Consider the following 56607-nt stretch of genomic DNA (forward strand, 5'->3'; position numbering starts at 1 on the left):
TCGGCCCGCTGGAGGCGGCCTTCGCGCGCAGCCAGCTCACCCGCCTCGACGCGTACGGCGCCCGCCGGGAGCCCGGCATCCGGGCCTTCCTCGGCCGGCTCGCCGCGCTGCCCGGACTGCGGGTGCCGGTGGTGCCCGAGGGGTCCGTGCACGCCTGGCACATCCTGCGCTTCCGGCTGGACGCGCCGGCCCTGGGCCTCGCGGAGCAGGACGCCGCCGCGCTGCGCCGGGCGCTGCACCGGGCGCTGCGCGCCGAGGGCGTCCCGGTCTCCCGCTACCAGGAGGCGCCGCTCCCGGCGCACCCCGCCTTCGCCCCGTACGTCCCGGACGGCGCGCGGTTCCCGGTGGCCGACGCCGTGCTCGCCGACTCCCTGTGCCTCCAGCGGCGCCAGCTCGACCCCGACTCCGGCCCGGTGCTCGCGGCGTACGCCGACGGCTTCGAGAAGGTGTGGGAGAACCTCGACCTGATCCGCCGGATGGTCCGCTCGGCTCCGGCCCCCCGCGCCCGGCGGGAGGTGGCGGCGGCATGAGCGCCACCACCACCGAGCCGCCCGCGTCCCTCGCGGCCGGCGCCCCGGCGCCGACCACCGAGGAGGCCGCGCTGCGCATCCGCCGCGCCGTGGTCGACATGGCCGCCGGCCGGCAGGGCGCCCACGTGGGCGGCAGCCTGTCCTGCGCGGACGTCCTGGCCGTCCTCTACTTCGGCGTGCTCGACCTGCCCGGCGACTCCTTCGTGCTGAGCAAGGGCCACGCGGCCCCCGCCCTGTACGCGGCGCTCGCCGCCCGCGGACTGCTCGACGAGGCCGAGCTCGCGGGGTACGCCTCCCCCGGCAGCCGGCTCTTCGGCCACCCGTCCCGCGGCCTGCCCGGCGTGGAGTTCTCCACCGGCTCGCTCGGGCACGGCCTGGCCCTCGGCTGCGGCCTGGCGCTCGCCGGGCAGCTGCGGGAGGAGTCCGCGCGGGAGAGGGTCTTCGTGCTGATGGGCGACGGCGAGCTCCAGGAGGGCTCCGTGTGGGAGTCCCTGATGTTCGCCGGCCACCGCCGTCTGTCCCGGCTCACCGCGGTCATCGACCGCAACGGCCTCCAGCAGACCGCCGGCACGGAGGGCTCGCTGTCCCTGGAACCGCTCGGCGACCGGCTCCGGTCCTTCGGCTGGGAGGTCCGGGAGACCGACGGCCACGACCACGGCCCGCTGCGCGCGGCGCTCGCCGCCCCCTCGGAGAGCGGCCGGCCGGTCGCCGTGATCGCCCGCACCGTCAAGGGCCGCGGCGTCCCCTTCCTGGAGGGCCGGGTGTCGAGCCATTACGCGACGCTGAACCCGGCCCTGCACCGGCGGGCGCTCGCCGCGCTGCGCGCCGCGGGGCAGGTGGCCCGATGACCGCCCCCGCGCCCGCCACCACCGCCGGCCCCGTGCCCGGCGCCGCTCCCGCCGTGCCCGCCGGTCCCCGGGAGGCGTACCGGGAGGCCCTGACCGCGCTCGCCGCGGAGGACGAGCGGGTGATCTGCCTCGACTCCGACCTGGGCGGCCTGGAGCGCTCCTTCGGCGACCGGTTCCCCGAGCGGTACGTCAGCACCGGCATCGCCGAGGCGAACCTGTTCACCGTCTCGGCGGGGCTCGCCGCCCGCGGACTGCGCCCCTACGCCCACACCATGGCCACCTTCGCCGCGACCCGGGCCACCGAGCAGCTGAAGCTCGACGTCGTCGGCACCGGCCTGCCGGTGCGGGTGGTGGCCACCCACGCCGGCCTGTCGGCCGCGCACTTCGGTGCCACCCACTACTGCCTCGAGGACCTGGCGGTCACCCGGGCGCTGCACGGCCTGACGGTGGTCGTGCCCGCCGACGCCCGGGAGATCGGCCCCGCCCTGGCGGCGCTGCACGAGCTGGACGGGCCCTCGTACCTCCGGCTCGGCCGTTCGGCGACCCCTCCGGTGCACGCCGGGGACGTCCCGCCGTTCCGGCTCGGCGAGGCCGTGACCCTGCGCGCCGGGAGCGACGTCACGCTGGTCGCCTGCGGCCCGCTGCCGGTGTCCTTCGCGCTGGCCGCCGCCGACCGGCTGGCCGGCGAGGGGGTGTCGGCCCGGGTGCTCCAGATCCACACCCCGGTCCCGTTCGACGCCGCGGCGGTCGCGGAGGCCGCCGCCGCGACCTCCGCCCTCGTCACCGTCGAGGAGCACCGGCCGCAGGGCGGTCTGGGCGACGCGGTCGCCGAGGTCGTCGCGGCGCACGCGCCCCGGCCGGTGCTGCGGGTCGCGGTGGCGGGACCCCTGCCCGGCCGCGTCGACGACCACGCCGGGCTGCTCGCCGCCACGGGGGTGAGCGCGGACGCCGTCCACGCCGCCGCGCTGCGCGCGCTGGCCCTCGCCCCGCCCCCGACCGACCGACCGCGCTGAGCACGACCGACCGTCCACCACCCCGGACCACGACTCCGGACCACGACCGGAAACCCCATGGAAGGCAGGCCCTCATGAGCACGCAGACCACGACCGCGGGAGCGGCGTCGCAGGACTACGTCGCCGCCCTGTTCGCCCGGCTGCTGAACGTCCCCGCGCCCGGCCCCGACGACGACTTCTTCGTCCTGGGCGGGACCTCCCTCTCCGCCATGGACCTGATCGCGCTGATCGAGCAGGAGCGGGGGGTGCAGCTGCCCGTCCGCGACTTCTACCGCGGCACGTCCGTCGCCGAACTCGCCGCCACCCTCGATCAGCTGTCCGAAGCCTCGGCCTGACCTGCCGCCCGGCCCTCCCGGAGGAGACAACAGATGCGCCTTTCGACACCGCCGTTCGCCCCGGCGGACACCGACGTGACGGACGTGGACTTCCTCGCCTCGACGTACTACACCGAGGGTGACCCGCACGCGCTGTGGACCCACCTGCGGGCCCACGAACCGGTCCATCACTTCACCCCGTCCGACGGCCGGGAGCCCTTCTGGGTGGTCACCCGGCACGCGGACGTCAGCCGGGTGCTCAAGGACCACTCGGTCTTCTCCTCCCGGCGCGGGACCATGCTCTGCATCATCGACCTGTCGATGCCGGACATCGCCTCCGACCAGATGATGCCCGACACCGACCCGCCCCGGCACGGCCAGCTGCGCGACCCGCTCAACCGCGTGATGACGCCCCGGGCCGTCGCCGCCCAGGAGGAGACCATCCGCGGCATCGTCCGCGAGATGCTCGAACCCGCCCTGGACGGAGAGGTGTTCGACCTGGCGCAGGCCGCGCTGATGTTCCCCATGGCCTTCACCGGCTCCATGATGGGACTGCCGCGCGAGACCTGGGACCGCATGTCCCGGCTGACCACGATGACCATCGCCTACGACGACCCCGAGTACATGGAGAAGGCGCCCAAGCCCACCCTGCGGCAGGCGCACCACGAACTGTTCTCCTTCTTCAGCGACGAGATCGCCCGCCGGGACCGCACGGACCCGGGCGACGACCTCATCGGCATCCTGCTGCGCATGAGCCTGGAGGGCGAGCCGCTCACCGAGCGGCAGATCATGCTCAACTGCTACAGCCTGCTGCTCGGCGCCAACGTGACCACCCCGCACGTGGTGTCCACGACGGCGCTGGCCATGGCCGAGCACCCCGACCAGTTCCGGGCGATCCAGGAGAACCCGCAGCTGCGCGGCACGGCCATGGAGGAGCTGCTGCGCTGGTCCTCGCCGGCCAGCCACTTCATGCGGTACGCGACGGCCGACGTGGAGCTCGGCGGGCGGACCATCCGCGCGGGCGACCCGGTCAGCGTCTGGCTGGGCTCGGCCAACCGCGACGAGCGGGTCTTCAAGGACCCGTTCACCTTCGACGTCGCCCGCCGTCCCAACCGGCACATCGCGTTCGGCGTCGGCCCGCACTACTGCATCGGCTCCGGTCTGGCCCGGCTCGCGCTGCGGCTGTTCCTCGACGAGTTCGCCGAGCGCGTCGAGAAGGTCGAGCTCGCCGGCGAGCCGGTGCACCTCGCGTCGAACTTCGTGGCCGGCTTCAAGCACCTGCCGGTCCGGCTGACCCCGCGCGCCGGCACGGCCCCGGCGCGCTCCTTCGCCGCGGCGGGGGCGGTCGCATGAGCGTCGCCGTCCCCTCCCCCGCCTCGGCGAGCTGGCTGGAACGCCGGTGGCGGACGGCCGGCGCCACGCCCCGGGTCGCCCTGTACTGCTTCCCGTTCGCGGGCGGCTCCTCGGCCTACTACCACGCCTGGGCCGAGGAGTTCCGGTCCGACGTGGAGCTGGTGCCGGTGCAGCTGCCGGGCCGCGGGGCGCTGATGGGCGAGGAGCCGGTGCGGAGCATGGCCGCCGCCGCCGACCTGGCGGCGGCGGCGATCGCCCGCTCCCCGGTCCCGGCGGCCCTGTTCGGCCACAGCATGGGCGCCGTCCTCGCCTTCGAGACGGCGCGCCGCCTGGAGCGCCGCGGCCACCCCGTCCAGCACCTGTTCGTGTCCGGGCGGCCCTGCCCGACCGTGGTCCGCCCGCCGTCGCCGGTGAGCGACCTGCCGCGGGAGCGGTTCGTCGACATGCTGCGGGCCTACGGGGCCGCGCCGGAGGAGGTCCTGGGCCACGACGAGCTCCTCGACCTGCTGCTGCCGATGATCCGCGCGGACTTCCACCTCATCGAGAACTACCGGTACGAGCCGGAGATCGGCTCGCCGCCGCCGCTGAGCTGCCCGGTGTCCGCCTGGTGCGGCGACCGGGACCCCGAGGTGCCGCCGGAGCTGATGGCCCGCTGGGGCCAGGAGACCTCGGGGCCGTTCGCCCTGGAGGTGCTCTCCGGCGGCCACTTCTTCCTCACCGAGCACCGGACGCGGATCGTGGCCGCGGTGCACGAGCTGCTGCAGGGGGTGGGGCGGTGAGCGGCGGGGGCCGGCTGGTCGTCCTGTGGAGCGCGCCGCGCTGCCGGTCCACGGTGTTCTCGCGGAGCGTCGCCGAGCGCGGCGACTTCCTCGTCCTGCACGAGCCGTTCTCGCACCTGGCGGACTTCGGCCGGGAGGAGATCGAGGGCGTGGAGTGCCGCACGGAGGCGGAGGTGATCGCGCGGCTGCTCGAACTGGGCCGGGAGCGGCAGGTGTTCGTGAAGGACACCACCGACTTTCGCTACCCGGGCGTGCTGACCGACGCCCGTTTCCTGGGCGGGGCCCGGCACACCTTCATCGTGCGCGACCCGCGGGAGGCCATCGCCTCCCACTACGGCCTCAACCCCGGACTGGGCCGGAACGAGATCGGGTTCGAGTGGCTCCGCGAGATCCACGACCGGGTCGCCGAGGTGACCGGGACGGACCCGGCCGTCGTCGACGCGGCGGACCTCGTCGCGGCGCCGGCGGCCACGCTGCGGGCGTACTGCGCGGCGATCGGCGTCCCGTTCCTGGAGCACGCCCTGTCGTGGCGGCCGGGCGGGCTGCCCGGGTGGCAGAAGACGGCCCGCTGGCACAGCGACGCGAGCGGCAGCGGGGCGATCAGCGCGGAGGTCTCCAGCCGGCCGCCGCTGGACGTGCCGGGCCATCCGCTGCTCGGCCCGTTCTACCGGTACCACCTCCCGCACTACGAGCACCTGTGGGAGCGGCGGCTGCGGGTCACCGCCGACGCCTGAGGGGACGGCGGGACGACGAGGCCCCCGGCAGCCCGGCTGCCGGGGGCCTCGTCGCGTCCTTCCCGAGGGTCCCCGCCGTGCGGGCCTCCGGCGAGGGCACGACGAGACGGCCGGCGGCGGCACCGGTGTCCGGTGCCGCCGCCGGCCGTCAGGGGGCGGTCAGGCCAGGGCGCCCGCCAGGGCGCGGACGGTCGGGTGGTCGTAGACGGCGGAGACCGGGAGGGCCGCCGCGAAGCGCTCGTTCAGGCGGCCGATCATCCGCATGACGCGGAGCGAGTCGCCGCCCAGGACGAAGAAGGTGTCGTCGCGGCCGACGCGCTCCACGCCCAGGACCTCCGCCCAGACGGCGGCGACCTCCCTCTCCAGCTCGCCCTCGGGCGGGCTGTACGCGGCGCGGGCGGGCCCCGCGGGGCCGCGGGTCCGGCCGCCGGTGACGTAGGGCGCGATGTACTCGTTGGCCGGGTCGGGTCCGGCGAGGAGCCGGGCCGCCGGCTGTGCGAGGGCGGCCAGCAGGAGCTGCACGCCGCGCGCCGGGTCGATGCCGCGCAGGCCCCGGTGGCGGGCGGCGGCGGCCAGCGGGCTGCCCTCGTTCATGCCGGTGCCGTCCCACATGCTCCAGGCGACGCAGCGGACGGTCCGGCCCCGGGCGGTCCAGCGGTCGGCGTAGCCGTCGAGGGCCGCGTTGGCCGCCGCGTAGGCGCCGAAGGAGCTGCCGCCGAAGAAGCCGTTGACGGAGGAGAAGAGGACCGCCGCCGTGCCGGGGCGGGCCTCCAGGAGCCGTTCGACGGCCCGGGCGCCGCCCGCCTTGGGCCGCAGCATCGCGGCGAGCCCGTCCGCCGTCTCCGCGGTCAGGGTGTGGGCGTCGAGCTCCTCCCAGTGGCCGCGCACGTCGGCGCCGGCCAGGTGCAGCACGGCGTCCAGGGGGCGGCCCCACCGCTCCTCGGCGGCGGTCACCGCGGTCTCCAGGGCGTCGGCGTCGGCCGCGTCCACGGCCGCGTAGGCGACCTCGCCGAGCTCCCTGAACTCCTCCAGGGCGGCCAGGCGTTCGCCGGTGAGCTCGGCCTCCGGGGTGCGGCCGGTGAGCAGCAGCCGGGCGCCGAGCGCGGACAGCAGGTAGCCGGCGACCTCCCGTCCGATGCCGCCGAGGCCGCCGGTGACGAGCGCGGTGCCGCCGGGGGGCAGGATCTCGCGGGGGACGGCGAGGGTGCCGGGTTCGGCGACGGGCCGCAGCCGCTGCACGTGGGCGACGCCGTCGCGGACGGCGCTGACGTCCTCCCCCGGCGCTCCGCGGACGGCGGCGACGGCCGCCGCGTCGTCGGCGCCGGCGCCGAGGTCGACGAGGCGGACGGCGTCGACGGTCCGCTCGGCGCGCGCGGTGCGCACCAGGGCGGTGAGCGCGGCGCGGGCCGGGTCGACGGTGTCGCCCTCGGCGACGGCGGCGGCGTGCCGGGTCAGGACGGTGACCTTGGCCCCGGGGGCGGCGGCCGCGAGGGCGCGCAGGGCGAACAGGACGCCGGTGGCGGCGTGCAGCGGGTCGGTGTCCCCGGCCTCCGCGGTGTACTCCCAGGCGTGCAGGACGTGGGCGGGGACGCCGCCGAGTCCGGCGGCGAGGTGGTCGAGGGCGCGGGCGTGCTGGCCGGGGTCGTCCGGGTCGATGGTGACGGAGAGCGGGCCCTCGGCGCGCAGCGGGGAGCCGGGAGCGCCCCGCCGGACGACGGCGACCCGGGCGCCGGGTCCGGCCGTGGCGTCGGCGAGGGCGGCCGGCAGGGCGCTGTCGGCGGGGGCGTAGACGAGCAGGTCCTCGGCCGGGGGGCGGGCGGCGGCGGCCGGTGCCGCGGCGTCGGCGGCCGGGGCGGGCACCCAGACGGGTTCGAGGAGCCAGCTGTCGGCGGGCTCGTCCTCGGGCGGGGCGTCGTAGCGGCCCTCGGCGTAGGCGGCGGCGAGTTCGGCGCGCTGGATCTTGCCGCTGGCGGTCTTCGGGAACTCCGCCTCGGTGAGGGCGATCACGGCGCGCGGGTGGAGGCCGATGTCGCGGGCGAGGGTGGTGGCGATGTCCTGGGCGAGGGTGTCCGGCGCGTGCGCGGCCGGCACGTGGAAGACGACCACGCCGTCGGTGTCGCCGTCCCGCACGGGGCAGGCCGCCGCCCAGGTGGCGCGGACGCCGGGGACGGACTCGACGACGGCCTCGACCTCGTGGGAGGGGTAGTTGGCGCCGTTGACGATGAGCATGTCCTTGCTGCGGCCGGTGAGGGCCAGCCGGCCGTTCCACAGGAAGCCCAGGTCGCCGGTGTCGAACCAGCCGTCGTCGGTGAAGGAGGAGGCGTTGGCGTCGGGGTTGCCGTGGTATTCGCGCAGCAGGGTGGTGCCGGACACGTGCAGGTGTCCGACCTGTCCCTCGGGGAGGAGGCGGCCGTCCGGGCCGACGATGCGCAGGGCGACCCCGGCGACGGGAGCGCCGACGTCGGTGAAGGTGACGGCCCGCTCGGAGCCGTACGGCACCTCGACGAGGTGGCCGTCGAGGCTGGCGGAGTCGACGCTGACGGTGCCGACGGAGGGGTCGTCGGGGTCGAGCCGGGAGTAGGTGACGCCGGAGGAGGTCTCCGACATGCCCCAGCAGGGCACCATGGCGTCGGCGGGCAGTCCGTGGGGGCGGAGCAGCCGGACGAAGCGGCGGGCGGTGCGGGCGACGACGGCCTCTCCGGCGTTGCAGATGTTGCGCAGCGAGGACAGGTCCCAGCTGCCCCGCTCGATGGCGTCGGCGTGTTCGTTGACGAGGGAGAAGGCGAAGTTGGGCGCCCAGGTGTTGGTGGCCCTCCACCGCTCGGTCAGGTCGAGCCAGGCGAGCGGGCGGCCGACGACGGCCTCGGTGCGGACGTTGACGTGCTCGCAGTTGAGGAAGACGTCCCGGACGTTGAACATGACGATGCCGCCGACGTGGTCGAGCGGCATCCAGTTGAGCGCGACCTCGTGCTCGGTGAAGCCGTTGGCCGCCACGGCCGCGTAGGTGCGGGCGACGAGGGAGCGGTTGGCGTGCCGGACGCACTTGGGGATGCCGGTGCTGCCCGAGGTGAGCAGGTTCAGGGCGTCCTGGTCGGGGGTGACGGGCTCGACGCGGCCGGGCGCGTGGGCCAGGAGCTCATCGACGGAGCGGACACGGATCTCCGGCTCGTCCCAGCGGGCGGCGAGCGAGCGGACCGGCTCGCGCAGGGTGGCGTCGGTGAGGACGACGGGCCGGTCGAGGAGGGTCCACGCGGCGCGCAGCTTGCGGGTGGCGGCGTTGTCGCGGGTGTAGTCGCGGGCCTCGCCCACCGGGGTGGGCAGGAGGCCGCCCAGGACGCAGGCCCAGAAGCCGGTGACGAAGGCGCGGTTGTCCTGGCACTGGAGCAGCACGGAGTCGCCGGGCCGCAGGCCGAGTTCCTGGAGGCCGCCGAGGACCCGCAGGCCCTCGTCGAGGAGTTCGGCGTAGGTCTGGCGTTCGTCGGTGCCGTCGGCGCGCACGTAGACGGTGCCGCGTCCGGCGGGGGACGCGGCGGCCTTGAGGAGCGCCTCCTGGAGGGTGCGCGCGGCGCCGGGCGGCACGACGGGCGCGGGTCCCTCGGCCAGGGCGGGGCGCGGCGGGGCTTGGGTCATGAGGATGCCTCCGGGTCGGTGGGCGGGAGGGTCCGGGTGGTCTCCAGTGCCGCGACCACGGCGGCCACCGCCTCCGGCGTCATGTCGTTGACGAAGTAGTGGCCGCCGGGGACGTGGACGACGTCCCGGGGCGGCGCGGTGGTGCGCTCGCCCCAGGCGGCGGCGTCGGCCGCGGTGACGACGGTGTCCGCGTCGCCCCGCAGCGGGAGGACGGGGAAGGGCAGCGGCGGGGCGCCGGGGTCGCCCCGGTGGGTCTCCCACAGGGCGAAGTCGGCGCGCAGCAGCGGCAGCAGGAACTCCATGAAGGAGGCGTTGGCGAGCAGCCGGTCGGGGAGGCCGCCGAGGGCGCGGACCCCGGCGAGGAAGTCCTCGTCGGAGAGGGCGTGCAGCGGCTCGGTGCGGGCCGGCAGGTGCGGGGCCCTGTGGCCGGCGGCGATGAGCAGCCGGGGCGGTTCGGCGCCGCGGCGCACCAGTTCGCGGGCGGTCTCCGCGCCCAGGACGGCGCCCGCGCAGTGCCCGTACACGGCGTACGGGACGGTGGTGTACGGGCGCAGGGCGAGGGCGCAGGCGCGGGCGAGGGGGCCGACGCCGGAGGGCAGCGCGTCGCGGGCCCGGTCCTCGCGGCCGGGCGGCTGGACGGCGACGACCTCGACGTCCTCGGGGAGCAGGTCGGGCCAGGAGCGGTAGAGGGAGGCGCCCATTCCGGCGTACGGGAAGCACAGCAGCCTCAGCCGGGGGCGCCCCGGGCGCGCGGCACGGCGCACCCAGGGCGATTCGGCGGTGAAGGCGGGCGGTGCGGCGGCGGGCGCGGTCACGAGGCCCTCCTGCGGGTGATGGCCGGGAGGGCCGGGGCGGCGGCGGGGCTGCGGCCGGCGAGGAGCCGGGCGAGCGCGGTGGGCGTGGGGAAGAGGAAGAGGTCCTGGAGGGAGACCTCCAGGGGCACCCGCTGGCGCAGCCGGACGAGCATGCGTCCGGCGTCGAGGGAGCCGCCGCCGAGGTCCATGAAGTCGTCGTCGGCACCGTAGCGGATCTCGCCGAGGACCTCGGCCCACAGTTCGGCGATCGTCGTCTCCAGGCCCTCGGCGGGCTGCCGGTAGGGGGCGCGGACCCGCCAGCGGGTCCAGTCCTCGGGGGGCAGGGCTCGGCGGTCGACCTTCTTGTTGGCGTTGCGCGGAAGCTGTTCGAGGTGGGCGAAGGCGATCGGGATCATGTAGTCGGGGAGCCGCTCGGCGAGGAAGTCCCGCAGGGCGGTGCCCGGGAGGGCCTCGTGGCCGGGACGGGTCACCAGGCAGGCGACCAGCTGGGTGTCGCCGGCGGCGGAGCGGACGGGGACGACGGCGGCCTCTGCGGTGGCCGGGTGGGAGAGCAGCGCGGCCTCCACGTCGCCGAGTTCGACCCGGCAGCCGCGGACCTTGACCATGTCGTCGGTCCTGCCGTGGTGTTCGAGCAGGCCGTCGGGGCGGTAGCGGCCGAGGTCGCCGGAGCGGTAGAGGCGGCTGCCGGCGGGGCCGTGGGCGTCGGGCCGGAAGCGGTCGGCGGTGAGCGCCGGGTCGCCCAGGTAGCCGAGGGCGGCCTCCGGGCTGCCGAACCAGATCTCGCCGAGGGCGCCGGCCGGCAGGAGTTCGCCCTCGTCGCCGAGGATCCGCATCCGGACGCCGGGGTTGGCCCGGCCGATGGGCGGCGGGGCGAGCCGGTCGCTCGCGGTCGCGGTGGAGGCGGTGAGGCGCTTCTCCCAGGGCTGGAGCGGGCTGGCGACGAACAGCGCCTCGTGGCAGCCGTAGCCGACGGCGGCCTCGAAGGGCAGGTCGGAGGGGCCCCACCGGTGCAGCTTCTCGCCGCCCATGATGAGGACCCGGACGGAGGTGTCCGCGGGCCAGGGGAGCCGCTGGAGGCTGTCGCCGATGGAGGTGACGACGAAGACGGAGTGGATGCCGCTCGCGACGACCCAGTCCCGGAAGGCGGGCGGGTCGGCGAGGACCTGGGGTTCGGCGACGTGGACGGTGGCGCCGACGACGAGCATCCGGGCGACCTCGGCCATGGTGGTGCCGAAGCCGGTGGGGGTCGTCCAGCTGCCGCGGTCCCCCGGGCCGAGGAGCGTCGCGTCGGCGAAGGAGGCGCCGGCGTGGACGATCACCCGGTGCTGGCCCTGGACGGCCTTGGGTTCGCCGGTGGAGCCGGACGTCTGCATGACGTAGGCGAGGTCGTCGGGGCGGACGTCGAGGCCGGGGTCCTGGTCGGACAGGGCGGCCAGTTCGCCGTCGAGGGCGTCCCGGAGCAGGGTGCGGTCCGGGAGGACGCCGGCGGCGGGGGCCTGGGCGGAGGTGACGACCAGCCGGGGCGGCACCTTGGCGAAGACGCCCTCCAGCCGGCCGGCCGGGGCCGCCGGGTCGATCGGGAGGACGACGCCGCCCGCCTTGTGCACGGCGAGCAGCGCCTCGATCCACTCGGTCGAGCGGGGCAGGCTGAGGGCGACGACGTCGCCGCGGCCGAGTCCCCGGGCGATCAGGTGGTGGGCCAGCCGGTTGGCGCGGGCGTTCAGTTCGCCGTACGTGACGCGCTCGGCGCCGCGGACGACGGCGAGGGTGCCGGGCGAGCGCCGGGCGTGCTGTTCGACGAGCGTGTGCAGCGCGTCGCGCGGCTCCCAGCGGTCGGGGACGTCGCTGAACTCGTGGAGCAGTTCGTGGACGTCCTGCTCGTCCAGCATGTCGAGCCGGTGGTGCGGGAGGTCCGGGGCGTCGAGTCCGGAGCGCAGCAGCCGCAGGAAGTGGCGGGCCAGCGCGTCCACGGTGCGCCGGGCGAACACGTCGGAGCGGTAGCGGATCTCGGCGGCGCCGCCGGGGGTGACGACCAGTTCGAGTTCGGCCTCCGTGGCGGGGGCGGTGGCCTCCGTGGCGTGCCAGCCGTCCGGCAGGGCCGGGCGCAGGGCGACGACGGAGGCGTACGGGCTGGGGCTCTGGCCGGAGACCAGGCGCCCGGCGAGCTGGGCGAGCAGCGGCACGGGCAGCGTCGCCTCGTCGAGTCCGCGCCGCAGGCCCTCCGCCACCTGGGCGGCGACGGCCCGCAGGCCGCCCGTGGCGGTCACCACGGGCAGGACCTCGGCGACGGCGCCGCGGGGGCGGCGGCCCGGGCGCGGCCGGTCGGTCTCCACGCCGAGGACCAGTTCGCTCGACCGGGACCACCGGTGCAGCACGAGCGCCCAGGCGGCGACGAGGGCGGCGCCGCCGGGGACGGTGCCGGCCGGTCCGCCGGTGAGGGCGGCGGCCGGGGCGAGGAGGTCGCCGGGGAGGACGAAGCGGTGCCGGGCCCAGGCGGCCGGCACGGTGCGGTCGCCGGGGGCGGGGACGCGGGGCAGCGCGGTGTCGAAGGGGACGCCGAGCAGTTCCTCGCGCAGCCGGGCGAGCTGGTCGCCGGTGGGCCGGCCCGGCTCCGCCACGAGGGCGGGGGCCGGGGCCGGGGCGGGGACGGGCCCCGCCGGGTCCTGCGCGCACAGCTCCGCGAGGCGGTCCAGGAGGAGGCCCGCGTCCGCGTGGTCGACCAGCAGCCGGTCGAGGACCAGGGAGAGCCGGAGGCCGGACGGGGTGGCGGCGATCAGGGCCCGCGCCAGGCTGGGGCCGCTGCCGCCGGGGTCCGCGTCCTCGCCGGGCTCGCTCTCGAAGCGCTCCAGGAGGAGCGCGGCGGTGTCCTCCGGCACCTCGATCCGGCGGACCGTGATCTCCGCCGCGGCGGGGTCGGTCACGAGGGATCCGTCGGGCCGCCGCAGGGTCGCCGCGAAGCTGTCCGGGTGTTCGGCGGCCAGGGTGCGCAGGGCCGCTTCGAGCCGGTCCGCGCCGAGCGGGGCGGGCGGTTCGAGGCGCAGGGCGAGCCGGCGGACCCCGGAGGTCCGCGCGACGGTCAGGAACCTTTCGAGCGCGGGGTCCACCGCCGTCCTGGCGTCGGCCGGGAACACCGTTCCTCGGTCGCTCACAGGGCCGCTCCCTTCGTCGGCGCGCCGGATCCGCCGTTCTCCAGCAGCGCGGCGACCTGCTCGTCGTCGCTGTCCTCGACCATCGCGAGGACGTCGAGGACGCTCTGCCGGCGGCTGCGGGTCCGCTCCAGGAGGGCGTCGACCGCGAGGGCGGTGCCGGACACGGTGGGGTTGCGGAAGAAGTCCGCGATGGGCAGTTCCACGCCGAAGACGGCCTTGACCTTCGGGGCGATGCGGATCGCCTGGAGGCTGGTGCCGCCGAGGGCGAAGAAGTTGTCGTGGTTGCCGACCCTCGGCGCGGCGAGGAGCGGCTTGAACACCTCCTCCGCGAGGAGCCGTTCGGTCTCGGTGCGGTCGCCGTCGTCGGTGTCCTCGTCCAGCGGGGCGAACTCGACGGCGGGCAGCGCCTTGCGGTCCACCTTGCCGCTGGCGGTGAGCGGGATGTCGTCCAGCGGCACCAGGAAGGTGGGGACCATGGTCGGCGGCAGCCGGTCCGCGAGGTTGGTGCGCACCGAGTCCAGGTGCAGCGGGCCGTCCGGGGCGCCGACGACGTAGGCGACGAGGAGGTTGTCGCCGCGCGGGCCGGTCACCACGTGGGCGACGGCCTGGCCGATCTCGGGGACGGCGAGCAGCGCGGCCTCGACCTCGCCGAGCTCGATGCGCACGCCGCGGACCTTGACCTGGCGGTCGACGCGGCCGCGGAAGACGATGTCGCCGTCGGCCTGCCAGCCGGCGAGGTCGCCGGTGAGGTACATCCGGGAGCCGGGCGGGCCGTAGGGGTCGGGCCGGAAGCGCTCGGCGGTCTGGTCGGGCCGGCCGAGGTAGCCGCGGCCGAGGCCGGCGCCGGCGACGGCGAGCTCGCCGCAGGCCGACGGGGGCAGCAGGTCGAGCTTCTCGTCGAGGACGTACGCCCGGTGGTTGCGCATCGCGCGGCCGATCGGCGGGGAGGCGTGCCAGGTGCCCTCGCAGCGCTTGGCGATGACGGTGACGGTGGTCTCCGTCGGGCCGTAGCCGTTCCAGAAGGCGCGGCCGCCGGCCGCCCAGCGGGTGGTGAGCTCGCCGCTGAAGGCCTCGCCGCCGACGAAGCAGACCCGCAGCTCGGGGTAGTTCTCCGGGGTGAGCAGGTCCATGATCGCCGGCGGGAGGTCGATCACGGTGATGCGCCGCTCGCTCAGGATCCGGTCGAGGACGGAGATGTCCCGGCGCTCGTCCTCGTCGGCGAGGTAGACGCTCGCGCCGCTGAGGAGCGCGCCGAAGAGCTCGAAGACGGAGACGTCGAATCCGGTGGAGGCGAAGGCGAGGAAGCGGTCGTCGGCGGTGAGGCCGAACATCTCCTGGGTGGTGCGGACGAAGTTGGTGACGTTGCGGTGCTCGACGAGGACGCCCTTGGGGCGGCCGGTGGAGCCCGAGGTGAAGATCGAGTAGGCCAGGTCGGCCGGGTCGACCGCCACCTCCGGCGCGGTGTCCCGCTCCTCGGCGCCGAGGGTCTCGACGTCGATCAGCTGCCAGGGCCCGTCGGGGAGTTCGCCCGCGGTCGTGGCGTCGCCGAGGACGACGCGCACGCCGGCGTCGGTGAGAACGGCCTCGTTGCGGGAGGCCGGGTTGCCCAGGTCGAGCGGCACGTAGGCGGCGCCGGACTTGAGGACGGCGAGGACGGCCTCGACGAGGAGCGGGGTGCGGCGCATGGCGACGCCGATCAGCTCGCCGGGGGCGGCGCCGAGTTCGGCGAGCCGGTGGGCGAGCGCGTTGGCCCGGCGGTCCAGTTCGCGGTACGTGAGGGTGCCGTGGGGGCCGGTGACGGCGGTGCGGTCGGGGTGGGCGGCGGCCGCGGCGGCGAACACCCCGTGCACGGTCTCGCCCTCCTCCGGCTCGCCGGCGGGGGCGTTCCAGCGGGTCAGGATGGCGCGCCGCTCGTCCTCGGTGGCCAGCGGGGCGCGGGCGAAGGACGCCTCGGGGTCGGCGCAGAGGGTGCGCAGCTGGCCGAGGTAGCGGTCGAGGAAGAGCCGGGCGGTGTCGGGGGCGTACAGGCTGGTGGCGTAGCGGACCCGCAGGACGGGCGCCTCGGCGTCGAGTTCGGCGGAGAGCGCGAACTCGAAGGGCGAGCTGCCGGTGTCGAGCTGCTCCAGGGTGATCGTGAGGTCCCCGGCGTCGGCCTGCCGCTGGGCGGACGGCGCGATCTCGAAGCCGATCTGGACGAGCGGCAGCCGGCCCTGGTCGGGCTCGACGCCGGCCGCGGACAGCAGCCGCTTGAAGGGGAGCCCGCCGTGCTCGTCGGCCGCGATCCGGGCCTCGTGCGTGAGGCGGACCAGGTCGGAGAAGGAGGTGGCGCCGTCGGTGTCGACCCGGACGGGCAGCAGCTGGCCGCAGTCGCCGACCAGCAGGTCGGGGTCGAAGGTGCCGAAGACGTCGCCGGGCACGCCGATGAGCAGGTCGGTGCGCGAGGTGAGGCGGCCGACCAGGGCGAAGTACGCGGCGAGCAGCACGTCCCGGACGGGGACGCCGAGCCGGCCGGCCAGGGCGGCGGCGGACTGCGCGAGCGGTTCGTCGAGGGCGCGCTGGACGGTGCCGGCGGTGAGGTCGAGGACGAGTCCGCGCGGCCGGTCGGGGGCGATCTCGGTGCTCTCCCAGCCGGAGAGCGCGCCGCGCCACCAGTTCCAGTGGCCGGTGGCCTCCTCGGACTCGGCCCATTCGCGCTGCCAGGCGGCGTAGGCGCCGAACTGGGGGCGGGCCGGCCGGTCCTGCGGCGCGGAGCCGCCGGTGCGGGCGGCGTAGGCGGCGGCGAGCTCGCGCAGCACGACCTCGGCGGAGCGGGGGTCGAAGACCAGGTGGTGGGTGAACCACAGCAGGACGTGGCGGTCCTCGGCGACCTTCAGGAGCCGGAGCCGGACCAGCGGTCCGCCGTCCAGGTCGAAGCCGTGGCGCAGTTCCTCGCGGGCGAGGGCCTCGCAGCGCTCGGGCAGCCGCTCCTCGCCGACCGTCTCGGCGGTGAGCCGGCCGCCGGGGCGTCCCCGGACGATCTGCTCACCGGTGGGGTGGTCGTGCGGGAAGACCGACCGGAGCACCGTGTGCCGGTCGAAGGTCTCGTCGAGCGCGGCGGACAGCGCGTCCTGGTCCAGGTCGCCGTGCAGCGTGTAGGCGAAGGCAAGGGCGTACCGGCTGTCGCCGGGTGACACCTTGTCGAAGACCCACAGCTGCTCCTGGCGGAAGGTGAGGGGCGACACCCTGGTCCCGCGGTCCACATTGCCGATTCCCTGAAGGAACTGCTCTCGTCGCTCGGCGGGCAGACTTCGCAGCCGGCGCAGGAGCTCGCTCTCTTGTGTCATCGCGGCCTTCCCCCAACTCGGGTTACATGTCGACTTCCATCAACAGTCTTCGTTGATTATGTTGACTGTAGTACGGTGAGGAAAGTCTCGACAAGGGTGAGGCCATGGACTTCAGCATTCTGCGGACAACAGACGAGTTTCGCCGTGAGCTGCGCGAGGTGCTGTACTCGCCCGCCGTCGACGACCTGGTCAACGCGGTCGCGGCGCGGGCGGACGGGATGGACGGCGATGCCCGTGAGCTCTACAGGTACCTGGGCAAACACGGGGTGCTCGCCCCGGCTTGGCCCTCCGAGTACGGAGGGAGGGACGGTGACTTCACCGAGACTCTCGTCCTGATGGAGGAGCTGGTCCAGCGTGGGGTTCCACAGAGTCTCTATTTCATCTCCGTCCAGATCGTAGGGTCGCTCATCCTGCAGTCCGGCACGGAGCGACAGAAGCGCGACCTGCTGCCCCGGCTCGCCTCCGGCGACCTCGCGGCGTGCATCCTGTTCACCGAGCCGGACAACGGCTCCGACCTCGCGGGCGTCGTCACGCGCGCCGAGCGGGACGACCGCACCGGCACGTGGACGGTCAGCGGACGCAAGAAGTTCAACCTCAAGACCGCCTACGCGGACGTGGCGCTGATCGCGGCCCGCACCGACGACTCGGTCAGCCAGTACGAGGGCATCAGCCTGCTCCTCGCGCCGCTCTCCGCGCCCGGGGTGACGGTCCGTCCGCTGCCCAGCCTGGCCGACGAACAGTTCCACGACGTCTCCCTGGACGGGGTCCGGCTCGGCGACGACGCCGTGCTGGGCGCACCGGGCGAGGGCTGGTCCCTGATCACCGGCATGTTCTCGGCGGAGCGCAGCGGCGTCGACTACTACGCCCGCGGCCTGCACTGGCTGCGGCTGGCCGAGGAGCAGCTGACCGAGGGCGGCCGGCAGGCCGGCGAGGACGAGGCGTCGGGCCTGGCCCGGCACTGGGCGCGGCTCGACGCCGGGCGGCTGCTCTCGGCCCGCGCGCTCCAGCGCCTCCAGGACCGTGAGCCGGACATCGCCGAGGCCTCGCTGGCCAAGTGGCACAACTCCGACACCGCGCAGAAGATCGCGTGGTGGTCGCTGGAGCGCCTCGGCCTGCCGGTCGCGGCGGGCGGGCCGCAGTCCTCGCCCACCGAGATCCTGGAGGCCGCCTACCGCGAGGCGGCCGGCATGACCATCTCCGGCGGCGCCTCCGAGGTGCTGCTGGAGATCGTGGCGGGCGCCCGCCTGCACCACGAGTCCGACCACGACCACCCCCGTGCCGGCAGGAGGCCGCGCTGACCATGGACCTGCATCAGGATCCGATCCAGAGCCAGATCGCCGAGGCCGTCGCCCTCGCCCTCACCCACACCGGGGAGGTGCGGCGCGAACTGGCCGCGGTGGGCGTGCCCACCCTCGGCCTGCCGACCTCCCTGGGCGGCATGGGGCTCGGCCTGACCGCGGACGTCGCGGTCCACCGGGAGCTCGGCCGCGGTCTGGAGACCGCGCCGGAACTGCGCGAGACCGTGCTCTGCCTGGAACTCCTCGCGGACGCCGGGGTCGACGGGCTCGGGGACGTGCTGGCGCGCGTCCACGAGGGCGTGGGCACCGCCGTCAGCATCGGCCTGCACGGGCCGACGAGCATCCGCCTGGACGGCGACGGGCTGCTGTGGGGGACGAGCGAGGCACTGCCCGCCACCGGCTGGGACGTGGCGCTGGTGCGGGCCGCGACCGACGGCGGGGGCCACCGCTGGCTCCTGGTCCGGCCGGACGGGGCGACCGTGCGCCGCGAGGAGGTCACGCTGCTCGGCACCCCGGCGGCGCGCTGGCGGTTCGAGGCGGCGGCCGGCCAGCCGGTGCCGGTGGTGGAGGCGCAGCGGCGCCGGGCGGTGGCCGCGGCCCGCGTCCGGCAGGCCGCGCTGCTCCTCGGCATCGCCGGCCGGGCCCTGGACACGGCCCGCGCCCACGTGGGCCGGCGCCTCCAGTTCGGCAAGCCGCTCCTGGAGTTCCAGACCGTGAGCCACCGCATCACCACGCTGATCGGCGAGGCAGACGGCTGGGAGCTGCTGCTGGCCGAGGCGGCCTGGGCGCACGACCAGGGCGCCGAGGCGCCCGCCACGGCGCCGCAGGTCCTCGCGGCGGCGGCGGAGCACGCCCTGAAGGCCGCGCGGCTCTCGCTCCAGCTGCACGGCGTACGGGGCATGCTGGCGCACTCGGTCCCGGCGACGGCCTACCGGCTGGCGACGGTCGAGGCGGTGCGGCTCGGTCCGCCGGCGGGCCTGTGGCTGGAGGCGGGCCGGGCGCGGCTGGCCGGCACCCGGGCCTGAGCGGGGCCGGTCCGGCCCGCTCCGTGGGACACGGACGAGAGGGGCCCTGCCCGGTGGTCACCGGGCAGGGCCCCTCTCGTCCGCCCCCTCTCTCTCTCTCCCCCCCCGGGGGGCGGTCAGACCATGGCCTTCAGCTCGCGCTCCAGGCAGGCCACCAGGTCCGCCGGGGCGTCCAGGAAGGTGTAGTGGGTGCCGCTGAGGACCTCCTTGCGGGCCGCGCCGGCGGCGACCCAGTCGGCCCAGCCGCCCATGAGGGCGTGCGGGACCTCCACGTCGGCGTCCCAGCCGAGCGCGGTGATCGCGCAGGGCAGCGAACCGGCCGCGTCCTTGCGGTACTTCTTGTTGGCCTCGACGTCGGCGACGAGCACCTCCAGGTAGAGGTCGAGGATCTCCTCGGGCGGCTCGGCCGCCCCGAGCGCGGAGAGCAGGGCGATCAGCTCGGCGCGCAGGCCGTTCTCGTCGAGCCCGAGGAAGCGGCCGTAGGGGCCGTCCTGCGGGGCGACCTGGGAGGAGACGAAGACCCGCTCCGGGGGCCGCAGTCCGCGCTCCGCGATCCGGATGACGCTCTCGAAGGCCGGCAGCGCGCCCCCGCAGTGCCCGAACACCGCGTAGGGGCGGTCCAGGTGCTCGGCGATGCCGGTGACGAGCTGGTCGGCGAGCTCCTCGTAGGTGCCGAAGTGCGGTTCCCTGGTGCGGTTCTCGCGGCCGGGGAGCTGGAGCGGGACGACCTCGGCGGGGCCGATGCGGGTGGGCCAGCCGCGGAACATGGAGGCGCCGCAGCCGGAGTAGGGGAAGCAGAAGAGCCGTACCTCCGCCTCCTCGGAGGGCGGGGTCAGGAACCAGCGGGACGGCGTTGACTTTGGAGTATCCATACGCACATACTACATATACGCTATAGAGATTGCAGAGAAGTCAACCGAAGCCACAGTGGAATGCCGGGGTGATGTGCATGCGAGACCTGCTTCCCGGAGCCGTCGCGGTGGCGGTGGCGGACGCCTCGGCCTGGACCGAGGAACCGCTGCCGGAGGAGGCCGCGACGCTCAGCGAGCGGGCGGTCCCCGCGCGGCAGCGGGAGTTCCGGGCCGGCCGGGCGTGTGCGCGCCGGGCCATGACCGCGCTCGGCCTGCCCCCGGTGCCCGTGCCCGCGGGCCGCGACCGGGCCCCGCTCTGGCCGCCGCGGATCGTCGGCAGCATCTCGCACACCGGCGACTACTGCGCGGCGGCGGTGGCCCGTTCGGGCGCCGTCCGCTCGCTCGGCATCGACGCCGAGGACAACCTGGAGCTGGACGAAGCCACCCGGCAGCTGGTCTGCCTCCCCGAGGAGGAGGAGTGGTGGCGCGGGCCCGGCGGATCGGAGCCGTACTGGCCGACCGTGTTCTTCAGCGCCAAGGAGTCCGTCTACAAGGCGTGGTTCCCCCTCGTCGGCGGCTGGCTGGGCTTCCACGACGTCCGCGTCGAACCCGACCCCCGCGCCGGCACCTTCACCGCCCGGATCCTGGCCCCCCACCGCCGCCCGGACCTCGTCCCCGACCTCCTGCACGGCCGCTTCGCCGTCTCCCCGGACCTGGTCCGCACGGCGGTGGTCGTGCCGGCGGACTGAGGACCCGCCGGCCGTACGACTGCCCGCACCGCCTCCCGTGCGGCCACCCTCACCGCCTCCCGTACGGCTCCTCGCACCGCCTCCCGCACGACTTCCTGCACGACGCCCGAGGGGGCGGCAGCGGACCGGTCCGCTGCCGCCCCCTTCCGCGTGCGCGCCCCGCGCCGGGGCGGCGCGGGGCCCGGGGGCGCGGCCGTCGCACCGCGTCCCCCGGGCCCGGGAGGTCACTCCGCGTTCTCCGCCATCGCCCGCAGGCGCGGCCGGTCCATCTTGCCGTTCGGCATGGTGGGGAGCTCGGTCACCGCCCGGAAGCGGCCCGGGACCATGTAGTCCGGCAGCAGCTCCGCGAGGTCGGTGCGCAGCGAGGCGAGGGCGGAGGTGCCCAGGCCCGGCTCCAGGACGACGAAGGCGACCAGGGTCTTCTCGATGCCGTCCTCGCCCCGCACCGCCACCGCGCACGAGGAGACGCCGGGCAGGTCGCCCAGCACCCGCTCGACCTCGGGGAGTTCGAGCCGGAAGCCGCGGATCTTCACCTGGTCGTCGGCACGGCCCAGGTAGTCCAGGGAGCCGTCCTTCCGCCGCCGGGCCACGTCGCCGGTGCGGTACATGCGGCGGCCCGGCCGGCCCGGCTCCGGGAGGAAGCGCTCGGCCGTCAGGTCCGGCCGGTTCCAGTAGCCGTACGCGACCTGCACCCCGCCCACGTGGATGTCGCCGATGCCGCCGGGCGGCACCTCCTCGCCGTCCGCGTCGAGGACGTACACGCGGTTGCCGGGCACCGGCAGGCCGATCGGCGGCAGCGCCGGCCAGCCGTCCGGGTCGCCCTCCACCGGGTGCCAGGTGACCACGTGGGCCTCCGAGGGCCCGTACTGGTTGACCAGGCGGCAGCCCGGCAGCGAGCCGAGCAGGGCGCGCAGCGCGCGGGAGCACTGGAGCTGCTCCCCCGCCGTGACGACCTCGCGCAGCGGGGGCGCCCCGGCCGCACCCGGTTCGGCGACGAGGACGAGCGCCTGGAGCGCCACGTACGGGAGGAACATCCGGTCCACCCGCTCGCGGGCCGCCGCCTCCCACAGCCGCAGCGGGTCCCGCCGCTCCTCCTCGGTCACGCACACCACGGTGCCGCCGACCGCGAGGGAGGCGAAGATCTCCTGGAAGGAGACGTCGAAGGAGATCGCGGAGAACTGGAGGGTGCGGCTGCCGACGGACGCCTCGGAGACGCCGGTCTGCCACTCCACGATGTTGGCGAGCGCGCCGTGCGGCATCGCGATGCCCTTGGGGGCGCCCGTGGTGCCGGAGGTGTAGAGGACGTACGCGAGGTCCTCCGCCGCGGGGAGCGGCGGGAGCAGGGACTCCGCGGCGGGGGTCAGCGGGCGGGCGGCCTGCTCCTCGCCGAGGAGGAGCACCGTGCGGCCCTCGGCGAACCGCTCCGCCGTCTCGGCGTGGCCGAGGACCACGCCCACCCGGGCGTCGTCGAGCATGTGCTCCAGCCGGGCCCGGGGGTAGCCGGAGTCCAGCGGGAGGAAGGCGGCGCCCGAGCGGAGCACGCCGATGAGGGCGACGACCAGCTCGGTGGAGCGCAGGGCGGCCAGGCCGACCACGTCCCCCGGGCCGATGCCCTCGCCGCGCAGCCGGACGGCGATCGCGCCCGCCCGCTGCCACAGCTCGCGGTAGGTGACGGCGGGGCCGTGCCCGGCGAGGGCGGTCTCCTCGGGGTGGCGGGCGACGGCGTCGGCCACCAGGTGCAGCACGCTCGGCGCGTCGCCGGCGCGGACCTCCTCGGCGACGGGCGCGGGTGTGGCGGGAAGTCGCAGGTCGATGCTCATCGGCGGTTCGCCTCCTCCGGGGTGCGGTCGGCGGCGCAGAGCACACCGTCCAGGACGTGGGCCACGTGGGTCAGTTCGGGGTTGCGCATGATGCTGTAGTGGTCGCCGGGCACCCGGTGCACGACGACGTCCTCGGCGACGGCCCGCCAGCCCTCGACGGCGTCGGGAGAACCCTCCGCCTGGAGGAGGTGCACCGTGCCGGGGTAGCGGGGGCCGGTCGGCCGGTAGGCGGCGAGGCCCAGCATGTTGTCCCGGTAGATGCCGTACCGCCGCACCACCTCGTCGAGGTCGAGCCCGGCGGGCACCAGGTCGCCCCAGCCGTCCAGGACGTCGGCGAACAGCCGCCGCGCGGTGAGCATCTCGCTGCCCGGCGGCAGCTCCTGGGCCGGCATGCCGAGGTCGGCGGTGAGGTCCCGCAGGAAGCTGTGCAGCAGGTAGGCGTGGGTGTCGGGGCTGTCGGGGTCGCCGTCGTACAGGAAGGAGTCGATCAGCACGATCGGCCCCGGGTCCTCGCCGCGGGCGTGCAGCTGGCGGGCCATCTCGAAGGCGAGGGTGCCGCCGAGCGACCAGCCGCCGAGCAGGAAGGGGCCGGGTTCGGCGGCCTCCAGCTCGGCCAGGTAGGAGGCGGCGCGGGCCTCGTGGGAGGGGGCCTCCTGGCCGCCCTCGAAGGCGTAGACGGTGCGGTTGGTGAGGGCGGTGGCCAGCGAGGCGTAGCAGAAGACGCTGCCGCCCGCCGGGTGCACCAGGGCGAGGGCGGGCGCGACGGTGCCGGACTGGATGCGGGCCAGGGCGCCGGGCCGCTCCTCCGCGCCCGCGCCCAGCGAGCCGATGCGCACGGCCAGGTCGGCGATGGTGCGGTAGCGGAAGAGGACGCTGACCGGCAGGTCCACGCCGGTCGCGCGGCGCAGCCGGGCCATCACCTGCACGGCGAGCAGCGAATGGCCGCCGAGGAGGAAGAAGTTGTCGTGCACGCCGACCGTCGCGAGGCCGAGGACGGAGCGCCAGATCTCGGCGAGGGTCTCCTCCAGCGGGGTGGAGGGCTCGGCGTGCGCGGGCTTCGCGCCGGGCTCCTCGGCGGCGGGGACGGGCAGAGCGGTGCGGTCCACCCGGCCGTCGGGGGTGAGCGGGAAGGCGTCGAGGACGACGTAGGAGGTGGGCAGCAGCACCTCGGGCAGCAGCCGCTGGCAGTGGGCGCGCAGCGCCTCGCGCAGCCGGTCGGTCTCCTCGGCGCCGGGGGCGTGCGGCCGGTGCGGGACGAGGTACGCGACGAGGACGAGGGCCCCGGCGTCGTCGAGGCGGGCGTCGACGCGGGCGTCGCCGACCGCCTCGTGGGTGAGGAGGACGGCCTCGATCTCGGCGCGCGGGACGCGGACCTGCTTGAGGTGGACCTGCTCGTCGCGGCGGCCGAGGATCTCCAGGGCGCCGTCCTCGCGGAAGCGTCCGAGGTCCCCGGTGTCGGTCTCCGGGCCGCCGTCGGCGGACGCGTGGACGGCGCCGGGGACGCCGACGGGCACCGGGTTGCCGTGCGCGTCGAGGATCCGGACGCGGCGGCCGGGCAGCGGGCGGCCGGCGATGTCGTGGCCGGCGGGCGCGTCCCCGGCGCAGCGGCGGGTGGCGATCCCGCCGAGGCCGGGGGCGGAGTAGAGGGTGTGCAGCTCGGTGCCGGGCAGGGCGGCCAGGCAGCGGCGTTCCAGGGTGAGCGGCAGGGGCTCGCCGGAGACGACGATCCGGCGCGGGGCGCGCACGGCGGCGCCGGCCTCGGCGGCGGCGACGAGCCGGTGCAGCAGGCCGGGCCGGATGCGCAGTTCGGTGACGTCGGCGGCGGCGAGGGCGTCGAGGACGGCCGCCAGGTCGTCGCCGGCGTCGAGGACCTCCCCGGCGGGCGCGGCCGGCGGGGCGTCCGCGGCGGGCGCGGTCAGCCGGTCGAGCTCGGCCAGGTCGTCGTCGTCGAGGAGGGCGAGCTCGGCGAGCGGGCGGTCGGGGGCGGCGAGGGCGCGGGTCAGCAGCCGGCCGAACATGCGGCTCATGCGGTGCATCACGGCGGAGTCGAAGAGTTCCGCGTTGTAGACCCAGGAGCCGCCGAGCCGGCGCTCGTGCGCGTACAGGTTCAGTTCGAGGTCGAAGCGGACGATGCCGCTGTCGAAGGGCACGAGGTCGGCGCCGAGGTGCGGCAGCCGCACCCGCTCGTCGCCCGCGGTCTGGTAGTTGAACAGCACCTGGAAGACCGGGCTGACGGTGGGGTTGCGGTCGGGCTGGAAGTCGATGACGAGCTTCTCGAAGGGCATGTCCTGGTGGGCGAAGGCGCCGAGCACGGCGTCCTTGCCGCGGCCCACGGCCTCGCGGAGGGTGGGCGACCCGGTCAGGTCGGAGCGGACGACCAGGGTGTTGACGAAGAAGCCGATCAGCCCCTCCAGCTCCTGGTGGGTCTGGCCGGCGACGGGCACGCCGAGGAGGACGTCCTCCTGGCCGCTGTAGCGGCCCATCAGGGCGGAGAAGCAGGTGAGCAGGACGGTGAAGGGGGTGGTCCGCTCCTGGAGCGCGAAGGCGTGCACGGCCCGCGCCAGGTCCTCGGGGAACTCGAACTCCTCGTTGCCGCCGTTGACCCGGTGGCCGGTGGGCCGGGCGCGGTCCATCGGGAGCTGGAGGATGCCCGGGGCGTCGCTGAGGCGCTCGCGCCAGTACGAGGTGAGCTCCTCCTCGCGCTCGCCGGTGAGGCGGCCGCGCTGCCAGATCGCGTAGTCGATGTACTGCTGCGGCAGCTCGGGCAGTGCGGCGGCGGCGCCTCCGGTCAACTCGTGGTAGTAGGCGTCGAGTTCGCGGAAGAGGGTGCCGACGGACCAGCCGTCGCAGACGATGTGGTGGACGCAGAGCGCGATCAGGTGCTCGTCGTCGGAGACCCGGACGGTCAGGGCGCGCAGCAGGGGCCCGGCCGCGAGGTCGAAGGGCTGCGCCGACCACTGCTTGACGAACTCCTCGGCGGCCGCGGCGGGTTCGGGTGCCCCGGAGACGTCGGCCTCCTCGACCGCCGGCTCGAAGGGCGGGCCGACCTGCTGGACGGGCATGCCGTCGGGGGCGGGGAACACGGTCCGCAGCACCTCGTGCCGCCGGACGACGCGGGCGAGGGCGCCCGCCAGGGCCCCGCGGTCGGGGGCCGCGGAGGTGCGCAGCACGATGGGGATGTTGTAGGCGCAGCTGCCGGGCACGAGCCGGTCGAGGATCCACAGCCGCCGCTGGGCGAAGGAGACGGGTCCGGTGCGGGTCTCCTCGCCGCGGTCGCGCTCGGCGAGCAGCCTGGCGAGCCGGCGCCGCTTCTCTTCCAGGGCATCGGTCGATATCTGGTCGGTCACGGGCCTACCTGTCTCTTCCTCGTCGCCGTAGGGCACATGGGTGGAACGCGCGGGACCGCGCAGGGTGGTGCGGAGCGGCACGGGGCCCGGCCGCCGGGGGGGGAAGGAACGGCCGGGCCCCGTGCTGTCGGAGGGGCGGGGACGGCGGGCGGTACGGGCCCCCCGCCCGCCGCTCCGCCGCCGGACGGGCGCTAGGCGGCCTGGAGCTCCGCCGGGACCTCGTCCTTGATGCCGTGCACCGAGCCGGCCACCAGCCAGCCGATGGCGACCCAGGCGAGGACCGCCGCCAGGACGAAGGAGGCGGCGTTGCCCCACGCGGAGGCGGCCGCGGCGCCGAGGACGGGGCCGAGGGCGTTGGCGCCCCAGACCAGCGGCAGGGAGACGCCGCCGACCCGGCCCATGAGCTGCGGCGGGGTGGCCTTCTGCACCATCGTCATGATGCCGACGTTGGCGATCGGCGTGGTGAGCGAGGCGAGGAACTGCGAGAGCGCCACGACCACGACGCCCGTCGTGCCCTTGCCGGCCAGGACCATCAGGAGCACGGCGAGGCCGAGCAGGGCGTGGGTCACGATCAGCGCGCGGCCCATCCCCAGCTGGTGCAGGGCCTTGCGGGAGAAGATCGCGCCGATGACGAAGGCGACGCCGCCGGCACTCATGACGAAGCCGAGCTGCGCGGGGCTGAAGCCCAGGTCGTCGTAGGCGTACACGACGAGCATCGCCATGGTCATCGAGACGGCGAGGTTGCCGAAGAAGCCCATGAGGGTCAGGCTGCGCAGCAGCCGGTTGCCGACCAGGGTGGTGAAGCCGTGCTTGAGGTCGGTGACGGCCGCGCCGACGCCCTTGCCGCTGGGCTGCGGGGCGGGCTCCGGCTTGCGGATGGACCAGATCGTGTAGGTGGACACGAGGAACGACAGGGCGTCGACGGTGACGGCCTTGGCCGCGCCGAGCGCGCCGACGAGCACGCCGCCGATGCTGCGGCCGAAGACGGCCGCGAGCGAACGGCTCATCTGGGTCTTGGCGTTGGCCTCGGCGAAGTCCTCGCGCTCGATCAGCGCCGGGAAGTGCGCCTGGTACGCAAGCTGGAAGATCACGTCCAGGGCGCCCTTGACCACGGCCACCGCGTACAGGTGCGCCATGCTCACCGAGCCCAGGAACGCGACCAGCGGGAGCGAGCCCAGGGCGACGGCGCGGCCGAGGTTGGCGACGATCATCAGGGGGCGCCGCCGCATCCGGTCGGTGAGCACGCCGACGACGGGTCCGAGGACCACGAACGGGATCCACTGGAGGGCGATCAGCAGACCGACGGATCCGGCGGACGCGCCGAACGCGAGGACTGCCAGGGAGGGCAGCGCGATCAAGGAGACCTCGCTGCCCAGCAGGCTCACGGACTCGCCCGTCCACAGCTTCATGAAGTCGCTGTTGCGGGTGAGCCCGGGCCTGCGCGGGGCTTCGGCCGCCCTTCCGGGCTGCTCCTGGGTGGTCATCAGGGATTACCTCTCTGCATGTGAGGGGACGGGGTGGTCGTGGGGGGAAACCGGGGGGTGGCGGCGGTCCCTGGGCGGCCGGGGCGTACGCGATCGGTCGAGCGGTCGAGCGGTCGGTCGGGCTGCCGTCCGGGAAGTCGGTCGGTCCGGCGGCCGGACTGCCGGCCGGGAGGCCGGCCGGTCAGCCTGCCGGCGGGTCAGTCGGTCGCGGCCGCGGCGAGGCGGCGGCGGAGGCTGAGCGGACGCATGTCGGTCCAGACCTCGTTGATGTGGGCCAGGCAGGCGTCCTTGGGCCCGGAGAAGCCGGTGGCGGTCCAGCCGAGCGGCACCTCGCGGCCCTCGGCCCAGATCGAGTACTGCTCCTCGTGGTTGACCACGACCAGGTACGTGCGGCCATCGTCGTTCTGCATGGGTGTCAGCTCCTTGTCTTCCGTGTCAGGGGTCCTGGGGTGCCGTCAGGGGAAGGAGATGCGCTCGCCGATGCCGTGGGAGACGGCCCGCCGGTAGACGAGGGCGGCGGCCACCGAGTCCTGGACGGGCAGGCCGAGCGTCTCGAAGACGGTGGTCTGGGTGTCGTCGGTGCGGCCGGGCCGGGTGCCGGCCAGGACCTCGCCGATCTCGGCGGCGATGGCGTCCTCGGTGAGGGCCCCCTCGGCGATGGGCAGCAGGATGTCCCCGGCCTCCCGCAGCGCGGCCTCGCGGTTGTCGACGATCAGCCGGGCGCCGGCGACCGTCGCGGTGGGCAGCTCGCGGCAGCCGGGGCCGAAGGCGCCGATGGCGTTGATGTGGACGCCGCGGCCCGCGGGCAGCTCCGCCGGGTCGAAGACCGGCTCGTCCCCGGCGACCGAGGTGGCGGTGCACAGGACGTCGCAGTCGGCCAGGGCCTCGGCGGTGGAGTCGCACACCTCGGCGCGCGGGTAGAAGCCCTCGGCCCAGCGGGCGAGCTTCTCGGCGGTGGCGCGGGTCCGGCTGTAGATCCGCACCCGGTCCCACTCGCGGGTCCGGGAGAGTGCCTCCAGGTGGCCGCGGGCCTGCACGCCGGCGCCGATGACGGCGAGCTCGCGGGCGCCCTGGCGGGCCAGGGCGCGGGTGGCGACGGCGGTGACCGCCGCGGTGCGGATCTCGGTGAGGGCACCGGCGTCCACCAGGGCGAGCGGCTGGCCGTGGACCGCGTCGACCAGGATGACCAGGCCCTGGACGCTGGGAAGTTCCCGCTCGACGGCGCGCGGGAACATGCTGAGCATCTTCAGGCCGAGGACGGGCTCCTCCTCGGGGCCGCCGACGGCGGGCATCAGGAGCACCATGCCCCCGTGGCCGGGCGGTTCCACGGTCACCCGCGGGTGCTCGTAGAGCTCGCGCCGGGACGCCCTGACCATGGTGTCCTCCATGGCGGGGATGGCGTCGTCGTAGGTGAGCAGCTTGCGTACCGCGGCTGCGTCGATCACGTGCAGGTGTCCCACCGGGTTCTCCTCGGGTGGCGGTGTCGGATGGTGGCCGTTCACGGGCGGAAGCGCCCGAGGGGGTAGTCGGTGCCGCCGTCGAGGGCGAGTCCGGCGAGCGCGTGGCCGAAGACCGGGACGAACTTGAAGGCCCAGCCGGCGGCGTGGACGAGGACGCGGTCGCGGCCCTCGCCGGGCGGGAGCGCGCCGAGGTAGAACTGCCGGTCGTGGTCGCGGGGCAGGGCGATCAGGCACGAGCCGGGCTGTACGGGCTCCGGGTCGAGCATCGGCATGTGCCGGGCGACGAACTCGGCGGTGCGGCGCAGCTGGTGCGGGTCGGGGCCGGGGCGTTCGGCCGGGGGCGCGGTCCGCGGGTCGCTCTCGAAGTCGGGGGCGACGCGCACCAGTCCGCCGGGGCTCCACGGGTTGCTGCCGAATCCGTAGAAGAGGTTGGAGTCGGTGTCCGTGGGGGTCTGGAAGGCGAACCAGGTGGGCAGGTCGCGGGCCTTGTCGCGCAGCCGGAAGTAGGCGGTGGCCATGTCGTACACCTCGACGTCGAGGCGGACGCCGAGCGGTTCGGTGAGCTCGTTGCTCCAGGGGCCGGCGGTGACGACGACCTTCCCGGCGGTGATCCGGGCGTCCTCGGTGACGACCTCGACGCGCTCGGGGTGCGGCTCCAGGGCGAGGACGCGCTGCCCGGTGCGGATCTCCGCGCCCGCCGAGCGGGCGAGGTGGGCGAGGGACCAGAGGGTGCCGCGGACGTCGATCACGCCGCCGTCCGGCTGGTGGAAGCCCTCGTAGTGGGAGGGGAGTCCGGTGAAGCCGAAGCGCTCCTCGATGGCGGAGGCGGTGAGCCACTCGTAGCGCAGCCCGGCGTCGTCGAGGACCTGGGCGGCGTCGGCTATCTGGCCCTCGTTGGTGGCCTCCTTGGTCTCGCCGAACCACAGGCTGCCGGTGTGGTGCACCAGCCGCCTGCCGCTCGCCTCCTCCAGGTCGCGCCACAGGGGCAGGGCGCGCACCGTCAGGTCGGTGAGGTCGCGCTGGGTGTACTGGACGCGCCACTGGCGCTCGGCGCCGGCGGAGCTGCCGGTGTTCTCCGGTCCTTCGGCGCTCTCCAGGACGAGTACGGAGGCGCCCCGGCCCGCCGCGTACCAGGCGGTGCTGAGTCCGACGGCGCCGCCGCCGACCACGACGAGGTCGTAGGAGCGGGGCGGGGTGCGGTGTGCGGTCATGCCGTCCTCCCGAGGGGGGTGCGCCCGCGTCGCCACGACCGGCTGATGGTGCGCTCCAGCTGGTCCATCAGCTGGGCGGCCTGGTCGTCGTCGATGCCGGGCTGACAGGGGATGTTGATCATTTCCCGGAACCAGCGGCGTTCGGCCACGGGGCACTCGCCCTCGCGGTGGCCGTGCGCCCGCCACTCCGGCATGAGGTGCAGCGGGAAGTAGCGCAGCGACAGCTGCGAGCCCGCCGCGTCCATGGCGTTCAACAGGGCGTCCCTGTCGATCAGTTCGGGGTCCACGAACGCGGTGTACAGGTGGTAGGGGTGGTCGACGCCCTCCGGCACCGGCGGGACGTGCACGCCGGGGATCCGCGCGAGGCGCTCGGTGTACTGCCGGGCCAGCTCCCGGCGGCGGGCCTGGAGGGCGGGCAGCTTGCCGAGCTGGACGTACCCGACCGCGGCGGCCGGCTCCGCGAGCGTCCCGTTGATGCCCGTTCCCCGGAGCATCAGGCAGTCGGCGGTGTAGGAGCCGGCGGGGAACATGGCCCCGGCGGGCGGGCGGTGGGTCTCGGCGAAGGTGTGCCGGGAGGGCACGTAGACGGCGTCGACCGAGTTGTCGCGCAGGGCGGTCGCGCGGGCGGCGGCCTCGTCGTCGCGGACGACGAGCATGCCGCCCTCGCCGAGCGTGGTGATGTTCTTGGAGGAGTGGAAGCTGAAGATCCCGAAGTGTCCGAAGGAGCCGAGCGGCCGGCCGTTCAGCGAGCCGCCGATGGCGTGCGCCGCGTCCTCGACGACGGTCAGTCCGTACCGTTCGGCGAGCGCCATGATGCGCGGCATGTCCGCCGCCCGGCCGCCGTAGTGGACCATGAGGACGGCGCGGGTGCGGTCGGTGATCAGTTCCTCGATGCGCGAGGCGTCGATGTTGAGCGAGTCGGGTTCCACGTCGCAGAAGCGGACCCGGACGCCGTAGTCCAGCAGGGGCTGCACGGTCGCCAGGTAGGTCTGCGGAGTGGCGATGACCTCGTCGCCGGGGCGCAGGTCGAGCAGGTGGATGGCCAGCCGGAGCGCGGTGGTCCCGCTGGTGACCGAGAGCGCGTGCGCGACGCCGAGGTGGGCGCGGAACGCCTCCTCGAAGCGCTCCCGCCAGACTCCCCCGGAGAGCGGGCTGCCGGAACGCAGCAGTTCTTCGATCACGGCCAGTTCGTCGTCGCCGAGGATGCTCCCCCGGGTCGGTCTGGCGTGGGAGCCGAGCGGAACGACTGCGGATGGTGCACTATCCATGATTCCCCGCATCGTCTGAAGGGCCTGTGTCGACCTCTGGGCTGGTGACACAACACAATGGCGACAACTAACCAAACACGCTACACGAAAGACTTCAAGTAATTCACCAAAATCTAGAAACACTCCAGTGCGGTTCCGGTGGGGCTCCGGCGGGGCTCCAGCGGCCACTGCGAACCTGCGACGAGTGTGGTTTCACCTCTGAGGAGAGGACGCCGTCTTGTCGACCTGCCCGATGCACGAGACTCCCCCGACCTACCCGTTCGGCAACCGGCCGTCGGTGCTCGACGCCCCCATCGAACTGCGCGGCCTGCGGGAACGTCCCGCCGTCCGGGTCACCCTGCCCAGCGGCGACCCCGGCTGGGTCGTCACGCGGTACGAGGACATCCGCGTCCTGCTCTCCGACCCGCGGCTGCACCGCGACCGGTCCAGCGAGGACCTGCCGCGGATCACCAAGGACAACTCGATGTTCCAGGACCCCAACGTGAGCCTGGACCCGCCGGAGCACCCGCGGATGCGCCGGCTCGTCACCAAGGCCCTGAGCGCCGCCCGGGTCGAGAAGATGCGCCCCCACGTGCAGGCCCTCGTGGACGAGCTGCTCGACGCGATGGAGGCCGCCGGCCCCACCGCCGACCTCGCCGAGGCACTGGCCTTCCCGCTCGGCATCCGCACCCTGTGCGGGCTGCTCGGCGTCCCGCCGGAGGACCAGAAGGACTTCCGGCTGTGGACCGACGCCTACCTGTCGGTGAACCGCTACACCGCGGAGGAGGTCGGCCGGTACCGCGGCGAGCTCTTCGGCTACATCCAGCGCCTGGTCGCCGCCAAGCGCGAGCAGCCCGGCGACGACCTGATCAGCTCCCTCATCGCGGTCCGCGACGAGGACGAGAGCCGGCTGGGCGAGTACGAGCTCCTGTACTGGGTGCAGGGGCTCCTGATGGGCGGGTACGAGTCCACCGCCAACCACCTGTCCGCCGCGATCGTCACGCTGCTCGCGCACCCGGAGGAGCTGGCGAAGGTCCGCCGGGACCCCTCGCTGGTCCCGGCCGCGGTGGAGGAACTGCTGCGCTACCAGGTGCTCTTCTCCCAGCTCGCCGCCGTGCGGTACACCTCCGCAGACATCGAGGTCGGCGGGACGACCATCCCGGCGGGCTCCGCCGTGTTCCTGGCCCTGGAGTCCGCCAACCGCGACGAGCAGGTCTTCAAGGAGCCGGAGGCGCTGCGGGTGGACCGTGACGACAACAAACACCTGTCGTTCAGCGCCGGCCCGCACTTCTGCGCCGGTTCGGCGCTGGCCCGGATGGAGCTCCAGACCGCGCTCGGCACCCTGCTCCGCCGCTACCCGGACCTCCGGCTCACGGTCCCGGCGCAGGAGCTGACCCGCAACACCGGCGTGCTGGTGGAGGGGTTCACCGAGGTGCCCGTCACCTGGTGACCCGCCCCGCCCGCGCAGCCCGTGCCCCGGAGGGACCACCTCCGGGGCACGGGCTTTCGGCCGTCTCCCGCCGCCCCGGTCCCGGCCCGTCGGTTCCCGGTGCACCGGCCTCGGGCCCGCCGGCTCCCCGCTCCCGGGCTTCCGGTCCGTCGGCTTCCGGCCCATGCCGAAGGCCGGCCCGCACGACGTGGCGTCGTGCGGGCCGGCCCGGTTCCTCACCGCGGTCAGGCCGCCAGGCCGGCCACGCCGGCCGTGGCCTCGATCGCGAGTCGGAGCAGCTGTCCCGGCGTCTGCGCCTCCTGGATGGCCTCGTCCCCCAGGCTGAAACCGTAGGCGCGCTCCAGGGAGCCGACGGTCTCCAGGACGGCGATGGAGTCGTAACCCAGCTCGCTGAAGGTCACGTCCGCGATGTCCCCGTCCAGGTCGACTCCGTCGCCCTCGCCGGCGGCGGCGCGCAGGGCGCGGACGATGTCCTGAAGGGTGATGATCTGCTGTACCGACATGGTTTCTCCTCCGGTGAATTGACAGGACCGACCCTCCGTTGCGGAGGGGGACTCACGGGCTCGGCGTACGGGGCGCGGCCGGGGCGCGCAGCACCATCGCCGAGTTGAAGCCGCCGTGGCCGCGCGCCAGGACGAGCGCGGTGCGGGTGGCCACGGCACGCGGTTCCCCGGTCACCAGGTCGATGCGGTGGGCCGGGTCGGGCAGGGTCACGTTGGCCGTCGGGGGGATCACGCCGTCCCGGAAGCCGAGCAGCGCGGTGGCCAGGTCGAGCGGTCCGCCGCCCGAGTACAGCCGTCCGGTCATCGACTTGGGGGCGGTGACCGGGACGCCGTGCGGGCCGAAGACCTCGCGGAGCGCCGCGGCCTCCGCGGCGTCCTTGTCGGGCAGGCCGGCCGCGTCGGCGTACACCACGTCGACGTCGCCGGGGGGGCAGTCGGCGTCCGCGAGGGCGCCCAGGATGGCCGCCCGCAGCGCGGGGCCGCGGGAGCTGCCCGGCGGCGGGTCGAAGGTGGCGGCGTGCCCGGCGACCGAGCCGTACGGGCGGGCGCCCCGGGCCAGGGCCGCCTCCTCGGTCTCCAGGACGAGGATGGCGCCGCCCTCGCCCGCCACGTAGCCGTTCGCGGTGTCGGCGAAGGGCGTGTAGGCGCGGGCCGGGTCGTCCGAGGTGCTGAGCAGGCCGGTGGCGATCTGCGCGGTCCAGCCCCAGGGGCAGAGCGAGGAGTCCACGCCGCCGGTGACCATCAGGGAGGCGCCGCCGCGCAGTTGCCTGCGGGCGTGCGCCACCGCGTCGAGGCCGCCGGCCTGGTCGGCGACGATGACCCCGCTGGGGCCGCGCATGCCGTTGCGGATGGAGATCTGGCCGGTGTTGACGGCGTAGAACCAGGCGAAGGACTGGTACGCGCTGACGTACTCGTTGCCCTTGCTCCACAGGTTCTCCAGCTCGCGCTGGCCGAACTCGAAGCCGCCGGAGGCGCTGGCCGTGACCACGCCCGCGCCGAGGGTGTGGAGCTCCTCGGGGCCCGCGCCCGCGTCGAGGACCGCGAGGTCGGCGGCGGTCAGCGCCAGCCGGGTCATGTGGTCGGTCTGCGGCAGGAGCCGGTCGGGCAGGTGGGCCGACGGGTCGAAGCCGAGGACCTCGCCGGCCAGCCGGGAGGGGTACTGCGCGGGATCGAAGCGGGTGAGGCGGCGGATGCCGCTCTCGCCGCGCAGGGTCGCCGCCCAGTACTCCTCGGTGCCGAGGCCGTTGGGCGCGACCACGCCGATGCCGGTGACGACCGCGGTGCCGGTGGTGCTGCCGGTGCCGGTGGTGTCAGTGGTGCTGTCGGTTCTTCCGGTGCTCACTGGGCGAGCCCTCCCTTCTCGGTGCCGTTGCCGGTGAGGACCACGGCGCTCTGGAACCCTCCGAAGCCGCTGCCGGTGCTCAGCACCGAGCGGACCGGCGTCTCGCGCGCGGTCAGCGGCACGTGGTCGAGGTCGCACTTCGGGTCCGGGTCGTGGAGGTTGGCGGTGGGCGGGACGAGCCCGTGGCGCATCGCCAGCAGACAGGCGGCCACCTCCAGGGAGCCGATCGCGCCCAGCGAGTGGCCGATCATCGACTTGATCGAGCTGACCGGTGTGGTCCGGGCGTGCTCGCCGAGGCTCGCCTTGATGGCGGCGGTCTCGTGCAGGTCGTTCTGCTTGGTCCCGGATCCGTGCGCGTTGACGTAGTCGAGGTCGCCGGGGGCGACCCGGGCCTGGCCGAGGGCGGCGGTGACGGCCTGGGCCAGCTCGGCGCCGTCGGAGCGCAGCCCCGTCATGTGGTAGGCGTTGCTGCGGGTCGCGAAGCCGGCCACCTCCGCGTAGATGTGCGCCCCGCGGCGCCGCGCGTGCTCCAGCTCCTCGAAGACGAAGAGGGCCGCACCCTCCCCGAGGACGAAGCCGTTGCGGCTGCGGTCGAAGGGGCGGGAGGCGTGGGCGGGATCGTCGTTGCGCGGCGAGGTCGCCCGGATCGCGTCGAAGCAGGCCAGGGTGATGGGGGAGATCGGGGCGTCGGTGGCACCGCCGACGACGACGTCCGCGGAGCCCTCCCGGATCAGCGCGGCGGCGTGGCCGACCGCGTCGAGGCCGGAGGTGCAGCCGGTGGACACGGTGTTGACCGGCCCCTCGGCGCCGACCCGCCAGGCGACCTCGGCCGCCACCGAGCTGGGGACCAGGTAGTCGTAGAGGTGGGGCACGCCGTAGCGGTGGTCGGTGAGGGTCTGCCGGCCGCCGTCGCTGACGACGACGTACTCCCGCTCCAGGCTGGTGGTGCAGCCGACCGCGGTGCCGACGGACACGCCGGTGCGGTGCGGGGGCAGGTCCGCGAAGAGCAGACCGCTGTCGGCCACGGCCTCGTCCGCGGCGACGGCCGCGAACTGCGCGGCGCGGTCCATCCGCCGGATCTCCTGCGGGGTCAGCCCCGCCTCCTCCGGGCGGAAGTCGCATTCGGCGGCGATCCTCGAACGGTACCGGGAGGCGTCGAAGGAGCTGATCGCGCGGGTGGCGGTGCGGCCGTTCGCCAGCACGTCCCAGTACGCCTTCGCGCCGATTCCCCCTGGTGCGACGACCCCCAACCCGGTGATGACGACTCGTCGAGTCATCCGTACTCCTCCCGTTGCTGCGTGTCGTTGGTGCTTCGACGGTGGCACCGGGGCATGGAGCCGGGCTGGAGAGACACTGCACGCGGCCTGCCTCCCGCGAATCTCGACAAGGCGGCGATCGAGCCTCCAGCACGCCGCCCTACGGTCCGGGGAGGCTCGCAGACCATCCATGGAGGCTACGCATGCGGACCATCCGCTACCACAGCTACGGGAACCCCGATGTCCTGACCGTCGAGGAGGTCCCGGTCCCCTCCCCCGGCCCCGGACAGGTCCTGATCAGGTCCGAGGCGATCGGCGTGAACTTCGTCGAGACGCAGCGCCGCCGGGGCACCGGCCCGTTCCCGCCGCCGCTGCCGGCCACCCCGAACGGCGACGTCGTCGGAATCGTCGAGGAGGTGGGCGCCGGGGTGACCACGGTCGCCGTCGGCGACCGCGTGGCCGCGCCCGTGATGGGCGGCGCGTACGCGGACCTGGTCCTGGCGGACGCCACCTTCCTGGCCCCGCTGCCGGACGGCATCGACGCGGCCCAGGCCAGCATCCTCGCCTCGCCCGCGCAGACCGCGCTGTGCGTGCTGAAGACGGCCCGCATCCAGCCCGGCGACACCGTCCTCGTGCACGCGGCGGCCGGCGCGATCGGGCACCTGATGACCCAGCTGGTCCGGCACTACGGGGCGGGCCGGGTGATCGGCACCGTCGGTTCGCCCGCGAAGGCCGACTTCGCCCGCGAGCACGGCACCGACGTCGTCGTGGACTACAGCACCGACGGCTGGACCGACGAGGTCCTCAAGGCCACCGACGGCGAGGGCGTCGACGTCATCCTCGACAGCGTCGGCGGCGACATCCTGCTCGCCGGCCTGGACGTGCTGAAGCCCTTCGGCCGGCTCGTCTTCTACGGCGCCTCCGGCGGCACCCTGCCGCAGGTCCCGGCGATGCGCCTGATCCCGATGAAGCACGTCGTGGGCTGCGGCCTCGACCAGTGGTGGCAGCACCGTCCGGACGACATCCGCAGCGGCCTCCAGGAGCTGATCGGCCACGTCACCGAGGGCCGCCTCAAGGTGCACGTGCACGCCGAGCTCCCGCTCGCCGAGGCCGCCGACGCCCACCGGATCATCGAGGACCGCGCCCAGCTCGGCCGCATCCTGCTCCGGCCGTGACCCGGCCGTCCCCCGACGCCCGTACTTCGAACGAAAGGACCAGCATGTCCGAGAAGGTTCAGCGCCTCGCCCTGGTCACCGGTGCCACCAGCGGCATCGGCCTGGCGGTCGCGCGCGGCCTCGGCCAGGACGGCCACCGGGTGTTCCTGTGCGCCCGGACCCAGGAGAACGTCGACGCCGTCGTCAAGACCCTGATCGACGAGGGGATCGACGCCGACGGCGTCGCCGCGGACGTGCGGGACCCCGCGTCGGTGCACGACTTCGTCCGCACCGCCGCCGAGCGCCACGGCCCCGTCGGGGTCCTGGTCAACAACGCCGGCCGCAGCGGCGGCGGGGTCACCGCCGACATCGCCGACGACCTGTGGCTCGACGTCATGGCGACCAACCTCAACAGCGTCTTCTGGGCGACCCGCGAGGTGCTCGGCACCGGCGGGATGCGGGAGAGCGGCCGCGGCCGCATCATCAACATCGCCTCCACCGGCGGCAAGCAGGGCGTGGTGCTGGGCGCGCCGTACTCGGCGTCGAAGCACGGCGTGGTCGGCTTCACCAAGGCGGTGGGCCTGGAGCTGGCGAAGACCGGCATCACCGTGAACGCCGTGTGCCCCGGCTACGTCGAGACCCCCATGGCCGAGCGGGTCCGCCAGGGCTACGCCGCCGCCTGGGACACCACGGTCGAGGACGTGCAGGAGCGCTTCAACGCCAAGATCCCGCTGGGCCGTTACTCCACCCCGGAGGAGGTGGCGGGTCTGGTGCGCTACCTGGCCGGCGACGTCGCGGCCTCCATCACCGCGCAGGCACTCAACGTCTGCGGCGGACTCGGCAACTACTGACCGCACCGCAGTCGAGGAGCGAGAGGACAAGCAGCAGATGTCAGCAGCAGTGGAGCACCACACCGAGCACACCGTCCTGATCGACGCGCCGCCGTCCGAGGTGTACGCGGTGATCGCCGACGTCACGCGGTGGCCGGCCGCCTTCACCCCGACCGTGCACGCGGAGGTGCTGGAGAGCGTCTCGCACGACGACGGCACGGGCGAGGAACTGATCCACCTGTGGGCGCAGGCCAACGGCGAGGTGAAGGACTGGACCTCGCGCCGCACCCTGGACCCGCAGAACCTGCGCGTCGGCTTCCGGCAGCAGCTCAGCGCCCACCCGGTGGCTTCGATGGGCGGCGACTGGTTCGTCGAGCCGTCCGGCGACGGCGGTTCGCGGGTGCGCCTGACCCACGACTACCGCGCCGTGGACGACTCCCCCGAGCACCAGGAGTGGATCGCCCGCGCCGTCGAGAACAACAGCACGGCGGAGCTCGCCCGGCTCAAGGACGTCGTGGAGAACGCCGTCGTGGACGGCGAGGACGTGACCTTCTCCTTCGAGGACTCGGTGACGGTGGCCGGCTCGGTCGCCGACCTGTTCGACTTCGTGGACCGGGCCGACGCCTGGCAGGAACGCCTCCCGCACGTGGCCCGGGTCGACTTCACCGAGCAGCCGGGCGGCGTCCAGGTCCTGGAGATGGACACCCGGGCGCCGGACGGCTCGATCCACACCACCCGCTCGATCCGGCTGAGCTTCGCCCCGGACCGCATCGTCTACAAGCAGCTGGTGCTGCCCGGCCTGCTGGCCGCGCACACCGGCCGGTGGACCTTCACCGAGACCGGCGGCGCCGTGGTGGCGACCTCCCGGCACACGGTGACGCTCCGCCCGGAGAAGGTGACGGCCGTGCTCGGCGCGGACCGCACGCTCGCCGACGCCAAGGCGTACGTCCGCAAGGCGCTGGGCACCAACAGCCTGGCCACGCTGAACCTGGCCAAGACCCACGCGGAGTCCCGCGCCGTCCTGGTGGAGGCGTCGTGACCGCGCCCGCGCGCACGGACGCGCCCCTGGGGACCGCCGGACCGGCGCGGCCGGCGTCCTGGCAGGTCCAGGCCGAGGTGCAGGACTTCTACGCCCGGCAGATGCGGCTGCTCGACGAGGGCCGGGCCGAGGAGTGGGCCGAGACCTTCACCGAGGACGGCGTCTTCGCGCAGAACGTGAAGCCGGAGCCGTGGCGCGGCCGCGCGGAGATCGCGGCGCGCATGCGGGTCGGCCTGGACCGGCTCGCGGCCCGTCCGGTGACCCGGCGGCACTGGCTGGGGATGCTGATCGTGGACGAGGGCGAGGAGCCCGGCACCTGGCGCTGCCGGTTCTACGCCCTGGTCTTCGAGGTCCCGGACGGCGGGGACCCGCGGCCGCACCTGAGCGCTCCCGGCGAGGACCTGCTGGTCCGCGGCGAGGACGGCCGGCTGCGGATCCGCCACCGTCTGGTGGAGCACGACGGGGCCGTATGACGCACGGAGCGGCGGGCCGTTCCCGGAGCACCGCTCCGGAAACGGCCCGCCGCTCGGCGTGCGGATCGCCGTTCCCCCTGTGGTCCGCCGCTCGACGTACGGATCACCGCTCGACGTACGGATCACCGCTCCGCGTACGGGGCGCCGCACCCCGTACGGTCCACCGCTCCGCACCCCGCCCCGAAAAGGGCGACGCCCCCGGGCCGCCTCAGGCGAGGCAGGTCAGGGGGCGTCCGCCGTTGAGCTTCACCATCTCGTGGAACACCGGGGCCGAGGGGAGGTACGCCCCTTCGGGCGCGCCCTCCAGTTCGGCGCACGCCCGGTGCAGGTTCGCCACCAGGCGCTCGGGGTCCCGCAGGTCCGCGAACTCGCCGTAGCCGGCCTCGCGGGCGACGGCCAGCGGGTCCCGTCCGCGCCGCACGCAGTACGCCGCGAGGTCGAGGACCCGGGCGAGGTACGCCTCGGTCAGGTCGAGGACCTCCGGCCCGCACACCGGGCCGTGGCCGCAGACGATGACGTCCGCGCCCAGCTCCCGCAGCCGGCCGACGGCCCGCACGAGTCCCCGTACGGAGCCCATCAGGGCGAACGGGGTGCAGTCCGACATCAGCAGGTCACCGGCGAACAGCACCCCGGCGTGCGGCAGCCACACCGCCGTGTCGTTGGTGGTGTGGGCCACGCCGGGGTGCAGCAGTTCGGCGGTCCGGCCGCCGCCGAGGTGCACGGACAGCGCGTCCGCGTAGGTGAGGTCGGGCAGGACGACGTCCAGCTCGCCCCAGTCCACCCCGGGCCAGACGTGGGTGAGGGCGAGCCCGCGTTCCGCCATCTCGGCGCGGGTCCGCTCGTGCGACACGACGACCGCACCCGCCGAGAACACGAGGTTCCCGTGGGTGTGGTCGCCGTGGTGGTGGGTGTTGACGACGGTCCGGACGGGCGCCGGGGTCAGACCGCGCACCGCCGCGCGCAGCCGTTCCGCCCGCGCCCGGGTGGCCGCCGTGTCGACGAGGAGGACGGAACGCTCGCCGACGACGACGCCCGCGTTGTTCAGGCACCAGCCGCCGTCGGGCTGGACCCACGCGTGCACGCCGTCGGCGAGCCGCTCCAGGCCATGGTCAGGCATGGACCGCCGGCAGACCCTCCTGGACGACCTCGCACACGTGCGGGTCGCCCTTGATGATCGGCAGCAGCTGCTCGAACTGGGCACGGAACTCGGGGGTCTGGAGGGCGTCCTGGAACGCCTCCTGGGACTCCCACTCCGCGATGTTGAAGTAGACGTCCGCCTCCTTGGTGGAGCGCACGAGACGGAAACGGATGAGGCCCGGACGGGCGCTCATGATTTTCCCGATCTCCGCGTAGATCCGCTCGAACTCCGCGGGCTCACCGATCATCGTGAGGCGATTCATGAATACAACCACGGCAGTAACTCCCATCGGGACGGTGTCGAACACCGAAAACGCTAGGCCCGGCCACTGGAAGGACAAATGAGAGAGCATGGAACAGTTCTGGTCACGCCCTATGCGCGAGTCCGCCTCCATCGTCGCTCACCTGGACTTTCACCGGTTCACCGGTAAATCCGGCCAGCCGGTACTTTCGAAGCGGACGTTCCCCTTGGCCAGGGCTTCACTTCGGCCGTGGACATCCGTCCGAACGGATTGCTAGCGTCACGGTCGTTCTCGGACGCACCCGGACATCCCCTTCCTGAGGAGCCCACGTGGAATTCGGAGTTCTCGGTCCTGTCGTCATGAACGACGGTGGAATTTCCCACCTCCCGTCCGCACCGAAGACGCGCCAGATCCTCGCCCTGCTGCTGCTCAACGCGAATACGCCGGTGCCCGCGTCGGTGTGCATAGAGGAGCTGTGGGGGACGCAGGCGCCGCGCAGCGCGGTGCAGACCCTGCACACCTACGTCCTGCACATCCGGCGCGCGCTGGCCGGCTGCCCGTCGGTGACCACTCCCGAACAGCCCAAGCAGATCCTCGTCACCAAGCACCAGGGCTACCAGATCTGCGTGGAGCAGGGCGGCCTCGACCTGCACCACTACGAGCGGCACATGAACGACGCCCGCGCCGCCCAGGCGTCCGGCGACGACCAGCGGCTCGCCGCCTCGCTGCGCGCCGCGCTCGCCGTGTGGCGGGGGCCGACGCTGGTCGACGTGCCGGCCGGACCGCGCCTGGAGGCGCGGATCGCGGGTCTGGAGGAGACCCGCCTGACCACCTTCGAGCGCTGCGTCGAGGCGGAGCTGCGGCTCGGCCTGCACCACGGACTGCTCGGCGAGCTGCGCGCGCTGACGGCCGACCACCCGACGCACGAGAACCTGCACGCCCAGTACATGCTGGCGCTGTACCGGTCGGGGCGCGTCGCGCAGGCGCTGGACGTCTACCACACGCTCCGCGAGAAGCTGAACGGCGAGCTGGGCCTCGAACCCTCGCCGCGGCTGCGCCACCTCCAGACGGCGATGCTCGCCGCCAACCCGGCGCTCGGCGTGGAGACCGCGCCCGACGCGGCCCTCTCGCTCGACCTGCTCACCCCGCACGGCGCCCCGGAGGCCCTGGAAGCGGCACGCCGATGACCGCCCCGGCGGCGCACGCCACGGCGGACTCGGCGTACGCCGGGGTGCTGGCCGGGGTGCCGCCCTTCACCGGGCTGCGGATCACCGGCGTCGAGCGGCCCACGGCCACCGGCTTCGCCTCGCTGACCCTGTTCGTGACGGCCGAGGAACCCGGCGGCGCCGAACGGCGGTTCGTGGTCAGGGCGGCGCCCCGCGCCACCCGGGTCTACCCCGAGCCGCGGGTCGCGGAGCAGTACGAGCTGCTGCGCGTCCTCGGCCGGGACACCGCGGTCCCGGTGCCGGCCGTCCACCACTACGAGTCCTCCCCCGACCTGCTCGGCGGCCCGTTCTTCGTCATGGACCTGATCCCCGGCCGGGTGCCACCGGACTTCCCCTCGTACCACCGGCAGGGCTGGATCGCCGAGCTGGCGGCGGCGGACCGCACCCGTCTGTGGTGGGCGTCCCTGGAGACGATGGCCGGGGTGCACCGGCTCGACGCCGAGCGGCTCGGTCTCGGTTTCGCGGCGCCGGACGGCGGGCCGCCCGGGGCCGCCCAGCAACTCGACCACTACGCGCGGCACCTGGACTTCTTCGGCTGCGCGGACGATCCCGTCCTCGGCTCCGCGCTGTCCTGGCTGCGCGCGCACCTGCCCGCCGACCCGGGCCGGCCGGGGCTGCTGTGGGGCGACGCCCGGCTCGGCAACATCGTCTTCGGGGAGGACCTGCGGCCCGCGGTGCTGCTCGACTGGGAGATGACGGGGCTCGGTCCCGCCGAGGTCGACCTCGGCTGGTTCCTGTGGATGGACGGCTTCCTGAGCGAGGGCATCGGCGCCGGACGGCTCGCGGGGCTGCCCGGCCGCGCGGAGACCGCCCGGCGGTACGGCGAGCTCCTCGGCCGCCCCCTGGCCCCCCTGTCCCCCTACGAGGTCCTGGCCGGTTTCCGCTTCGCGCTCATCACCCACCGGGTGGAACGCCTGGTGCTGGCCGCGCGGGTGATGCCGCCCGGCGCCCCCCTCGTCCTGCACGCCAACGCCAAGGCCCACCTGGGGCGGGTGCTGTCCCGGGTCGCCGCCTCCTCCTGACGGCGGCCATCCGCCCTCGACCTGCGCTCCAGCCGCCCCTGACACGCTCGACGGGTCAGTTCCTGTCCAGATTTCTCAGGCCACACCTCTGGGGGCGAGCGTCCATGCCTGTCGAACCCGACCAGTTCCGGAGGATCTTCGGAGCACTCTCCAGTTCCGTCGCCGTGATCACCGCGGCGGCCGCGGACGGCCCGAAGGGGTTCACCTGCACCGCGGTGACCGCCGTGTCGAAGACCCCGCCCCTGCTGCTCGTGTGCGCCGACGGCGGATCCCACACCCTGCCGGCCATCCTCGACTCGAAGGGCTTCGCGGTGAACTTCCTCGCCGCGGGCCGCGGCGCGCTGGCCGACCGCTTCGCCTCGTCCGACGCGCTCAAGTTCGCCGGGACGGCCTGGACGCCGTCCGCGCACGCCTGCGGCGCCCCGGTCCTGGGCCCGGAGGACACCGTGGCCGTCGCCGAGTGCCGGCTGCGCAGCGCCGACCGGGTGGGCGACCACTGGATCCTCGTCGGCAGCATCGAGCACGGCGGGGACGTCCCGGACTCCGCGCCCCTGACGTACTACCGCCGGACGTACGACAGCCCGTCCGCCCACCGACTCGTCACCACTCCCTAAGGTCCCGGAGAAGCCATGAAGTTCGGAATCAACCTCTTCCCCACCACCGGGCCCGCCGACAAGAGCGCGGTCGCCCACTTCGACGACGCGCTGCGCCTGGCGGTGCTCGCCGAGGAGCTGGGCTTCCACCACGTGAAGACGGTCGAGCACTACTTCTTCGACTACGGCGGCTACAGCCCCGACCCGGTGACCTTCCTCGCCGCCGCGGCCGCCCGCACCCGGCGGATCCGGCTGATCACCGGCGCGGTGATCCCCGCCTTCACCCACCCGGTGAAGCTGGCCGGGCAGCTGGCGATGCTGGACAACCTCTCGCACGGCCGGCTCGACGTGGGCTTCGCCCGCGGCTTCCTGCCGGACGAGTTCGCCGCCTTCGAGATCCCGATGGACGAGAGCCGGGAGCGATTCGAGGAGGGCGTGGAGGCGTGCGAGCGCCTCTGGTCGGACGAGGACGTGGTCTTCCGGGGCCGCTTCCACACCTTCGGCCCGGTGACCCTGCTGCCGCGCCCGGCGCAGCGCCCGCGCCCGAAGGTGCTGGTCGCCGCGTCGATCACCCCGGAGTCCTGCGAGGCCGCGGGCCGCGCCGGGCGCGGCCTGATGCTGGTGCCCTCCATCAACAAGCCCGAGCGCACCCGCGAGATGATCGACCTGTACTGGAGCGCCCGCGCGGAGGCCGGCCACGACCCGGCCGGCGGCGAGATCCACCTCAGCTACAGCAGCTACCTGCACGAGGACGGCGCCACCGCCCGCGAGCGGGGCCGCGGCTACTCGGCCTACACCAACTCCAAGATGGTGGAGGCGGTCTCCGCCTGGGCCCACACCCGCAGCGGCGACTACGACGGCTACCAGCGGATCGTGGCCAAGGTGAACAGCGCCAACTTCGACAAGCAGGTCGACGAGGGCAAGGCCCTGGTCGGCTCGCCCGAGCAGGTGCGGGCGCAGGTGCGGCAGATCCGGGAGTGGTACGGCGACTGCACGGTCAGCCTCCAGGTGATCTCGGGCAACATGCCGTACGAGGAGTCGGTGCGCACCATGCGGCTGTTCGCCCAGGAGGTGATGCCGGGGTTCACCGCACCGGAGTTCACCGCACCGGAGAGCGCCACGGGCGGGACCGCCGCGGCCGAGGCCGCCGGGGCCGAGGCCCCGGCGGGCGACGCGGTGCTCACCGGCTGAGCGGAACCCTTCCTCCCCCGGCCATGCCGGCGGTGAGCGTGGCGCCGTCGGCCGGGTCGATCAGCAGGAAGGCCCCGGTGCCGCGGGAGCGGGCGTACGGATCCATCGGCACCGGCTCGAAGGTCCTCAGCACCATCGAGCCGATGTCGTTGACCCCGAGGCTGTCCGGCCGGTCCTGCCGGCTGGGCCGCCGGGTCAGCCCCATCTTCTGCGGCAGTTCCCTGACCACCGCCCCGACGGTCCGGGTGCCGTGCTTGAGCAGGACCCGGTCGCCGGGCCTGAGCGGGCGTTCGTGGAGGTGGCAGACGGTGGCCTCGACGTCCTGGGTGACGGCCGGCGCGGCGTCGGCGGGGGCGATCACGTCCCCCCGGGAGACGTCGACGTCGTCGGCGAGCAGCACCGTGACGGACTGCGGCGCCCACGCGGCGTCGACGGACCGGCCGAGCAGGTCGATCCCGGTGACGGTGGTGGTCCTGCCGGAGGGGAGCACGGCGACCCTGTCCCCCACCCGCAGCACGCCGGCGGCGATCCGGCCCGCGTAGCCGCGGTAGTCGGGGTGCTCGGCGGTCTGCGGCCGGATCACGTACTGGACGGGGAAGCGGGCGGGCAGCAGCGGGGCGTCGGTCCCCACCGGGACGGTCTCCAGGTGCTCCAGGACGGTGGGGCCGCCGTACCAGTCCATCCGGACGGAGGGTTCCACGACGTTGTCCCCGGCGAGGGCGGAGATCGGGACGGCGGTGATCTCCGGGACGCCGAGCTCGGAGGCGTACGCGGTGAACTCCTCGGCGATCGCGGCGAAGACGGACTCCCGGTACCCGACGAGGTCCATCTTGTTGACGGCGAGGACGACGTGCGGGACGCGGAGGAGGGCGGCGACGGCGGCGTGCCGGCGGGTCTGCTCGACGACGCCGTTGCGGGCGTCGACGAGGACCACGGCCAGTTCGGCGGTGGAGGCGCCGGTGACCATGTTGCGGGTGTACTGCACGTGGCCGGGGGTGTCGGCGAGGATGAAGCGGCGGCGGGCGGTGGCGAAGTAGCGGTAGGCCACGTCGATGGTGATGCCCTGCTCGCGCTCGGCCCGCAGGCCGTCGGTGAGCAGCGCCAGGTCGGGGGTGTCGCCGCGCGACGCCCGGACGACCGCCTCCAGCTGGTCGGTGAGGACCGACTTGGAGTCGTGCAGCAGCCGGCCGACCAGGGTGGACTTGCCGTCGTCCACCGAGCCGGCGGTCGCGAGACGCAGTGTGTCGACAGTCATCAGAAGTACCCTTCGCGCTTGCGGTCTTCCATCGCGGCCTCGGACATCTTGTCGTCGGCGCGGGTGGCGCCCCGTTCGGTGAGGCGGGAGGCGGCGATCTCGGCGATCACGGCGTCGAGCGTGGTGGCGTCGGAGTCGACGGCACCCGTGCACGACATGTCGCCGACGGTGCGGTAGCGGACCAGCCGCTTCTCGACCGTCTCGGTCTCCTTCGGACCGCCCCACTCGCCGGCGGTCAGCCACATCCCGTTGCGGGCGAACACCTCCCGCTCGTGGGCGAAGTAGATCTCCGGCAGCTCGATGCCCTCCCGGGCGATGTACTGCCACACGTCCAGCTCGGTCCAGTTCGACAGCGGGAAGACCCGCACGTGCTCACCCGGGGCGTGCCGGCCGTTGTACAGCTGCCACAGCTCCGGGCGCTGGCGGCGCGGGTCCCACTGGGAGAACTCGTCGCGCAGGGAGAAGACGCGTTCCTTGGCGCGGGCCTTCTCCTCGTCGCGGCGCCCGCCGCCGAAGACGGCGTCGAAGCGGTGCTGCTGGATGGCCTCGGTCAGCGGCACGGTCTGGAGCGGGTTGCGGGTCCCGTCCGGACGCTCGCGCAGCTTCCCGGCGTCGATGTACTCCTGCACGGAGGCGACGTGGAGGCGCAGCCCGTGCCGGGCGACGGCGCGGTCGCGGTAGGCGAGGACCTCGGGGAAGTTGTGCCCGGTGTCGACGTGCAGGAGCGTGAAGGGCACCGGCGCGGGAGCGAAGGCCTTCAGGGCCAGGTGCAGCATGACGATGGAGTCCTTGCCGCCGGAGAACAGGATCACCGGCCGCTCGAACTCGCCCGCCACCTCACGGAAGATGTGCACCGCCTCCGACTCCAGCGAGTCCAGGTGCGACAGCGCGAACCGGCCGCCGTCCGCCGGGGCGTCCCCGGCGGGCGCGTGCGGGCGGGGGTGGGCGTGCGCGTGGGCGGAAACGGTCACGGCGGTCACAGCAACTGCCTCTCGACGAGCAGCGCGTGGAGCTGCGCCGCGGACTCCTGCACGGTCTGGTCGTGGGACGCGATCCGCAGATCGGGCGCCTCGGGGACCTCGTACGGGTCGTCGACGCCGGTCAGGCCGGAGATCTCGCCCGCCGCCTGCCTGGCGTAGAGGCCCTTGACGTCGCGGACCGCGCAGACCTCCACCGGGGCGGCGACGTGCACCTCCAGGAACGGGACGCCGTGGGCGCGGTGGCGGGCGCGTACGGCCTCGCGGGCGTCGGCGTACGGGGCGATGACCGGCACGAGGACCTTGACGCCGTTGCGGGCGAGGACCTCGGCGGCCGTGCCGATCCGCCGCACGTTGGTGGCCCGGTCCTCGCGGGAGAAGCCGAGGCCCGCCGAGAGGAAGGCCCGGACCTCGTCGCCGTCGAGGACCTCGACCCGATGGCCCTCCTCGCGCAGCCGGCCGGCCAGCTCGCGGGCGATCGTGGTCTTGCCGGCGCTCGGCAGGCCCGTGAGCCAGATCGTGGCTCCGCAGGTGCAGGCGCAGCGGGAGGTGGAGGCGGGACGGTGTTCCGTCACAACCATGGCTTCAACTCCTCGGCGGCCCGCCGCACGGGGCGGGCCGCTCACTCGTGGGTCGCTCGGGTCGCGCGATGGGACGGGCCGGTACACGTGGGTGACGGCCGGAGGGCGTACCGGTGCGGCGGGTCAGGGCAGCCGGAGGGCGTACCGGTGCGGGTCAGGGCAGCCGGAGGACGACCTTGCCGTTGACGGACCGGCCCTCCAGCCGCTTCAGCGCCTCGGCCGGGTCGTCCCAGGGGGCGGTGACCGCGACCTGCGGGTCGAGCCGGCCGGCCGCGCAGAGCCCCAGCAGGGCGCCCAGGTCGGCCCCAGGGTCCTGGCGCTCGATCTCGTCGAAGAGGAACACGTTGTGGAGGGAGACGCCGGGCCGGGCCCGTCCCCAGTCGGGCGGCAGCACCAGCTCGGAGCGGGTGGTGTTGCCGTACACGACGGCGACGCCGCCGCGCCGCAGGGTGACGAAGGCCCGGGTCAGGACCTCCCCGCCGACGCTGTCGAAGAGCACGTCCGAGCCGCCGCCCGCCGCCTCCTCGTAGGTGGAGACGACCTCCGCGCCGAGTTCGGCGAGGCCCTGCCCGCGTTCGGGGGAGCCGGTCCAGGCGACGACGCGGGCGCCCGCCGCGGCGGCCAGCTGCACCGCGATCCGGCCGACGCCGCCGCCCGCGCCCGTCACCAGGACGGTGCGGCCGAGGAGCGGTCCCGCCTTGCGCAGCCCGTACCAGGCGGTGAGCGCCGCCACGGGCAGCGCGGCGGCCTGTTCGTCGGTGACGCCGGCGGGGATCTCGGCCAGCCGGGACACCGGCAGGGCGACCCGCTCCGACCAGCCCGCGCCGTCGGCGAGGCCGACGACCCGGGTGCCGGGCGCCGGGCCGGAGCCGTCGGCGGCGGCCTCGACGACCGTGCCGGCGACGTCCCAGCCCAGCCGGGTGCCGGCCGGGGAGACGGCGGCGAGCGCCAGTTCCCCGCGGTTGACGGAGACGGCGCGGACGCGGACGAGCGCCTCGCCCGGGCCCGCCACCGGGTCCGGGACCTCCTCGTGGCTCAGGCCGAAGGGGCCTTCGCCGGTGGTGAGCAGCGCTTTCATCGGGGGGTCTCCTGACGGACGGGGCGGCGGGCGCCGTGACGGACGGACAGGGCCGGGCGGGCGGCGCGGGCCGGGCCGGCGGAACGGACGGCTCGGGCGGAACGGACCGAGCGGACGGCGCGGCGCAGGCGGGCCATGCGGAGGGCGCCGGCCGCGCGGAGGGCGCGGACTACCACGACACGCCCCCGTTGACCTCCAGGACGTGTCCGTTGACGTAGTCGCTCTCGCCGCCCGCGAGGAAGACCGCGGCGCTGGCGACCTCGTCGCCGGTGCCCATCCGGCCGCCGGCGAGCTTGGTCCGGTAGTGCGCCCACACCGCCTCGTTGGCGCGCAGCTCGCGGCCCATGCCCTCGTCGATGAAGCCGGGTGCGAGGCAGTTGACCGTGATGCCCTTGGCGGCCAGTTCGAGGGCGCAGACCTTGGTGTACGCCTCCACCGCGGCCTTGGAGGCGCAGTAGGCGGCGGCGCCCCGGACGGGGCGGGCGGCGAGCACGGACGACAGGTTGATGATCCGGCCGGCGGGCGACTCCTCCAGGTGGGGCACGGCCGCGCGGGTGCAGTTGACGACCCCGCCGAGGTTGGTGCCCATCACCTCGTCCCAGGCCTCGGGGGCGAGGACCGCCGCCGGGCCGGGCCTGCTGACCCCGGCGTTGGCGACCACGATGTCGAGGCCGTCGAAGCGCTCGCGGGCGGTCCGCATGAGGGCGTCCATCGCCTCGGGGTCGCGGACGTCGGCCGCCACGGCGGCGGCCCGGCCGGGGTGGGCCTCGGCCCAGTCCTTGAGCTGCTCGACGCTGCGGGAGGCGGCCACCACCCGGCAGCCCTGGGCCGTGAACGCCTCGGCGATGCGCCGCCCGAGGCCGCGGCCGGCGCCGGTGACGACGGCCACGCGCCCGTCGAGGCGCGGTCCGGTGAGTCTCATGCGTCTCTCCTCAGAGCAAAGTCGGTGCCGTGGTCCCCGGCGGGGCCGGAGGGGTGCGGCCGGGGCCGGTCAGAGCTTGGTGGCGGCGCCGCCGTCGACCGGGACGATCACGCCCGTCGCGAAGGCGCCCTCGGGACGCGCCAGGGTGACGATCCACCAGGCGACCTCCTCGGGCTGGCCGATGCGGCCCATCGGCACGCCGGCCTTCTGGGCCTCGCGCAGCCGGGCGATCTGCTCGTCGTCCAGTCCGGAGGCGCGGGCGATGCCGGTCTCGATCGGGCCGGGGGAGACCGAGACGACCCGGACGCCGTGCGGGGCCTGCTCGACGGCCCAGGTGCGGGTGAGGAAGTCCAGGCCGGCCTTGGTCGCGCCGTACACCGAGCTGCCCGCCCAGCCGCGGACGGCGGCGGAGGCGCTGACGTTGACGACGACGCCGCGGGAGGCCCGCAGGTGGGGCAGCGCGGCCTGGGTGAGCAGCAGCGGGGCCAGCAGGTTGGTGGCGATCTGCTCCTCGGCGATCGGCCGCTCGACGGCCTCCAGCGGCTGCCGCTTGACCACGGCCGCGTTGTTGACGAGGACGTCGATGCCGCCGAGCGCCTCGACGGCGGTGCGCACGATCTCCTCGGGGGCGCCCTGCGCGGTGATGTCGAGGGCAAGGTGGCGGATGGCGGGCCGGCCGTGCGCGGCCTCCTTCAGGGCCGTCTCGTCCCTGCCGACGATCAGCACGTCGTGGCCCTCGTCGGCGAAGGCGTGGGCGGCGGCCCGGCCGATGCCGGTGCCTCCGCCGGTGATCACCACCGCGCGGCGGTCGTTTCCGGTGTTTCCGGGCTGTCCCATCAGTGCGTTCCTCCGGGCCTCGGGTCGGGTCCTCCAGCGGTCCTCCGTCGCGAGAACACAGCAAGAGACTACAGCTAAACCCTACAAACGCAACAGGAAAGTCATGAAGACTCTCCAGCGGAACCCCAGCGCGACCCGCTCCTCTGTCGACATTCCGTCCAGAAAGCCTTGGGATTCTCGAAAAGACGTCACAAGACACCACAACCCAAGACACCCCACGGCGGACGGAACGAGGAGCGGTATGAGGTTCGGCATCCTGTACTTCCCGACGACAGGCCCCGAGGAGAAGAACCCGGCCGAGTACTACGACGAGGGGCTGCGCCTGGTCCGGCTCGCCGAGGAACTCGGCTACTTCCAGCTGAAGGTGGTGGAGCACCACTTCTTCGACTACGGCGGCTACAGCCCCTCCCCCACCACCTTCCTCGCCGCCGCGGCGGCGGTGACCAGCCGCATCCGGCTCGGCACCGGCGCCGTGATCCCGGCCTTCGCGCACCCCATCAAGCTGGCGGGCCAGCTGGCCATGCTGGACAACATCTCGCACGGCCGGCTCGACGTGGGCTTCGGCCGCGGCTTCCTCCCCGACGAGTTCGCCGCGTTCGGCGTCCCCATGGACGAGAGCCGCGAGCGCTTCGAGGAGAACGTCGAGGCGTGCGTGCGGCTGTGGACGGAGGAGGACGTCGTCCTCGACGGCAGCTTCCACCGCTTCGGCCCGGTCACCCTGCTGCCCCGCCCGGCGCAGCAGCCCCACCCGCCGGTCTTCAGCGCCGTCACCACCAGCCTCGACTCCTGCGCCGCCGCCGGGCGCGCCGGCCGGGGCCTCCAGATCATCGCCGCGGTCTCCCCCACCGAGCGGGTGCAGGAGCTGATCGCCGCCTACCGCAAGGGCCGGGTGGACGCGGGCCTGGAGCCGGACACCGGCCGGATCGAGCTCAGCTACCCCTGCTACGTCGCCGAGGACGGCGAGGCCGCCCGCGCCGCGGGCCGCTTCGTCGAGGGCCGGTACGGCGAGAAGATCTCCGCCGCCACGCTGTCCTGGGCGGGCGTCCGCAGCTCCGCCTACCCGGGGTACGAGAAGCTCGCCGCCGCCGCGACCCGCGGCTCCGCCGACTTCGACGACCGGGTCGGGGCGGGCCGGATCCTGGCGGGCGACCCCGCCGAGGTCGCCGCCCAGATCGAGCGGATCGCCGGCTGGTACGGCGAGGACGTCGACCTCACCTTCACCACCCACTCCGGCCACCTGTCCTACGAGGACTCGGCGCGCACGCTCACCCTCTTCGCCGAGGAGGTCGCCCCCCGGCTGCCGTTCGCCCGGCTGATCACGGAGGAGCGATGACCACGGCCCGCGCCACCCCCCCGGCGGCCCCCGCCGCCCCGGCGGCGGCCGCCTCCCCCCTGCGCTGGTGGGCGCTGGCGGCCCTGGCCGCCGCCCAGCTCACCGTCGTGATGGAGATGAACCTGGTGCCGGTGGCGCTGCCCACCGTCCAGCGGGAGCTCGGTCTCGGCGGCGCGGAGCGGGCGCTCGTGGTCTCCGTGTACACCCTCGCCTTCGGCCTGCTGTTCCTGCCGGCCGGCCGGCTCTCGGAACGCCTCGGCAGGCGCCGCGCGTTCGTCCTCGGCCTGGCCGGCTTCGGCGCCGCCTCCCTCCTGACGGGGACGGCGGACGGTCCCGGCACGCTGCTCGTGCTGCGCGGCCTCCAGGGCGCCTTCGGGGCCCTGGCGCTGGCCCCGGCCAGCATGGCGCTGGTGGCCAGGACCTTCCCCGACCCGCGCGAACGCGGCACCGCCATCGGCGTGTTCACCGCGGTGGCGGGGGGCGGCGGCGGCCTCGGCGTGCTGTTCGGCGGCCTGCTGACCGAGCACGCGAGCTGGCGGTGGTGCATGTACGGGCTGGCGCCGCTCGCCGCGTTCGCGATCGCCGTGGCGCTGTACGCCATCCCCGCCGACACCCCGGCCGAGCACCGCACCACCGGCCCGCTGCTCCCCCTGCGGGTGCTGCGGGACCGCACCAGGGCCGGGGTCTTCCTGGCCGTGTTCACCGCCAACATCGGCACCTTCGGCGGTTTCGCGGTGATCAGCTACACCCTCCAGGAGGGCGCGGCCTGGAGCCCCACCGGCGCGGGCCTGGCGATCCTGCCGCTGACCGCGGTGGTCGTGGCGAACTCCGTGTTCGGCGCGCCCTTCCTGCTGCGGACGCTCACCCCGAAGGTCCTGCTGTCGTCGGGCACGGCGCTCGTCGCGGCGGGCACCGGCTGGCTCGCCGTGGCCGCGTCCGGCACCCCGTACGCCGTCGGCGTGCTGCCCTCGGTGCTGCTGATGGGCTTCGGCATCACCTGGATCATGATCTCGGCCAACGGCACCCTCGCCCAGCGGACCGAGCTCAGGGACATGGCCACGGCGGGCGGGATGGTCAACATCACCACCCAGCTCGGCGGGGCGGTGGGCGTCCCGCTGATGCTGGCGCTCGACGCCCGTACGGCGGCGGTGACGGCCGGCGCCCTGATCGCCCTGGCGGCCGTCCTGGTCGCGGTGCTCGTGGACGCCCCCCGGCTGCGCGGGGCGGCCCACTGACGGGAGCGACGGGAGCGACGGGAAGGTGGTGGATCCGGAGGGAGGAAAGAGAATCCCGCCGGACCCACCACAGTCTCCATCGAGAGTAGACTGACGATCTCTCGAGGAGGCGCAAAGTGAGCGAATACGTCATTGTTATCACTCCGACCGGCAGTGACGGGGAGCCGGATCTCACCGGGCCTCAGACCACCGTGCGGGTCGACACCACGGACGGGCCCCGCATCGTGGAGCTCACCGTGCGCGCCGCGGGCGGCTCGGGACTGCACAACCGCACCCTGCCCACCGTCGACTTCGACCTGCTGGTCCGTGCCATCAGCCCCGGTACGACCGCGCCTCCCGCGGACTCCGTCGCCTCCGCGCCCGTCTCCCTCGCCCCCCTTCCCGCCGCGGCGCCCGCGGTCCCCGGCGAGGAGCGGCCCCGGCCCTACCGGAAGATGCCCGACACCGACGTGGTCGTGCGGGCCTACGAGGAGCTCGGCGGCAGCGTCGGAGCCGTCGCCAAGCGCTTCGGTGTGCCGCGGCACACCGCGCAGGCATGGGTGAGCAGACTGCGCAAGCAGGGCCACATCGACTGAGACCGACCGAGAGGGCACACTCCCCATGAGACTCGCCGACATCGCGCGGGCGTCCCTGGACATCGGCGCCGCCTCCGCCCGCACCGAGAAGATCGCCCTGCTGGCCGGTCTGCTCCGGGCGACCGAGCCGGCGGACGCGCCGGTCGTGATCAGCTATCTGGCCGGGCGGCTGCCGCAGCGCAGGATCGGCGTCGGCTGGAACACCCTCAAGGAGCCGCGCCCGCCCGCCGACGCGCCCCGGCTCGGGGTGCGGGAGGTGGACGGGCTGCTCACCCGGATCGCCGCCGTGTCCGGCAAGGGCGCGCAGGGCGAGCGGAAGCGGCTCCTCGACGAGCTCATGGGCGCGGCCACGGCGGAGGAGCAGCTGTTCCTCTTCCGGCTGATCAGCGGCGAGTTGCGGCAGGGCGCCCTCGACGCCATGGCCGTGGAGGGCCTCGCCGCGGCGTCCGGCGCGGCGGTCGCCGACGTCCGGCAGGCGGTGATGCTGAGCGGTTCGCCGGCCGCCGTCGCGGAGGTGCTGCTCGCCGGGGGTCCGGACGCCCTCGCCGGGTTCCGCCTCGTGGTGGGGCGCCCGGTGCTGCCGATGCTGGCCCACACCGCGAAGGACGTGGACGAGGCCCTCGACAAGGCGGGGGCGTGCGGCCTGGAGGAGAAGCTCGACGGCATCCGCGTCCAGGTGCACCGCGACGGCGACGAGGTGCGGGTCTTCACCCGTACCCTCGCCGACATCACCGACCGGGTCCCCGAGGTGGTGGCGCTGGTCGGCTCGCTGCCGGTGCGGCAGGCCGTCCTCGACGGGGAGCTGCTGGCCTTCGACGAGCGGGGCAGGCCGCGGCCCTTCCAGGAGACGTCCGGCCGGACCGGCTCCACGCTCGACGTGGCGGGCGCCCGGACGACGGTGCCGCTCTCGCCGGTCTTCTTCGACCTGCTGTACGCGGACGGCGAGGACCTGCTCGACGTCCCGGCCGCCGAGCGGCGGGCGCGGCTCGACCGGCTGGTCCCCGAGGAGCGGCGGGTGCGCCGGCTGGTGGTGGCGGATCCCGCGGACCCGGCGGCCCGCGAGGCCGCGCGGGCCTTCGCCGCGGACGCGCTCGAACGGGGCCACGAGGGCGTGGTCGTGAAGTCCCTGGACGCCTTCTACAGCGCGGGGCGGCGCGGCACCTCCTGGCTGAAGGTGAAGCCCGTGCACACCCTGGACCTGGTGGTCCTCGGCGCCGAGTGGGGCCACGGCCGGCGCACCGGGACGCTGTCCAACCTGCACCTGGGCGCGCGGGCGGCCGACGGTTCCTTCGCCATGCTGGGGAAGACCTTCAAGGGGCTGACCGACGCCCTGCTCGCCTGGCAGACCGAGCGGCTGCGGGAGCTGGCCGTCTCGGAGGAGCCCTGGGGCGTCACCGTACGGCCCGAACTGGTCGTCGAGATCGCCTTCGACGGGGTCCAGCGCTCCACCCGCTACCCGGCGGGGGCCACCCTCCGCTTCGCCCGCGTGGTGCGCTACCGCGAGGACAAGACCGCCGCCGAGGCGGACACCGTGGAGACGGTGGCCGGGCTGCTTCCCTGATCCTCGCCGCTGCCCTGATCCGCGCCCCCTCCGCGGATCCGGTCCGCCCGGATCCGATGCCCCGGACCCGATGCCGCCGGACCCGGTCCATCCGGGTCCGTTCCGCCCGGGTCCGTTCCGCCCGGCGCCGGGGGGCCGCCGCCGGGCACCTCTCCCCCGTCAGCCCGCGACCGGCTCCGGCCTGTGGGCGGCGGGGGGCGCGGTCCGCAGGTCCCGCCGGGCGTGCTCCTCCGCGATCGCGCGGAGCACCAGCTCCCAGGACTGGCCCAGCTGGGCGGCGATCTCCGGGTGGGGGGCGCCGCTCCACGCGGCCGCCTCGATCCCGGCGACCATCCCCGCGACGAGCGTCCGGGCGGCGTCCTCGGTGACGTCCGGGCGCAGCGCGCCCTCCTCCGCGGCCCGGCCGAGCAGCCGCCCGGCCGTGGCCGAGCACACCAGGTGGTAGTTGAGCACCGGCCGGTCGCCGCCGGCCCGTTCGCGTCCGAGGCGGAAGGCGGCACGCACGATCGGGTCCGTCGACGCCCATACGGCCAGGGCGTGGGTGGTGTCGATCAGCGTCTGGAGGGCGGGCCGCCCCTCGCGGCACAGCGCGAGGACCGTCTCCTCCAGGAGCCGGCAGCCGGCCTCCTGCACGGCGGTGGCCAGTTCCTGCTTGCTCTCGAAGTGGAAGTACAGCGCCCCCTTGCTCACTCCGGCGATCCGGCTGATGTCGCCCAGGCTGGCCTGGGCGTAGCCGTGCCGGTCGAAGAGCTCCCCGGCGGCCCCGACGAGCCGGGCCCGGGTGCGCTCCGATCGCTGCTGCACCCCCTCACACCGCCTTCACGAGCCGTCGGTAGTCCGCCTCCGGCGCGTCGAGGAGCCTCGGCGAGGCGGTGAGCACCGCGTGCTGGAGCTCCCGGAGCTGTTCCGAGGGCTCCAGGCCGAGTTCGCGGACCAGGGTGCCCCGCAGCCGCTGGTACACGTCGAGGGCCTCGGTGCGCCGGCTGGACCGGTACAGCGCGAGCATCAGGTGCGCGTGCAGGTTCTCGTGGGTGCGGTGCTGCTGCACCAGCACGCCGAGCTCACCGATGAGTTCGCGGTGCCGGCCCTGCCGCAGCTCCAGTTCGATGCGGTGCTCCTGCACGCACAGGCGGGCCTCCTCCAGCCGCCGGGCCTCCAGCGTCAGCAGCGCCCCCGCCCGTACGTCCCCGAAGGCGGGCCCCCGCCACAGGCCGAGCGCCGCCCGCAGGGTCCGGCCCGCGGTGTCGGTGTCGCGGTCGGCGAGGGCCTGGTAGGCCAGGCCGGACAGCCGCTCGAACTCCTTGACGTCGCTGGTGCCCTCGCCCCGGTCGAGCAGGTAGCCGCCGGGCCGCGTCACGAGGATCCGCTTCGCCTCCCGCGCCGGCGTGCCGCCCGCCTCCAGGGCGGTGCCGACGGCCCCGCGCAGCTGCATCACGTACGTCTGGAGCGTCGCCTGCGCGCTCCGCGGCGGTTTCGCCCCCCACAGCTCGTCGATGAGCGCGCCCACGGACACGACCTGGCCGGCGTGCACGGCCAGGGTGGCCAGCAGCTGCCGCGGCTTCGACGCGGACGGCGCCACCGGCACCCCGTTCACCCTCGCGTCGAACATCCCGAGAACCTTCAGGTCCATCGCTTCTCCTCTCCACTCTCCACCCGGTCGAGGCTTCCAAAAGGCGTTCTCCAGGGCCAGTGCAGGGCTCCTCGGGCCGGGATGAAGCCCGCCCTGAACGGACTATGAGAACTTCACACGGGGGTCGTGAGACAGGCACTGCCCAGGAGGCCCCGGGCGGGGACAGACTCCTGGTCACCGCCGCA

48 protein-coding genes (1 of these 48 only partly in view) are annotated in these 56607 nt (G+C 74.6%); 23 read left to right on the forward strand and 25 right to left on the reverse strand.

The window, feature by feature from the left end:
* From IE326_RS03000 to IE326_RS03030, 7 genes are all read left to right on the forward strand, one after another.
* On the forward strand, window positions 1–530 hold the 3' end of the coding sequence (locus IE326_RS03000; RefSeq protein WP_190040748.1) for a DegT/DnrJ/EryC1/StrS family aminotransferase. The gene continues 763 nt to the left of window position 1, outside the view; the window shows 530 of its 1293 coding nt (coding positions 764–1293); its start codon lies off the left edge, out of view; its stop codon occupies window positions 528–530.
* The gene (locus IE326_RS03005) at window positions 527–1378 is read left to right on the forward strand and encodes a transketolase (protein ID WP_150235969.1); all 852 of its coding nucleotides are present in this window, start codon (window positions 527–529) and stop codon (window positions 1376–1378) included. Before IE326_RS03000 ends, IE326_RS03005 begins: the two co-directional genes overlap by 4 nt.
* Window positions 1375–2391 carry a transketolase family protein gene (locus IE326_RS03010; RefSeq protein WP_150235971.1) on the forward strand — a complete coding sequence of 339 codons (1017 nt, stop codon included), beginning with the start codon at window positions 1375–1377 and terminating at the stop codon, window positions 2389–2391. The genes IE326_RS03005 and IE326_RS03010 overlap by 4 nt, the downstream gene beginning before the upstream one ends.
* A 74-nt stretch (window positions 2392–2465) precedes the next feature.
* Complete coding sequence (locus tag IE326_RS03015) at window positions 2466–2726, forward strand: acyl carrier protein (RefSeq protein WP_030755983.1); 261 nt, start codon at window positions 2466–2468, stop codon at window positions 2724–2726.
* Window positions 2727–2759: 33 nt separating this feature from the next.
* Complete coding sequence (locus tag IE326_RS03020; RefSeq protein WP_150235973.1) at window positions 2760–4058, forward strand: cytochrome P450; 1299 nt, start codon at window positions 2760–2762, stop codon at window positions 4056–4058.
* Entirely contained in the window at window positions 4055–4837 is a 783-nt protein-coding gene (locus tag IE326_RS03025; RefSeq protein WP_150235976.1) for a thioesterase II family protein, read from the forward strand. The genes IE326_RS03020 and IE326_RS03025 overlap by 4 nt, the downstream gene beginning before the upstream one ends.
* Window positions 4834–5571 carry a sulfotransferase-like domain-containing protein gene (locus IE326_RS03030; protein WP_229915184.1) on the forward strand — a complete coding sequence of 246 codons (738 nt, stop codon included), beginning with the start codon at window positions 4834–4836 and terminating at the stop codon, window positions 5569–5571. Before IE326_RS03025 ends, IE326_RS03030 begins: the two co-directional genes overlap by 4 nt.
* A 159-nt stretch (window positions 5572–5730) precedes the next feature.
* Here IE326_RS03030 and IE326_RS03035 read toward each other — a convergent pair whose 3' ends face one another.
* From IE326_RS03035 to IE326_RS03050, 4 genes are read right to left on the reverse strand one after another with little or no spacing between them, the layout of a single operon-like run.
* Window positions 5731–9201: an SDR family NAD(P)-dependent oxidoreductase gene (locus IE326_RS03035; RefSeq protein ID WP_190040749.1), complete on the reverse strand. Its 3471-nt coding sequence runs from the start codon at window positions 9199–9201 to the stop codon at window positions 5731–5733.
* Window positions 9198–10016, reverse strand: a complete 819-nt coding sequence (locus tag IE326_RS03040) for a thioesterase II family protein (protein ID WP_211821968.1) — start codon at window positions 10014–10016, stop codon at window positions 9198–9200. Before IE326_RS03040 ends, IE326_RS03035 begins: the two co-directional genes overlap by 4 nt.
* A complete protein-coding gene (locus IE326_RS03045) occupies window positions 10013–13165 on the reverse strand; it encodes an AMP-binding protein (RefSeq protein WP_190040750.1) in 3153 nt (1050 codons plus the stop codon). Before IE326_RS03045 ends, IE326_RS03040 begins: the two co-directional genes overlap by 4 nt.
* Window positions 13162–16488 carry a non-ribosomal peptide synthetase gene (locus IE326_RS03050; protein ID WP_190040751.1) on the reverse strand — a complete coding sequence of 1109 codons (3327 nt, stop codon included), beginning with the start codon at window positions 16486–16488 and terminating at the stop codon, window positions 13162–13164. The genes IE326_RS03045 and IE326_RS03050 overlap by 4 nt, the downstream gene beginning before the upstream one ends.
* 104 nt (window positions 16489–16592) lie before the next feature.
* Between IE326_RS03050 and IE326_RS03055 the strand changes: the two genes are divergently transcribed.
* Both IE326_RS03055 and IE326_RS03060 read left to right on the forward strand, forming a co-directional pair.
* Window positions 16593–17786: an acyl-CoA dehydrogenase family protein gene (locus IE326_RS03055; RefSeq protein WP_150235981.1), complete on the forward strand. Its 1194-nt coding sequence runs from the start codon at window positions 16593–16595 to the stop codon at window positions 17784–17786.
* A 2-nt stretch (window positions 17787–17788) separates the two neighbouring features.
* Window positions 17789–18811, forward strand: a complete 1023-nt coding sequence (locus IE326_RS03060) for an acyl-CoA dehydrogenase family protein (protein ID WP_150235982.1) — start codon at window positions 17789–17791, stop codon at window positions 18809–18811.
* Window positions 18812–18927: 116 nt separating this feature from the next.
* On the opposite strand, the gene IE326_RS03065 is transcribed toward IE326_RS03060, so the two are convergent.
* Window positions 18928–19683, reverse strand: a complete 756-nt coding sequence (locus IE326_RS03065; protein ID WP_150235983.1) for a thioesterase II family protein — start codon at window positions 19681–19683, stop codon at window positions 18928–18930.
* Between the two features lie 77 nt (window positions 19684–19760).
* Here IE326_RS03065 and IE326_RS03070 point away from each other — a divergent pair, with 77 nt between their 5' ends.
* The gene (locus IE326_RS03070) at window positions 19761–20411 is read left to right on the forward strand and encodes a 4'-phosphopantetheinyl transferase family protein (RefSeq protein WP_150235984.1); all 651 of its coding nucleotides are present in this window, start codon (window positions 19761–19763) and stop codon (window positions 20409–20411) included.
* A 224-nt stretch (window positions 20412–20635) separates the two neighbouring features.
* Here IE326_RS03070 and IE326_RS03075 read toward each other — a convergent pair whose 3' ends face one another.
* The 7 genes from IE326_RS03075 to IE326_RS03105 form a co-directional block, all read right to left on the reverse strand.
* Window positions 20636–22231: an amino acid adenylation domain-containing protein gene (locus IE326_RS03075; protein WP_190040752.1), complete on the reverse strand. Its 1596-nt coding sequence runs from the start codon at window positions 22229–22231 to the stop codon at window positions 20636–20638.
* A complete protein-coding gene (locus IE326_RS03080; RefSeq protein WP_190040753.1) occupies window positions 22228–25578 on the reverse strand; it encodes a condensation domain-containing protein in 3351 nt (1116 codons plus the stop codon). Before IE326_RS03080 ends, IE326_RS03075 begins: the two co-directional genes overlap by 4 nt.
* A 191-nt stretch (window positions 25579–25769) precedes the next feature.
* Window positions 25770–27062 (reverse strand): MFS transporter, encoded by a 1293-nt coding sequence (locus IE326_RS03085; protein ID WP_150235987.1) that lies wholly within the window; start codon window positions 27060–27062, stop codon window positions 25770–25772.
* A 197-nt stretch (window positions 27063–27259) separates the two neighbouring features.
* Complete coding sequence (locus IE326_RS03090) at window positions 27260–27472, reverse strand: MbtH family protein (RefSeq protein ID WP_150235988.1); 213 nt, start codon at window positions 27470–27472, stop codon at window positions 27260–27262.
* 45 nt (window positions 27473–27517) lie between these two features.
* Complete coding sequence (locus IE326_RS03095) at window positions 27518–28522, reverse strand: ornithine cyclodeaminase family protein (protein ID WP_170313990.1); 1005 nt, start codon at window positions 28520–28522, stop codon at window positions 27518–27520.
* A 38-nt stretch (window positions 28523–28560) separates the two neighbouring features.
* A complete protein-coding gene (locus tag IE326_RS03100) occupies window positions 28561–29733 on the reverse strand; it encodes an FAD-dependent oxidoreductase (RefSeq protein ID WP_150235990.1) in 1173 nt (390 codons plus the stop codon).
* Window positions 29730–31001, reverse strand: coding sequence for a DegT/DnrJ/EryC1/StrS family aminotransferase (locus IE326_RS03105; RefSeq protein WP_150235991.1), 1272 nt, complete (start codon window positions 30999–31001; stop codon window positions 29730–29732). The genes IE326_RS03100 and IE326_RS03105 overlap by 4 nt, the downstream gene beginning before the upstream one ends.
* A 217-nt stretch (window positions 31002–31218) precedes the next feature.
* On the opposite strand from IE326_RS03105, the gene IE326_RS03110 reads away from it, so the two are divergent.
* On the forward strand, window positions 31219–32430 hold the full coding sequence (locus IE326_RS03110) for a cytochrome P450 (protein WP_229915185.1): 1212 nt from the start codon (window positions 31219–31221) through the stop codon (window positions 32428–32430).
* Window positions 32431–32654: 224 nt separating this feature from the next.
* On the opposite strand, the gene IE326_RS03115 is transcribed toward IE326_RS03110, so the two are convergent.
* Genes IE326_RS03115 through IE326_RS03125 form a run of 3 tightly spaced genes read right to left on the reverse strand, consistent with a single transcriptional unit; the run spans window position 32655 to window position 35552 of the window.
* Window positions 32655–32933: an acyl carrier protein gene (locus tag IE326_RS03115; protein ID WP_150235993.1), complete on the reverse strand. Its 279-nt coding sequence runs from the start codon at window positions 32931–32933 to the stop codon at window positions 32655–32657.
* Window positions 32934–32985: 52 nt separating this feature from the next.
* Window positions 32986–34275, reverse strand: coding sequence for a ketosynthase chain-length factor (locus IE326_RS03120; RefSeq protein WP_190040755.1), 1290 nt, complete (start codon window positions 34273–34275; stop codon window positions 32986–32988).
* Entirely contained in the window at window positions 34272–35552 is a 1281-nt protein-coding gene (locus IE326_RS03125; RefSeq protein ID WP_150235995.1) for a beta-ketoacyl-[acyl-carrier-protein] synthase family protein, read from the reverse strand. The genes IE326_RS03120 and IE326_RS03125 overlap by 4 nt, the downstream gene beginning before the upstream one ends.
* 182 nt (window positions 35553–35734) lie before the next feature.
* Here IE326_RS03125 and IE326_RS03130 point away from each other — a divergent pair, with 182 nt between their 5' ends.
* Genes IE326_RS03130 through IE326_RS03145 form a run of 4 tightly spaced genes read left to right on the forward strand, consistent with a single transcriptional unit; the run spans window position 35735 to window position 39027 of the window.
* On the forward strand, window positions 35735–36706 hold the full coding sequence (locus IE326_RS03130; protein WP_190040756.1) for a quinone oxidoreductase family protein: 972 nt from the start codon (window positions 35735–35737) through the stop codon (window positions 36704–36706).
* A gap of 44 nt (window positions 36707–36750) precedes the next feature.
* A complete protein-coding gene (locus IE326_RS03135; protein WP_150235997.1) occupies window positions 36751–37536 on the forward strand; it encodes an SDR family NAD(P)-dependent oxidoreductase in 786 nt (261 codons plus the stop codon).
* A 37-nt stretch (window positions 37537–37573) separates the two neighbouring features.
* Complete coding sequence (locus tag IE326_RS03140; protein WP_150235998.1) at window positions 37574–38554, forward strand: aromatase/cyclase; 981 nt, start codon at window positions 37574–37576, stop codon at window positions 38552–38554.
* Entirely contained in the window at window positions 38551–39027 is a 477-nt protein-coding gene (locus IE326_RS03145; RefSeq protein ID WP_229915186.1) for a nuclear transport factor 2 family protein, read from the forward strand. Before IE326_RS03140 ends, IE326_RS03145 begins: the two co-directional genes overlap by 4 nt.
* 208 nt (window positions 39028–39235) lie before the next feature.
* On the opposite strand, the gene IE326_RS03150 is transcribed toward IE326_RS03145, so the two are convergent.
* Together IE326_RS03150 and IE326_RS03155 are read right to left on the reverse strand one after the other, a co-directional pair.
* Window positions 39236–40144 carry an MBL fold metallo-hydrolase gene (locus IE326_RS03150; RefSeq protein ID WP_150235999.1) on the reverse strand — a complete coding sequence of 303 codons (909 nt, stop codon included), beginning with the start codon at window positions 40142–40144 and terminating at the stop codon, window positions 39236–39238.
* Window positions 40137–40427, reverse strand: a complete 291-nt coding sequence (locus IE326_RS03155; RefSeq protein WP_229915187.1) for an antibiotic biosynthesis monooxygenase family protein — start codon at window positions 40425–40427, stop codon at window positions 40137–40139. Before IE326_RS03155 ends, IE326_RS03150 begins: the two co-directional genes overlap by 8 nt.
* Window positions 40428–40735: 308 nt before the next feature.
* Here IE326_RS03155 and IE326_RS03160 point away from each other — a divergent pair, with 308 nt between their 5' ends.
* The 4 genes from IE326_RS03160 to IE326_RS03175 all read left to right on the forward strand — a co-directional run bounded on the left by IE326_RS03160 (window position 40736) and on the right by IE326_RS03175 (window position 44438).
* Complete coding sequence (locus IE326_RS03160) at window positions 40736–41593, forward strand: AfsR/SARP family transcriptional regulator (protein WP_150236000.1); 858 nt, start codon at window positions 40736–40738, stop codon at window positions 41591–41593.
* A complete protein-coding gene (locus IE326_RS03165; RefSeq protein ID WP_190040757.1) occupies window positions 41590–42654 on the forward strand; it encodes a phosphotransferase family protein in 1065 nt (354 codons plus the stop codon). Before IE326_RS03160 ends, IE326_RS03165 begins: the two co-directional genes overlap by 4 nt.
* A 104-nt stretch (window positions 42655–42758) precedes the next feature.
* Complete coding sequence (locus IE326_RS03170; protein ID WP_037708794.1) at window positions 42759–43268, forward strand: flavin reductase family protein; 510 nt, start codon at window positions 42759–42761, stop codon at window positions 43266–43268.
* A 15-nt stretch (window positions 43269–43283) separates the two neighbouring features.
* A complete protein-coding gene (locus IE326_RS03175; RefSeq protein WP_190040758.1) occupies window positions 43284–44438 on the forward strand; it encodes an LLM class flavin-dependent oxidoreductase in 1155 nt (384 codons plus the stop codon).
* On the opposite strand, the gene IE326_RS03180 is transcribed toward IE326_RS03175, so the two are convergent.
* The 6 genes from IE326_RS03180 to IE326_RS03205 all read right to left on the reverse strand — a co-directional run bounded on the left by IE326_RS03180 (window position 44428) and on the right by IE326_RS03205 (window position 50088).
* Complete coding sequence (locus IE326_RS03180; RefSeq protein WP_190040759.1) at window positions 44428–45693, reverse strand: sulfate adenylyltransferase subunit 1; 1266 nt, start codon at window positions 45691–45693, stop codon at window positions 44428–44430. The two genes, IE326_RS03175 and IE326_RS03180, sit on opposite strands and share 11 nt — an antisense overlap.
* The gene (gene cysD / locus IE326_RS03185) at window positions 45693–46580 is read right to left on the reverse strand and encodes a sulfate adenylyltransferase subunit CysD (protein WP_150236299.1); all 888 of its coding nucleotides are present in this window, start codon (window positions 46578–46580) and stop codon (window positions 45693–45695) included. The genes IE326_RS03180 and cysD overlap by 1 nt, the downstream gene beginning before the upstream one ends.
* Before the next feature lie 89 nt (window positions 46581–46669).
* Window positions 46670–47251, reverse strand: a complete 582-nt coding sequence (cysC, locus tag IE326_RS03190; protein ID WP_190040760.1) for an adenylyl-sulfate kinase — start codon at window positions 47249–47251, stop codon at window positions 46670–46672.
* A gap of 154 nt (window positions 47252–47405) precedes the next feature.
* Window positions 47406–48329, reverse strand: a complete 924-nt coding sequence (locus IE326_RS03195) for a zinc-binding dehydrogenase (protein ID WP_190040761.1) — start codon at window positions 48327–48329, stop codon at window positions 47406–47408.
* 169 nt (window positions 48330–48498) lie between these two features.
* Window positions 48499–49251, reverse strand: a complete 753-nt coding sequence (locus IE326_RS03200) for an SDR family NAD(P)-dependent oxidoreductase (protein WP_150236006.1) — start codon at window positions 49249–49251, stop codon at window positions 48499–48501.
* A gap of 69 nt (window positions 49252–49320) precedes the next feature.
* Complete coding sequence (locus IE326_RS03205) at window positions 49321–50088, reverse strand: SDR family NAD(P)-dependent oxidoreductase (protein WP_150236007.1); 768 nt, start codon at window positions 50086–50088, stop codon at window positions 49321–49323.
* Between the two features lie 241 nt (window positions 50089–50329).
* Between IE326_RS03205 and IE326_RS03210 the strand changes: the two genes are divergently transcribed.
* From IE326_RS03210 to IE326_RS03225, 4 genes are all read left to right on the forward strand, one after another.
* Entirely contained in the window at window positions 50330–51421 is a 1092-nt protein-coding gene (locus IE326_RS03210) for an LLM class flavin-dependent oxidoreductase (RefSeq protein ID WP_150236008.1), read from the forward strand.
* Window positions 51418–52656, forward strand: coding sequence for an MFS transporter (locus tag IE326_RS03215; RefSeq protein ID WP_150236009.1), 1239 nt, complete (start codon window positions 51418–51420; stop codon window positions 52654–52656). Before IE326_RS03210 ends, IE326_RS03215 begins: the two co-directional genes overlap by 4 nt.
* 116 nt (window positions 52657–52772) lie before the next feature.
* On the forward strand, window positions 52773–53231 hold the full coding sequence (locus tag IE326_RS03220) for a helix-turn-helix domain-containing protein (RefSeq protein ID WP_229915188.1): 459 nt from the start codon (window positions 52773–52775) through the stop codon (window positions 53229–53231).
* 25 nt (window positions 53232–53256) lie between these two features.
* The gene (locus tag IE326_RS03225; RefSeq protein ID WP_150236010.1) at window positions 53257–54792 is read left to right on the forward strand and encodes an ATP-dependent DNA ligase; all 1536 of its coding nucleotides are present in this window, start codon (window positions 53257–53259) and stop codon (window positions 54790–54792) included.
* 159 nt (window positions 54793–54951) lie between these two features.
* Here the strand turns inward: IE326_RS03225 and IE326_RS03230 are convergent, their stop codons facing one another.
* Both IE326_RS03230 and IE326_RS03235 read right to left on the reverse strand, forming a co-directional pair.
* Complete coding sequence (locus IE326_RS03230) at window positions 54952–55596, reverse strand: ScbR family autoregulator-binding transcription factor (RefSeq protein WP_190040762.1); 645 nt, start codon at window positions 55594–55596, stop codon at window positions 54952–54954.
* A 4-nt stretch (window positions 55597–55600) separates the two neighbouring features.
* On the reverse strand, window positions 55601–56422 hold the full coding sequence (locus tag IE326_RS03235) for an AfsR/SARP family transcriptional regulator (RefSeq protein WP_190040763.1): 822 nt from the start codon (window positions 56420–56422) through the stop codon (window positions 55601–55603).
* Between the last annotated feature and the right edge of the window lie 185 nt (window positions 56423–56607).

This window comes from Streptomyces filamentosus (assembly GCF_014654895.1).
Lineage (GTDB): Bacteria > Actinomycetota > Actinomycetes > Streptomycetales > Streptomycetaceae > Streptomyces > Streptomyces filamentosus.

Bases quoted from the DNA above. Each gene is read 5' to 3' on its own strand.
- IE326_RS03180 (WP_190040759.1), bottom strand. From the start codon at position 45,693: ATGACTGTCGACACACTGCGTCTCGCGACCGCCGGCTCGGTGGACGAC.
- IE326_RS03020 (WP_150235973.1), top strand. From the start codon at position 2,760: ATGCGCCTTTCGACACCGCCGTTCGCCCCGGCGGACACCGACGTGACG.
- IE326_RS03025 (WP_150235976.1), top strand. From the start codon at position 4,055: ATGAGCGTCGCCGTCCCCTCCCCCGCCTCGGCGAGCTGGCTGGAACGC.
- IE326_RS03070 (WP_150235984.1), top strand. From the start codon at position 19,761: ATGCGAGACCTGCTTCCCGGAGCCGTCGCGGTGGCGGTGGCGGACGCC.
- IE326_RS03215 (WP_150236009.1), top strand. From the start codon at position 51,418: ATGACCACGGCCCGCGCCACCCCCCCGGCGGCCCCCGCCGCCCCGGCG.
- IE326_RS03175 (WP_190040758.1), top strand. From the start codon at position 43,284: ATGAAGTTCGGAATCAACCTCTTCCCCACCACCGGGCCCGCCGACAAG.
- IE326_RS03210 (WP_150236008.1), top strand. From the start codon at position 50,330: ATGAGGTTCGGCATCCTGTACTTCCCGACGACAGGCCCCGAGGAGAAG.
- IE326_RS03015 (WP_030755983.1), top strand. From the start codon at position 2,466: ATGAGCACGCAGACCACGACCGCGGGAGCGGCGTCGCAGGACTACGTC.
- IE326_RS03170 (WP_037708794.1), top strand. From the start codon at position 42,759: ATGCCTGTCGAACCCGACCAGTTCCGGAGGATCTTCGGAGCACTCTCC.
- IE326_RS03085 (WP_150235987.1), bottom strand. From the start codon at position 27,062: ATGACCACCCAGGAGCAGCCCGGAAGGGCGGCCGAAGCCCCGCGCAGG.
- IE326_RS03195 (WP_190040761.1), bottom strand. From the start codon at position 48,329: ATGAAAGCGCTGCTCACCACCGGCGAAGGCCCCTTCGGCCTGAGCCAC.
- cysC (WP_190040760.1), bottom strand. From the start codon at position 47,251: ATGGTTGTGACGGAACACCGTCCCGCCTCCACCTCCCGCTGCGCCTGC.
- IE326_RS03100 (WP_150235990.1), bottom strand. From the start codon at position 29,733: ATGACCGCACACCGCACCCCGCCCCGCTCCTACGACCTCGTCGTGGTC.
- IE326_RS03005 (WP_150235969.1), top strand. From the start codon at position 527: ATGAGCGCCACCACCACCGAGCCGCCCGCGTCCCTCGCGGCCGGCGCC.
- IE326_RS03200 (WP_150236006.1), bottom strand. From the start codon at position 49,251: ATGAGACTCACCGGACCGCGCCTCGACGGGCGCGTGGCCGTCGTCACC.
- IE326_RS03140 (WP_150235998.1), top strand. From the start codon at position 37,574: ATGTCAGCAGCAGTGGAGCACCACACCGAGCACACCGTCCTGATCGAC.
- IE326_RS03065 (WP_150235983.1), bottom strand. From the start codon at position 19,683: ATGGATACTCCAAAGTCAACGCCGTCCCGCTGGTTCCTGACCCCGCCC.
- IE326_RS03090 (WP_150235988.1), bottom strand. From the start codon at position 27,472: ATGCAGAACGACGATGGCCGCACGTACCTGGTCGTGGTCAACCACGAG.
- IE326_RS03155 (WP_229915187.1), bottom strand. From the start codon at position 40,427: ATGAATCGCCTCACGATGATCGGTGAGCCCGCGGAGTTCGAGCGGATC.
- IE326_RS03150 (WP_150235999.1), bottom strand. From the start codon at position 40,144: ATGCCTGACCATGGCCTGGAGCGGCTCGCCGACGGCGTGCACGCGTGG.
- IE326_RS03050 (WP_190040751.1), bottom strand. From the start codon at position 16,488: ATGACACAAGAGAGCGAGCTCCTGCGCCGGCTGCGAAGTCTGCCCGCC.
- IE326_RS03235 (WP_190040763.1), bottom strand. From the start codon at position 56,422: ATGGACCTGAAGGTTCTCGGGATGTTCGACGCGAGGGTGAACGGGGTG.
- IE326_RS03075 (WP_190040752.1), bottom strand. From the start codon at position 22,231: ATGAGCATCGACCTGCGACTTCCCGCCACACCCGCGCCCGTCGCCGAG.
- IE326_RS03205 (WP_150236007.1), bottom strand. From the start codon at position 50,088: ATGGGACAGCCCGGAAACACCGGAAACGACCGCCGCGCGGTGGTGATC.
- IE326_RS03130 (WP_190040756.1), top strand. From the start codon at position 35,735: ATGCGGACCATCCGCTACCACAGCTACGGGAACCCCGATGTCCTGACC.
- IE326_RS03225 (WP_150236010.1), top strand. From the start codon at position 53,257: ATGAGACTCGCCGACATCGCGCGGGCGTCCCTGGACATCGGCGCCGCC.
- IE326_RS03115 (WP_150235993.1), bottom strand. From the start codon at position 32,933: ATGTCGGTACAGCAGATCATCACCCTTCAGGACATCGTCCGCGCCCTG.
- IE326_RS03125 (WP_150235995.1), bottom strand. From the start codon at position 35,552: ATGACTCGACGAGTCGTCATCACCGGGTTGGGGGTCGTCGCACCAGGG.
- IE326_RS03135 (WP_150235997.1), top strand. From the start codon at position 36,751: ATGTCCGAGAAGGTTCAGCGCCTCGCCCTGGTCACCGGTGCCACCAGC.
- IE326_RS03010 (WP_150235971.1), top strand. From the start codon at position 1,375: ATGACCGCCCCCGCGCCCGCCACCACCGCCGGCCCCGTGCCCGGCGCC.
- IE326_RS03035 (WP_190040749.1), bottom strand. From the start codon at position 9,201: ATGACCCAAGCCCCGCCGCGCCCCGCCCTGGCCGAGGGACCCGCGCCC.
- IE326_RS03165 (WP_190040757.1), top strand. From the start codon at position 41,590: ATGACCGCCCCGGCGGCGCACGCCACGGCGGACTCGGCGTACGCCGGG.
- IE326_RS03105 (WP_150235991.1), bottom strand. From the start codon at position 31,001: ATGGATAGTGCACCATCCGCAGTCGTTCCGCTCGGCTCCCACGCCAGA.
- IE326_RS03060 (WP_150235982.1), top strand. From the start codon at position 17,789: ATGGACCTGCATCAGGATCCGATCCAGAGCCAGATCGCCGAGGCCGTC.
- IE326_RS03055 (WP_150235981.1), top strand. From the start codon at position 16,593: ATGGACTTCAGCATTCTGCGGACAACAGACGAGTTTCGCCGTGAGCTG.